Source organism: Novosphingobium sp. KN65.2 (genome assembly GCF_001368935.1).
Lineage (GTDB): Bacteria > Pseudomonadota > Alphaproteobacteria > Sphingomonadales > Sphingomonadaceae > Novosphingobium > Novosphingobium mathurense.
Genome location: NZ_CCBH010000145.1, coordinates 1 through 57171, shown reverse-complemented (window position 1 = coordinate 57171; position 57171 = coordinate 1). Strand labels below are relative to the sequence as shown.

Annotated in this window: 55 protein-coding genes, 1 tRNA gene and 1 pseudogene (1 of these 57 only partly in view); 31 read left to right on the top strand and 26 right to left on the bottom strand. The window is 62.3% G+C overall.

What is annotated here, in order from left to right:
• On the top strand, positions 1 to 2153 hold the 3' portion of the coding sequence (locus SPHV1_RS09975; protein ID WP_082430953.1) for a TonB-dependent receptor. 1051 nt of this gene lie to the left of the window's left edge; the window shows 2153 of its 3204 coding nt (coding positions 1052–3204); the start codon falls outside the window, past its left edge; it ends in the stop codon at positions 2151 to 2153.
• Positions 2154 to 2170: 17 nt separating this feature from the next.
• Complete coding sequence (locus SPHV1_RS09970; protein ID WP_054945884.1) at positions 2171 to 3439, top strand: metallophosphoesterase family protein; 1269 nt, start codon at positions 2171 to 2173, stop codon at positions 3437 to 3439.
• A 57-nt stretch (positions 3440 to 3496) separates the two neighbouring features.
• Here SPHV1_RS09970 and SPHV1_RS09965 read toward each other — a convergent pair whose 3' ends face one another.
• Both SPHV1_RS09965 and SPHV1_RS09960 read right to left on the bottom strand, forming a co-directional pair.
• Complete coding sequence (locus tag SPHV1_RS09965) at positions 3497 to 4564, bottom strand: LacI family DNA-binding transcriptional regulator (RefSeq protein WP_054945883.1); 1068 nt, start codon at positions 4562 to 4564, stop codon at positions 3497 to 3499.
• Between the two features lie 44 nt (positions 4565 to 4608).
• Positions 4609 to 5955: an MFS transporter gene (locus SPHV1_RS09960; protein WP_054945906.1), complete on the bottom strand. Its 1347-nt coding sequence runs from the start codon at positions 5953 to 5955 to the stop codon at positions 4609 to 4611.
• A gap of 159 nt (positions 5956 to 6114) precedes the next feature.
• Between SPHV1_RS09960 and SPHV1_RS09955 the strand changes: the two genes are divergently transcribed.
• From SPHV1_RS09955 to SPHV1_RS09935, 5 genes are all read left to right on the top strand, one after another.
• Positions 6115 to 8559, top strand: a complete 2445-nt coding sequence (locus SPHV1_RS09955; protein WP_054945882.1) for a TonB-dependent siderophore receptor — start codon at positions 6115 to 6117, stop codon at positions 8557 to 8559.
• Positions 8560 to 8658: 99 nt separating this feature from the next.
• A complete protein-coding gene (locus SPHV1_RS09950) occupies positions 8659 to 9792 on the top strand; it encodes a glycoside hydrolase family 68 protein (RefSeq protein WP_054945905.1) in 1134 nt (377 codons plus the stop codon).
• Entirely contained in the window at positions 9789 to 10700 is a 912-nt protein-coding gene (locus SPHV1_RS09945; RefSeq protein WP_054945881.1) for an ROK family protein, read from the top strand. The genes SPHV1_RS09950 and SPHV1_RS09945 overlap by 4 nt, the downstream gene beginning before the upstream one ends.
• Positions 10701 to 11162: 462 nt before the next feature.
• Positions 11163 to 11528: a DUF6152 family protein gene (locus tag SPHV1_RS09940; RefSeq protein WP_054945880.1), complete on the top strand. Its 366-nt coding sequence runs from the start codon at positions 11163 to 11165 to the stop codon at positions 11526 to 11528.
• 63 nt (positions 11529 to 11591) lie between these two features.
• On the top strand, positions 11592 to 12491 hold the full coding sequence (locus tag SPHV1_RS09935; RefSeq protein WP_197277703.1) for a hypothetical protein: 900 nt from the start codon (positions 11592 to 11594) through the stop codon (positions 12489 to 12491).
• Positions 12492 to 12509: 18 nt separating this feature from the next.
• Here SPHV1_RS09935 and SPHV1_RS09930 read toward each other — a convergent pair whose 3' ends face one another.
• Positions 12510 to 13796, bottom strand: a complete 1287-nt coding sequence (locus SPHV1_RS09930; RefSeq protein WP_054945878.1) for a winged helix-turn-helix domain-containing protein — start codon at positions 13794 to 13796, stop codon at positions 12510 to 12512.
• A gap of 318 nt (positions 13797 to 14114) precedes the next feature.
• Between SPHV1_RS09930 and SPHV1_RS09925 the strand changes: the two genes are divergently transcribed.
• The 3 genes from SPHV1_RS09925 to SPHV1_RS09915 are packed head-to-tail and all read left to right on the top strand — an operon-like array spanning position 14115 to position 18910.
• Positions 14115 to 16520: a TonB-dependent receptor gene (locus SPHV1_RS09925; RefSeq protein WP_197277702.1), complete on the top strand. Its 2406-nt coding sequence runs from the start codon at positions 14115 to 14117 to the stop codon at positions 16518 to 16520.
• Positions 16521 to 16546: 26 nt separating this feature from the next.
• Positions 16547 to 17320: a hypothetical protein gene (locus SPHV1_RS09920; RefSeq protein ID WP_054945876.1), complete on the top strand. Its 774-nt coding sequence runs from the start codon at positions 16547 to 16549 to the stop codon at positions 17318 to 17320.
• Positions 17321 to 17359: 39 nt separating this feature from the next.
• On the top strand, positions 17360 to 18910 hold the full coding sequence (locus SPHV1_RS09915; RefSeq protein WP_231634612.1) for an alpha/beta hydrolase domain-containing protein: 1551 nt from the start codon (positions 17360 to 17362) through the stop codon (positions 18908 to 18910).
• 4 nt (positions 18911 to 18914) lie between these two features.
• On the opposite strand, the gene SPHV1_RS09910 is transcribed toward SPHV1_RS09915, so the two are convergent.
• A complete protein-coding gene (locus tag SPHV1_RS09910) occupies positions 18915 to 20231 on the bottom strand; it encodes a helix-turn-helix domain-containing protein (RefSeq protein ID WP_054945875.1) in 1317 nt (438 codons plus the stop codon).
• 594 nt (positions 20232 to 20825) lie between these two features.
• Between SPHV1_RS09910 and SPHV1_RS09905 the strand changes: the two genes are divergently transcribed.
• The 10 genes from SPHV1_RS09905 to SPHV1_RS09870 all read left to right on the top strand — a co-directional run bounded on the left by SPHV1_RS09905 (position 20826) and on the right by SPHV1_RS09870 (position 29962).
• Positions 20826 to 22157 carry a site-specific integrase gene (locus SPHV1_RS09905; protein WP_054945874.1) on the top strand — a complete coding sequence of 444 codons (1332 nt, stop codon included), beginning with the start codon at positions 20826 to 20828 and terminating at the stop codon, positions 22155 to 22157.
• Positions 22158 to 22273: 116 nt separating this feature from the next.
• The gene (locus SPHV1_RS09900) at positions 22274 to 22462 is read left to right on the top strand and encodes a helix-turn-helix domain-containing protein (protein ID WP_054945873.1); all 189 of its coding nucleotides are present in this window, start codon (positions 22274 to 22276) and stop codon (positions 22460 to 22462) included.
• Positions 22459 to 22629, top strand: a complete 171-nt coding sequence (locus tag SPHV1_RS24965) for a hypothetical protein (protein WP_231634611.1) — start codon at positions 22459 to 22461, stop codon at positions 22627 to 22629. Before SPHV1_RS09900 ends, SPHV1_RS24965 begins: the two co-directional genes overlap by 4 nt.
• A complete protein-coding gene (locus SPHV1_RS25445; protein ID WP_054945872.1) occupies positions 22626 to 23003 on the top strand; it encodes a hypothetical protein in 378 nt (125 codons plus the stop codon). The genes SPHV1_RS24965 and SPHV1_RS25445 overlap by 4 nt, the downstream gene beginning before the upstream one ends.
• Positions 23000 to 25357, top strand: coding sequence for a VapE domain-containing protein (locus SPHV1_RS09890; RefSeq protein WP_054945871.1), 2358 nt, complete (start codon positions 23000 to 23002; stop codon positions 25355 to 25357). The genes SPHV1_RS25445 and SPHV1_RS09890 overlap by 4 nt, the downstream gene beginning before the upstream one ends.
• Before the next feature lie 373 nt (positions 25358 to 25730).
• Complete coding sequence (locus tag SPHV1_RS09885) at positions 25731 to 26192, top strand: hypothetical protein (protein ID WP_054945870.1); 462 nt, start codon at positions 25731 to 25733, stop codon at positions 26190 to 26192.
• Between the two features lie 328 nt (positions 26193 to 26520).
• A complete protein-coding gene (locus SPHV1_RS25440) occupies positions 26521 to 26850 on the top strand; it encodes a hypothetical protein (protein ID WP_197277701.1) in 330 nt (109 codons plus the stop codon).
• Positions 26828 to 27241, top strand: a complete 414-nt coding sequence (locus SPHV1_RS09880) for a hypothetical protein (protein ID WP_054945869.1) — start codon at positions 26828 to 26830, stop codon at positions 27239 to 27241. The genes SPHV1_RS25440 and SPHV1_RS09880 overlap by 23 nt, the downstream gene beginning before the upstream one ends.
• 131 nt (positions 27242 to 27372) lie before the next feature.
• Positions 27373 to 27519 (top strand): hypothetical protein, encoded by a 147-nt coding sequence (locus tag SPHV1_RS09875; RefSeq protein WP_156367319.1) that lies wholly within the window; start codon positions 27373 to 27375, stop codon positions 27517 to 27519.
• Between the two features lie 79 nt (positions 27520 to 27598).
• Complete coding sequence (locus tag SPHV1_RS09870; protein ID WP_054945867.1) at positions 27599 to 29962, top strand: phage tail tape measure protein; 2364 nt, start codon at positions 27599 to 27601, stop codon at positions 29960 to 29962.
• 199 nt (positions 29963 to 30161) lie between these two features.
• Here the strand turns inward: SPHV1_RS09870 and SPHV1_RS25435 are convergent, their stop codons facing one another.
• The 13 genes and pseudogenes from SPHV1_RS25435 to SPHV1_RS09810 all read right to left on the bottom strand — a co-directional run bounded on the left by SPHV1_RS25435 (position 30162) and on the right by SPHV1_RS09810 (position 40675).
• Positions 30162 to 30464 carry a hypothetical protein gene (locus tag SPHV1_RS25435; RefSeq protein ID WP_197277700.1) on the bottom strand — a complete coding sequence of 101 codons (303 nt, stop codon included), beginning with the start codon at positions 30462 to 30464 and terminating at the stop codon, positions 30162 to 30164.
• A gap of 434 nt (positions 30465 to 30898) precedes the next feature.
• Positions 30899 to 31978: a site-specific integrase gene (locus SPHV1_RS09865; RefSeq protein WP_079732010.1), complete on the bottom strand. Its 1080-nt coding sequence runs from the start codon at positions 31976 to 31978 to the stop codon at positions 30899 to 30901.
• Between the two features lie 169 nt (positions 31979 to 32147).
• Positions 32148 to 32636, bottom strand: coding sequence for a hypothetical protein (locus SPHV1_RS09860; protein ID WP_054945866.1), 489 nt, complete (start codon positions 32634 to 32636; stop codon positions 32148 to 32150).
• A 61-nt stretch (positions 32637 to 32697) separates the two neighbouring features.
• Entirely contained in the window at positions 32698 to 33183 is a 486-nt protein-coding gene (locus SPHV1_RS09855) for a hypothetical protein (RefSeq protein WP_156367318.1), read from the bottom strand.
• A gap of 750 nt (positions 33184 to 33933) precedes the next feature.
• Complete coding sequence (locus tag SPHV1_RS09845; RefSeq protein ID WP_156367317.1) at positions 33934 to 34239, bottom strand: hypothetical protein; 306 nt, start codon at positions 34237 to 34239, stop codon at positions 33934 to 33936.
• Positions 34240 to 36573: a hypothetical protein gene (locus SPHV1_RS09840; RefSeq protein ID WP_054945862.1), complete on the bottom strand. Its 2334-nt coding sequence runs from the start codon at positions 36571 to 36573 to the stop codon at positions 34240 to 34242.
• Between the two features lie 100 nt (positions 36574 to 36673).
• Positions 36674 to 37966 carry a phage major capsid protein gene (locus SPHV1_RS09835; RefSeq protein WP_054945861.1) on the bottom strand — a complete coding sequence of 431 codons (1293 nt, stop codon included), beginning with the start codon at positions 37964 to 37966 and terminating at the stop codon, positions 36674 to 36676.
• A gap of 150 nt (positions 37967 to 38116) precedes the next feature.
• Positions 38117 to 38338 (bottom strand): hypothetical protein, encoded by a 222-nt coding sequence (locus SPHV1_RS09830; RefSeq protein ID WP_054945860.1) that lies wholly within the window; start codon positions 38336 to 38338, stop codon positions 38117 to 38119.
• Positions 38331 to 38669, bottom strand: a complete 339-nt coding sequence (locus SPHV1_RS09825; RefSeq protein ID WP_156367316.1) for a hypothetical protein — start codon at positions 38667 to 38669, stop codon at positions 38331 to 38333. The genes SPHV1_RS09830 and SPHV1_RS09825 overlap by 8 nt, the downstream gene beginning before the upstream one ends.
• Positions 38670 to 38858: 189 nt before the next feature.
• Positions 38859 to 39590 carry a phage antirepressor gene (locus tag SPHV1_RS09820; RefSeq protein WP_054945858.1) on the bottom strand — a complete coding sequence of 244 codons (732 nt, stop codon included), beginning with the start codon at positions 39588 to 39590 and terminating at the stop codon, positions 38859 to 38861.
• The gene (locus SPHV1_RS25760; RefSeq protein ID WP_231634610.1) at positions 39587 to 39937 is read right to left on the bottom strand and encodes a hypothetical protein; all 351 of its coding nucleotides are present in this window, start codon (positions 39935 to 39937) and stop codon (positions 39587 to 39589) included. Before SPHV1_RS25760 ends, SPHV1_RS09820 begins: the two co-directional genes overlap by 4 nt.
• A gap of 309 nt (positions 39938 to 40246) precedes the next feature.
• Positions 40247 to 40417, bottom strand: a pseudogene (locus tag SPHV1_RS26145) (helix-turn-helix domain-containing protein); the annotation flags it as partial.
• A gap of 181 nt (positions 40418 to 40598) precedes the next feature.
• A tRNA-Arg gene (locus tag SPHV1_RS09810) sits at positions 40599 to 40675 on the bottom strand.
• 186 nt (positions 40676 to 40861) lie between these two features.
• On the opposite strand from SPHV1_RS09810, the gene SPHV1_RS09805 reads away from it, so the two are divergent.
• On the top strand, positions 40862 to 41302 hold the full coding sequence (locus SPHV1_RS09805; protein ID WP_139383933.1) for a hypothetical protein: 441 nt from the start codon (positions 40862 to 40864) through the stop codon (positions 41300 to 41302).
• Between the two features lie 62 nt (positions 41303 to 41364).
• The gene (locus SPHV1_RS09800) at positions 41365 to 41865 is read left to right on the top strand and encodes an MmcB family DNA repair protein (RefSeq protein ID WP_054945856.1); all 501 of its coding nucleotides are present in this window, start codon (positions 41365 to 41367) and stop codon (positions 41863 to 41865) included.
• A 40-nt stretch (positions 41866 to 41905) separates the two neighbouring features.
• On the opposite strand, the gene SPHV1_RS24415 is transcribed toward SPHV1_RS09800, so the two are convergent.
• Both SPHV1_RS24415 and SPHV1_RS25975 read right to left on the bottom strand, forming a co-directional pair.
• Positions 41906 to 42085 carry a DUF1289 domain-containing protein gene (locus tag SPHV1_RS24415; RefSeq protein ID WP_082430949.1) on the bottom strand — a complete coding sequence of 60 codons (180 nt, stop codon included), beginning with the start codon at positions 42083 to 42085 and terminating at the stop codon, positions 41906 to 41908.
• 68 nt (positions 42086 to 42153) lie between these two features.
• On the bottom strand, positions 42154 to 42288 hold the full coding sequence (locus SPHV1_RS25975) for a hypothetical protein (protein ID WP_255352265.1): 135 nt from the start codon (positions 42286 to 42288) through the stop codon (positions 42154 to 42156).
• A gap of 79 nt (positions 42289 to 42367) precedes the next feature.
• On the opposite strand from SPHV1_RS25975, the gene SPHV1_RS09795 reads away from it, so the two are divergent.
• The 4 genes from SPHV1_RS09795 (at position 42368) to SPHV1_RS09780 (ending at position 46432) form a co-directional block, all read left to right on the top strand.
• Complete coding sequence (locus SPHV1_RS09795; RefSeq protein WP_054945855.1) at positions 42368 to 43867, top strand: DEAD/DEAH box helicase; 1500 nt, start codon at positions 42368 to 42370, stop codon at positions 43865 to 43867.
• A gap of 34 nt (positions 43868 to 43901) precedes the next feature.
• A complete protein-coding gene (locus SPHV1_RS09790; protein WP_054945854.1) occupies positions 43902 to 44636 on the top strand; it encodes a sterol desaturase family protein in 735 nt (244 codons plus the stop codon).
• 41 nt (positions 44637 to 44677) lie between these two features.
• Complete coding sequence (locus SPHV1_RS09785) at positions 44678 to 45064, top strand: DUF2141 domain-containing protein (protein WP_054945853.1); 387 nt, start codon at positions 44678 to 44680, stop codon at positions 45062 to 45064.
• Positions 45065 to 45142: 78 nt separating this feature from the next.
• Positions 45143 to 46432, top strand: coding sequence for an MFS transporter (locus tag SPHV1_RS09780; RefSeq protein ID WP_054945852.1), 1290 nt, complete (start codon positions 45143 to 45145; stop codon positions 46430 to 46432).
• A 170-nt stretch (positions 46433 to 46602) separates the two neighbouring features.
• Here the strand turns inward: SPHV1_RS09780 and rpsI are convergent, their stop codons facing one another.
• The 4 genes from rpsI to SPHV1_RS09760 all read right to left on the bottom strand — a co-directional run bounded on the left by rpsI (position 46603) and on the right by SPHV1_RS09760 (position 49170).
• A complete protein-coding gene (gene rpsI / locus SPHV1_RS09775) occupies positions 46603 to 47118 on the bottom strand; it encodes a 30S ribosomal protein S9 (protein ID WP_054945851.1) in 516 nt (171 codons plus the stop codon).
• The gene (gene rplM, locus SPHV1_RS09770) at positions 47118 to 47597 is read right to left on the bottom strand and encodes a 50S ribosomal protein L13 (protein WP_054945850.1); all 480 of its coding nucleotides are present in this window, start codon (positions 47595 to 47597) and stop codon (positions 47118 to 47120) included. Before rplM ends, rpsI begins: the two co-directional genes overlap by 1 nt.
• A 146-nt stretch (positions 47598 to 47743) precedes the next feature.
• Positions 47744 to 48076 carry a divalent-cation tolerance protein CutA gene (gene cutA / locus SPHV1_RS09765; protein WP_054945849.1) on the bottom strand — a complete coding sequence of 111 codons (333 nt, stop codon included), beginning with the start codon at positions 48074 to 48076 and terminating at the stop codon, positions 47744 to 47746.
• Positions 48077 to 48081: 5 nt separating this feature from the next.
• Positions 48082 to 49170 (bottom strand): COX15/CtaA family protein, encoded by a 1089-nt coding sequence (locus SPHV1_RS09760; protein ID WP_082430948.1) that lies wholly within the window; start codon positions 49168 to 49170, stop codon positions 48082 to 48084.
• 102 nt (positions 49171 to 49272) lie between these two features.
• Here SPHV1_RS09760 and SPHV1_RS09755 point away from each other — a divergent pair, with 102 nt between their 5' ends.
• The 4 genes from SPHV1_RS09755 (at position 49273) to SPHV1_RS09740 (ending at position 51499) form a co-directional block, all read left to right on the top strand.
• Entirely contained in the window at positions 49273 to 49650 is a 378-nt protein-coding gene (locus SPHV1_RS09755) for a MerC domain-containing protein (protein ID WP_054945901.1), read from the top strand.
• A gap of 47 nt (positions 49651 to 49697) precedes the next feature.
• Complete coding sequence (gene thiS, locus SPHV1_RS09750; protein ID WP_054945847.1) at positions 49698 to 49910, top strand: sulfur carrier protein ThiS; 213 nt, start codon at positions 49698 to 49700, stop codon at positions 49908 to 49910.
• A 131-nt stretch (positions 49911 to 50041) separates the two neighbouring features.
• The gene (locus SPHV1_RS09745) at positions 50042 to 50824 is read left to right on the top strand and encodes a bifunctional sulfur carrier protein/thiazole synthase protein (protein ID WP_054945846.1); all 783 of its coding nucleotides are present in this window, start codon (positions 50042 to 50044) and stop codon (positions 50822 to 50824) included.
• 147 nt (positions 50825 to 50971) lie between these two features.
• Positions 50972 to 51499: a hypothetical protein gene (locus SPHV1_RS09740; protein WP_054945900.1), complete on the top strand. Its 528-nt coding sequence runs from the start codon at positions 50972 to 50974 to the stop codon at positions 51497 to 51499.
• Between the two features lie 41 nt (positions 51500 to 51540).
• Here the strand turns inward: SPHV1_RS09740 and SPHV1_RS09735 are convergent, their stop codons facing one another.
• A complete protein-coding gene (locus SPHV1_RS09735; protein ID WP_231634609.1) occupies positions 51541 to 52587 on the bottom strand; it encodes a transporter substrate-binding domain-containing protein in 1047 nt (348 codons plus the stop codon).
• Between the two features lie 198 nt (positions 52588 to 52785).
• Here SPHV1_RS09735 and SPHV1_RS09730 point away from each other — a divergent pair, with 198 nt between their 5' ends.
• The gene (locus SPHV1_RS09730; protein WP_079729920.1) at positions 52786 to 53901 is read left to right on the top strand and encodes a calcium:proton antiporter; all 1116 of its coding nucleotides are present in this window, start codon (positions 52786 to 52788) and stop codon (positions 53899 to 53901) included.
• A gap of 25 nt (positions 53902 to 53926) precedes the next feature.
• Here the strand turns inward: SPHV1_RS09730 and SPHV1_RS09725 are convergent, their stop codons facing one another.
• The gene (locus SPHV1_RS09725) at positions 53927 to 55732 is read right to left on the bottom strand and encodes a long-chain fatty acid--CoA ligase (protein WP_054945845.1); all 1806 of its coding nucleotides are present in this window, start codon (positions 55730 to 55732) and stop codon (positions 53927 to 53929) included.
• A gap of 173 nt (positions 55733 to 55905) precedes the next feature.
• Positions 55906 to 56961 carry a quinone-dependent dihydroorotate dehydrogenase gene (locus tag SPHV1_RS09720; protein WP_054945844.1) on the bottom strand — a complete coding sequence of 352 codons (1056 nt, stop codon included), beginning with the start codon at positions 56959 to 56961 and terminating at the stop codon, positions 55906 to 55908.
• Positions 56962 to 57171: the final 210 nt, after the last annotated feature.

Sequence of the window (57171 nt, the reverse complement as noted above, 5' to 3'; positions counted from 1 at the left end):
GCGAAACCCTGGGATGGGACCCCAATCGCTTCGTGCTGCGCGGCATGAACCTGGGCTTCGGTGAAACCGACGTCGAACGCTACGGCATCAATTCCAGCATCGACTTCCGCTCGGACAACCACGACCTCCATCTTCGCGGGCAGTACAACAAGTACCGCAAGAAGGAATTTCTCAACCGCCTGAACTTTCGCAATGACACCAGCCGCAACTCGGCCCGCCTCTCGCAGGTCGACAAGAACGACACCGGCCTGCTGCAACCCGACGACAATGTCGTCGGCTATGACGGGAAGCTCGGCCGGATCTACGGCTACAGCCTCGATCAGATCGTCGACCGCGATAAGGACGGCATCATCACCGACGCCGATCGCTCTGCGCGCTCCACCTACAGCCTCGTAGGCGGCTCAGGCACTTGGGATCCCCAGGGGTTCCGCCTGCGACGCTTCTGGGAAGGTTCGAACGAGACGGGCAGCCTCGCATCGGCCAACATCGGCGGTATCTCGCGACTGGGCGCCGTGACGGCTGACTACGACCTTTCTTACTCGCAGTCCGAGGACAATCTCGACGACGGCTACGAACTGGAATTCCGCAGCGACAAGTACGGTTGGCTCGGCAACAAGGGCGTGCTGTTCTCGGCTGCGGAGGATTCGCGCTTTCCCAAGTGGATCCTGAACAGCGCGGGTCTGGCCGGGGTGCAGGACCCTTCGCAATACGGCTTCAGCGGTCTGGAAGGCGATGTCGGCGGCTCCAACGAGAAACTCTGGCAGGGTCAGTTCAACCTCGAATGGAAGCCGGGCGGCACCTTGCTGGATACCGTGAAAGCTGGCGCCAAGTACTACAACTCGCGCCGCCGCACTTACAAGGGATCCTTCCTGGACCTCAATGCCGATGGCACGCTCGCCGATTTCTCGCGTCTCTACGGCAAGGAGATCACCAACCTGTTCGATGGGGCCTATTCCGGGGACTACCGCCTTGGCACCACGCTCGACAACAAGGCGATGATGGAGGAGCTGCAGCGCGCAAAGGCTGGCAAAAGCACTCTGTTCGACGGCTTCGCAGTCGATCCTTCGCAAGCCAAGATTTCGGATGAGGACAGCTTCCGCTTCAATGAACGCGTGATCTCCGCCTACCTGATGGGCACGGCCCGTTTCGGCCATGCCCAAGTCATTACCGGCCTGCGCATGGAGAACACGCGCAACACCATCAATGCGTGGAACATCGATCCGGTAGCCGGCGCACGTTACACCCGCGATCGCACGAGCTTCACCAACTGGCTGCCATCGGTTCACGTCAATTACGACTTGGACGATCGCACCAAGCTGCGCGGCGCGGTCTGGACCAGCTTTGCCCGGCCCGACATCGCCCGAATGAGCTCGGCACGTGAATATGCCTATGACCGCGATCCGGACGGCGATGGTGTCCAGAACCCGACCAGCGAATGGATCCTGACGGGCATCGAGATGGGCAATCCCAATCTCAAGCCGCTGCGCTCCACCAACGTCGACATGTCGCTGGAACACTACGCCGGCAAAACGGGGGCCTATTCGATCGCCCTGTTCTACAAGCAGATAGAGAACTTCCTGTTCCGCTCTTCCTCCAGCAATATCCGCCACGGCACTGCCGGGCTGAACGTCAATCCCGAAGGCGTCGCGATCACGATGCCCAACAACGGCAAGTGGGCAGAGGTCTATGGCGTCGAGATCAGCGGACAACAGCTCCTGCACTGGCTTCCGGGCGCATTCGGATCGCTTGGCATTGGCGGCAACCTGACGCTCCAGCGTTCGAAGGCCGCGACCGGCCTGTCCTGGCATCCGGACGGGTACACCCTGCCGCTGATGGAGACGCCCCAGACCATCGCCAACCTGCAGATCTTCTGGGAACGCGACGGCTGGGAAGTCTACGGCGCCTGGAACTATCAGTCGAAGTTCCTCGCGGGGATAAACGACTTCGGCAACGATCCCTACGAGCAGGCGTACAGCTTCGTCGACCTGACCTTCCGCAAGAGCTTTCTCGAGAAATCCTCGATCCAGCTCCAGGTGCAGAACCTCTTCGATTCGCATACGTACTGGCAGACCGTGTCGACGAGCGACGGGGCCAGCCGCGCCTACATCAAGAACGGCCGCTCGATCTCGCTCGGCTTCAACCTCATCTTCTGAACGAGCCCCGAAAGACCATGAAAAGCAAGACACGCGCTCTGCTCGCCACTGTCCTGCTCGGTACCTGCGCTGCCCCGGTGGCGGCGCAGGATACCGGGCGACCCGTACTCGCTGAGGCCACAGTCGCGCCTGAACGCATCATCCTCAACCTCACCGCCGATACCGCGCACGAGATGGCCGTTACCTGGCGCAGCGCTCCGGGACATGCGGGCAAGGTCCAGTACGCCAGGGCAACGGTCGGTCCCGACTTCACGAAGTCCGCCCTGACGATCGAAGCCGTCACCGACGATGCCACGATCGCGGTGGAAGAAGATCCTGCCTTCCGCGCAGCCTATCACTCCGCAGTACTCCGGGAACTAGAGCCGGACACCGTCTACGCCTACCGCGTCGGCGATGGCGCGCGATGGTCGGAATGGTTCCAGTTCCGCACCGCGTCCGAAGAAGCCCGCCCGTTCCGGTTCATCTATCTGGGGGACATGCAGAACGACGTACTCTCGCAGGCATCCCGGACCTTGCGCATGGCCTTCCGTACGGCCGGCGATGCGGCCTTCACCATCCACGCCGGCGACCTCATCAATCATCACAATGCAGACCGCGAATGGGGCGAATGGTTCGCTGCCGGGGGCTTCCTCTACGCGCAGTCCCCGCAGATGCCGACGCCCGGAAACCACGAATACGGCAAGGACGAGGCCGCCCGCGCCGGCTCATCGGTGACAAGCCAATGGCGCCGCCAGTTCACGCTTCCCGAAAACGGCCCGAACGGTGTGCCCGAGGCCAGGGAAACGCACTGGTACACCGACTATCAGGGACTGCGCCTGATCTCGGTCGATTCCCCGCAGCTTGTCCGCAATACCGAGGCCCGCGCATCGACCATTGCCTGGCTCGACCGCCTCCTGGCCAAGAATCCGAACCGCTGGACAGTCATCTTCCTGCACTTCCCGCTTTTCTCTAGCGATCCCGACCGGGATAACCCGGAAGTGCGTTCCGCACTCAAGCCCCTGATCGACAAATATAAGGTCGACCTTGTGCTGCAGGGCCACGATCACAGCTATGCGCGCGGGGCGATCGGTCAAGACGGCCCGGCACCCGACGACGCCGGAGCGACTTACGTCGTGTCCGTGGCCGGTCCCAAGATGTACGAAGTGGCCGATCTCCCCTGGGCCCGCAAGACGGCCGCGCGGACCCAGGCCTTCCAGGTCATTTCCGTCGACGGCGGGACACTGACCTATCGCGCCTATGCTGCGAACGGCGATCCTCTCGATGCAGTGACCCTGAGCAAGCCTTGACCATAACCGCCATGCCGGATGAACCGTCCGGCATGGCGAATGCCTGACCCGCCGACGCTAGGCCGACCGTCGCGTCGTCTCGCGTTCGATCAGGCTGGGAGCCATGACCAGCGAGGCGATGTCCCCTCCGGCGATGGCTGACTGCAGACGCTGGACGATCTCCTTTGCGCCGCCGGAGATGTCCTGACGGATCGTGGTCAACGGGGGCATGGTCTGCGTGGCCAGTGGCAGGTCGTCATAGCCTATGACCTGAACGTCCGAGGGGACCTGCTTGCCCTGTCCGTGAAGGATCTTGAGGGCGGTCATGGCAATGAGGTCCGACGCTGCAACGATGCCATCGAAGCGCTCGCCCTGCTGCGTCAGCAGACCTTCCAGTTCGCCGGTCATGAGTTCGAACGACATGTGGCAGGGCAGGTGAAGCAGCGAAGCCCCGACCTGCTCCGCAACGTCCCTGACACCTGCAAAACGCTCGGCGATTTCAACGCCGGTCGTCTCGCCCAGAAAGGCCAGGCGTTTCGACCCGCCCGCCAACAGGCGCCGCGCTGCGAGCGCTCCGCCTGCGCGGTTGTCCGTGCCCACCGCGCAGTGGCGCTGGCCTACGTGGTAACTCCCCCATGCGACGAGTGGGCGATAGGTCGCCGCGACCCGCTCGATCGTCTCGAACTGGTCGGACTGGCCGATCAGGATGACGCCATCGACCATGCCAGAACCACAGATGCGATCCAGCCAGTCGGGCTTCTCCTCCGGTATCGCGCGCTCGAGCACGATGCTGTAGCCACGCTCGGTGATCTCGTCGGCAAGATGTCCGAGCAGGGTCATGAAGAAGGGATCGGAGATGTGCTGGCTGCGTTCATGCCCCAGCGGGATCACCACCCCGATCATGCCCGTGCGTTTCGATCGCAGCTTGCTGGCGATCTGGTTGAGCTGGAAGCCGTGCTCGCTGGCAAGGGCCAGGATGCGCTCGCGCGTGCGCTTGCTGACAAGCTCCGAGCCTGCCAGCGCGCGCGAGACGGTGCCCGCGGTCACCCCCGCGATCCTGCCGAGATCCGCAAGGGTCTTTACCTTCGCGGTTTCGGCGCCGTCGTTCTCGACCTGCTTGTCCTCGGGCGTGTTACCTGGGTCCATTGCCGGGGGCATAGGCTGTCCAGGCCCCCGATGGGAACGAAAAATCATCCTGCACCCTGTGCCGGGGGGATGACCTTCGCGGCATCACCCGGACGCGGCAGGCGGATGCGCAATGTCGCGATCGCCCCCAGCAGCATCAGCCCGCCGGAAAGATAGAGCGTGTTGCGCGGGTCGCTGCCCAGGAGGGGGCCATAGAGCAGCGGCATCGTCAGGCTTTCGATCAGCATGGGAATTACGATGAACATGTTGAAGATGCCCATGTAGATGCCGGTGCGTTCAGGCGGGATAGAGCCTGCCAGCATGATGTAGGTGTTGCCCATCATGCCCGCCCAGCCAAAACCGATGCCGATCATCGCAGCGAAGAGGAATTGGGTGCTCTCGATGCCGGGAATGGCAAGCATCGCGGCCCCCGAGGCGGTCAGGCAAACCGCGTGAACCGCGCGCGCGCCGAAGCGACGAACCAGCGGGATGAGGACAATCGCGGCGAGGAAGGCGACGCAATTGTAGAAGGCTCCGGCCTGCTGCGCAGTCAATGTGGCATCGCGAAAACCCACCGAAGAGGCATCGTGGGTTCCGTAGATCCCACGGGCGACGGCAAAGACGATGAACTGCCAGTAGGTGAACATCGCGTACCACTGGCACAGCATCGCCAACGCGAGCTGGCGCATCGGGGCCGGCATCTCGCGGATGGCATCGCCGATCTCGCGCAAGGTGGCGCCCACCGTCAGGGGACTGGCGTCGAGCTTGGCGCGTTCCGCCGGGCCAAGCGGCAGTTCGCGCACTCTCAGGATCGACCACAGGATGGTCGAGATCGAGAGGACCGCGCCGATCACGAAGGCGATCCGCACGATGACGGGAATGCCATTGGGATCGAGGAGGTTGCGGTCGATCACCGCTGCCAGGAGCGACGGGGCAAGGTAGGACAGTGTCTGGGCAAGACCGGTAAAGGCGCTCTGTGTCATAAATCCCACCGAGTGCTGCTCGCTCGCAAGTCGGTCGGCCACGTAGGCGCGGTAAGGCTCCATGGTGATGTTGTTGCCCGCATCGAGGAGCCATAGTAGCGAAGCGGCCATCCACAGCGCCGAGGAAAAGGGCATCAGGAACAGGCATGCCGAACAGATCAGCGCCCCGACCAGAAAATAGGGCGTTCGTCGCCCCAGGCGCGAATGCGTACGGTCGCTCATAGCGCCGACGATCGGCTGGATGACAAGCCCGGTGACCGGGCCCGCAAGCCACAGCAGCGGCATCGTCGCCTCGTTTGCGCCAAGATAGCCGTAGATCGGCCCCATGTTCGCCTGCTGCAGCCCGAAGCTGAACTGCAGGCCGAAGAAGCCCAGATTCATCTCGACGATTCGAATCAGGGAAAGCCTTGGTTTTTGGGACTCGATCATGCCCGCCATCCTCTCTTCAGCCGCGCTTTTCGCGCTGGCCCTGGCGCCCTGATACCCCCTGCCCCGGAAAAATTCAATCGATTGCATAAATATCTTGCAATCGATTGAATCGAGCGTATGACAAGCTGACACAAACACAATGAAATGGGATGAGGATCGATGAAGTTTCGCACACTGCTTGCGGTGAGTGTAGCCGCAGTCGCGGTTTTACCCGCCACCCTCCATGCGCAGGACACCACCCCCGCCGAGGACCCTCAGGACGCCCTCGGGCTTGACGAGATCATCGTCACGGCTTCGGCACGACCCACCAATCGGCTGGAAAGCTCGATCTCGGTCAGCGCGCTCGACGAGAGCGCGATCGCCGACGCGGCGCCGCGCACCACTGCGGAAATCTTCCGCCAGATCCCCGGCATCCGCTCCGAATCCACCGGCGGTGACGGCAATGCCAACATCGCCGTGCGCGGCCTGCCCGTCGCCTCGGGCGGTGCCAAGTTCCTGCAGTTGCAGGAAGACGGCATGCCCGTCATGCAGTTCGGCGACATCGCCTTCGGCAATGCCGACATCTTCCTGCGCGCCGACCAGACGATCGCCTCCATCCAGGCGGTGCGCGGCGGCTCGGCCTCGACACTCGCCTCCAACTCACCGGGCGGCGTGATCAACTTCATCTCGAAGGACGGCAAGGAAGATGGCGGCGTGGTCATGGCCACGATCGGCCTCGACTACGAGGACTACCGGCTCGACTTCGACTACGGTGGCCACCTGGGCGAGAAGACGCGCTTCAACATCGGCGGCTTCTGGCGCCAGGGCGAAGGTCCGCGCGATGCGGGCTACACCGGCAACAAGGGCTACCAGATCAAGGCCAACCTGACGCAGGAGTTCGACAGCGGCTACGTGCGCGTCTACCTCAAGCGCCTCGACGATCGCGCGATCGGCTACCTGCCGATGCCGACCCTGGTGACCGGCACCAATGCCGACCCGCACTTCGGCTCGCTTCCCGGCTTCGACATCAAGTCGCAGACGCCGCACTCGAAGTACTTCACCAGCGACATCGGCCTCGACGGCAACAACGCGCTCCACACCACGGACATCAAGGACGGCATGCACCCGGTGGTGACCTCGGTCGGCCTCGAGGCAGTGTTCGACGTGGCCGACGGCCTCAAGCTCGAAGAACGTTTCCGGTACTCGGATGTGCACGGCCGCTTCGTCTCTCCCTTCCCCGCCGAAGTCGGTGCGGGTCAGGGGATCGCGAACTCGGTCGGCGAACTCCTGACGGGCGCTGCCGGCACTTACGGCATGGTCTATGCCAACGGCCCCAGCGCCGGACAGGCGGTGGCGGGCAATGCGCTGCTCATGCGCACCCACCTCTTCAACGTCGACATCAACGACTTCTCGAGCTTCACCAACGACCTCAAGCTGACCAAGGACTTCGGTCCGGCCTCGATCACCGCCGGCTACTACAAGGCCCGCCAGAACATCGACATGGACTGGGTCTGGAATTCCTACCTGATGGCAGTCGATGGGCACAATGCCGCGCTCATCGACGTCACCGACGGCTCGGGCAGCGTCCTGACCCGCGGCGGACTTTATGCCTACGGCGTGCCCTTCTGGGGCAATTGCTGCCAGCGCAGCTACGACGTGCGTTACGACATCGACGCACCCTACCTGGCCGGCACTCTGGAGACCGGCGGCCTCACCATCGACGCAAGCCTGCGCTACGACCACGTCAAGGCGCGCGGCAACTATGCCGGAACGCTCCAGGCCACGAACTACGACGTCAACGGCGACGGAACGATCCAGCCGGTCGAGCGCAGCGTCTCGCTGATCGACAACGGCAACACGAGCCCTGTCCGCTATTCGGTCGGCTACTGGTCCTGGTCGATCGGTGCGAACTACATGTTCACCCCGGATCTTGCGGCCTTCGCCCGCGTCAGCCGCGGCGGACGCGCCAATGCCGACCGCCTGCTGTTCGGCGTGGTCCAGCCCGACGGATCGGTGCGCAAGCAGGACGCCGTCGACTTCGTCGATCAGTACGAACTGGGTGTGAAGTATCGCTCGGGACCGTTCGGCCTCTTCGTCACCGGCTTCCACGCCAAGACGCAGGAGCAGAACTTCGAGGCGACCACGCAGCGCTTCCTCGACCGCACCTACAAGGCCACAGGCGTCGAGATCGAGGCAGCCTACCGCTCGGGCATCCTGGACCTGCGGGCAGGCGCCACCTACACCGACGCCAAGATCGCCAAGGATGCCATCACGCCCGCAAACGAAGGCAACACCCCGCGCCGCCAGGCCAAGCTGATCTACCAGATCACGCCCGCCGTGGACTTCGACGTGGTTCGTGCCGGTCTGAACATCGTGGGCACTACCAAGGCCTATGCCCAGGACAGCAACGAACTGGTCTTCCCTGCCTACGCGCAGGTCAATGCCTTCGTTAATTTCCGCCCGATCGACAAGGTCGAGGTCTCTCTCAACGCGAACAACCTTTTCAACGTGACGGGCATCACCGAAGCGGAGGAAGGGTCCATCACTCCGGGCGTGGACAACTACGTCAGGGCAAGGTCGATCAACGGGCGCACTATCTCCGCCTCGCTGCGCTACGAGTTCTGACCTTGAAACCAGCGGAGATGGCCGGACACTCCTCCTATGTCCGGCCATCTCCGCGCCCCTATCCCTTCTGCCACGATGCCGCGTAAGGAAACCGAACGCATGAACACCAGTCCGACCAAGACGGATGACGCGAAGCTGTCCTGGACGGCCGGTAACCTTACAACTCTTGACCTTGCCGCCTGCACCTGCGCACCCGTTCTCGGCCCCGCCGACGTGCGCCGCGTTGCAGATGACATCGACGTCTGGGATGCCTGGCCGCTTGCCGACGCGAGTGGCGCGCCGGTGCCATGGCACGACGGCGAGCTGTGGTTCGCCCTCACCGCGCCCATGGCCGACGACCCCGAAAGCCGCCACGCCCTGGCCCGCATCCATCACTTCTTCCGCGAGGGTGACAGCTTCCGGCACCTCGGCCAGACCCTTCCCGAAGGCTTCTCCCCCGGCAGCCGCGAATGGTCGGGTGCGGCGCGGCTCGAAGGCGCACAAGTAGCCCTCTACTTCACAGCCGCCGGCGAGCGCGGCGAGAGCCACCTCACCTTTCGCCAGCGCCTGTTCATGACCCGCTGCACCCTGACCGAGAACCAGAACGCCCCTTTCGGTCCGTGGTCTGCTCCGCGCGAAATCGTCGAACCGGCAGGCCCCTACATGGCCGCCCAGGAAAGCGAGGGCCGGATCGGCGAAATCAAGGCCTTCCGCGATCCGTTCCCCTGGCGCGCGCCGGACGGCACCGAGTACGTCCTTTTTACCGGCTCGGCCGCAGCCGCGCCCCGTGCCTTCAACGGACTTGTCGGACTGGCGCGCATGGACGAGGCCAGCGGCAGCTACCTTCCGCTGGCTCCACTGGTCGATGCGACCGACACCAACAACGAACTTGAACGTCCGCACATCGTCGAACATGCGGGCCGTCTCTATCTGTTCTGGTCAACGCAGGCCAAGGTCTTCGCCCCCGGCATTACCGCACCGACCGGCCTTTACGGCGCGACCGCAGAACGCATCGAAGGCCCCTGGCACCTTCTCAACGGCCACGGCCTCGTCTTCGCCAATCCTCCCAGCGAACCCTTTCAGGCCTACAGCTGGTGGGTGCTGCCCGATCTTTCCGTCACCAGCTTCGTGGACTACTGGGGCGTGGACGATGCCTCGGCTACGGAAAAGCCGGAAGGGCGCACCCGTTTCGGCGGCACTTTCGCTCCCTTCCTGAGGCTTTCGCTCTCCGGCGAGCGCGCTTCGCTGACATGACGCAGGCTTCCCCTCCACGCCTTGCCGGCATCGAACTGGGCGGCACAAAGACTATCGTCACGCTGGGCGATGGCACCCGCATCCTCGAGAGCCATGCCCTGCCCACCGCCACCCCGGATGAAACCCTGGAGGCAGCCCTTGCCCATCTCGCGGCATGGCAGGCGGCGTCCCCGCTCGCTGCCATCGGGATCGCCAGTTTCGGCCCCATCCGGGTAACGCCCAATGCGGCAGATTACGGCACCATCCTCAGGACCCCTAAGCCCGGTTGGAGCAACACCGGCGTGCTCGAATGGGTGCACGCCCGCTTCGCCTGCCCCATCGGCGTCGATACCGACGTCAATGCCGCAGCGCTTGCCGAGCATGCCTTCGGAGCGGGACAAGGCTGTTCCAGCCTCGTCTACATCACGATCGGGACCGGTCTCGGGGCAGGAATTGTGGTCGATGGCCGACCGGTGCACGGCTTGCTCCATCCCGAGCTCGGCCACATCCGCACCCGCCGCGCACCAGGCGCAACCTTTGCCGGCACCTGCCCCTTTCATGGCGACTGCATCGAAGGTCTCATCAGCGGCCCCGCGCTCGAGGCCCGCCTGCCGGCGCATCCGGGCAAGCTCGATCCCGCCTCGCCCGCTTGGGACGAAGTCGTGCATGACCTGGCCGAACTCCTGTCTACGCTGGTCCTATCCCTGTCCCCGCAGCGCATCATCATCGGCGGCGGCGTCGCCACGCGCCAGCCGCACCTCGTCGAGCGGGCCCGAACCCGCTTACCCGCGATCCTCGCCGGCTACCTGCCAGACCTGGACCATGCCGCCATCGAGCGCATGATCTGCCTCCCGGCGCTCGGCGCCAATGCCGGTCCGGTTGGCTCACTGCTGCTGGCGCATAAGGCCCTGATCTCCGACAAGATTTGACCAGGCCTTAAGACGGCCTGGAAACATGCCCTCGCCAGCGGCGCATTTTCGCCGGTGTGCACGCCGATGCGACGGGCCAGCCTTCGACAGGGCAGGAGAGCACACGCGCGCCGCTTCTCCCGACACGCAAGCGTGAGGCAATCGTCGCCGGAGGGCCAGGACCAAGCCGATCCTCTCGGACCCCGCGGCACGTTGGCCGCAAGATTGCGTACCATCGCACCGGCCGGGCGCGTGACACTCACCGCATCGGCGGCAACGCGGCGCTCCAGAACCTCGGGACGGTCCTGAATAACGCGCAGTCGATACCCCGAGCGCCTGTAACAGTTCTGAACCCGTAAAAACGTGCCTGACAAAGGGGACAGAGCTAGCCCGAAGCAACCCTGCGGACATCGCAAGCCACGTTCAACCATGAAGGTTCGCCCTGCGCTCCAGCCAGGTAATAGAGGTAATTCGGAGACTCACATGAAGATTTCGAGAAGCAGCCTGCTTGGTCTCGGCGCAGCTTTGTCGCTCATCGGCGTGCCCGCAACCGCACACCATTCGTTCGCGATGTTCGACCAGACCAAGCTGATCGAGATGAACGGAACGGTGGCGAAGTTCCAGTGGGCCAATCCCCATACATTCGTCATCGTCAAGGACGCCAAGGGTACGGTTTTCACACTGGAATGCAGCAGCCCGAACCTCATGACCCACCAGGGCTGGAAGGCCAACACGCTCGCGGCCGGCGACAAGGTACACCTGACGTTCTACCCACTTCGGAATGGCAGGACGGGAGGCATGCTCAAGGAAATCACTCTTCCTACCGGAGCAACCCTGAGGGGCTGGTAATTGCCAAGGCGGCCGCCCCTGAAGAACAGGGCGGCGATGGATGGAATGGTTTAACCTGGGCGATTGCGCATCGAAGGCAGAAGCGAATGCGCCATTCCCCTTCTCACCGGACCGCAAGATGTCGAGCGTTGCCTTGCCGTACCGATCGTCAAACCGGTCGATGGCTGCAAGGCGTGGCAAAATGCGTGGAGTCAATCTATGTACAGGAAATCAGGGTTCAAAGTTCTGGCAGCAGTGCTGTTGGCACCTCTCGTGCCGTTGCACGCACAGGCAGCTCCGCACCGGGGCGTGGCGACAACCGACCTGAACGGGATCTGGGAGAGGTATCCCGACCCCTTCGCCGACGACGCGAGCGTCTTCCAGGACCTGCAGCCGCCCGAAGGCGGGCCCGACCTGAAGGAGCCTTATGCAAGCGAGTGGAGGGCCCAGCGCGAAAAGCGGGCGGCAATGCTGGCTGCCGGCACGCCCCTGGTCGATAGCAGCACGCTATGCCTTCCGGAGGGGATGCCTACGATCATGGGCGCGATTTTTGCCATCCAGATACTCCAGCTCCCCGAACAGGTGACGGTCCTGGGAGAATTCCTGAGTCAGACGCGCCGCATCTACATCGATGATGAAATGCCGCCTGCGGATGAACTGCCGCCAAGCTACTACGGCTATTCCGTCGGCCATTGGCAAGATGGTGCCTTGTTGGTGGAAACGCGCGGTGTGTCCCCGGATGTGCGCTTTTTCGAGATCCCTCACAGCGCCGACATGGTTATCAGGGAAAAGATATATCGGGTCTCGAACAACCAGATCGCGGACGAAATCGTGATCGAAGATCCGCAATACCTGAACACGCCCTACCGCTTCACGTTCGGCTACAAGCGCAATGACGAGCACCGGATCATGGAGTACTATTGCGATCAGACGAATGATGTCATCGGCAGTGACGGCACTGTGTCGATGCGGGTCGATCAATAGGCAGTCGCCCCGCAAACGTCACCGGTCCGGTCCCCGTCTAGTCGCCTTTGCGTTCGCTGGCGTAAAGATGAGGGGCCGCCTGACCAGCGCTGTTGCGCCAATCCGCGCACTCCCCACCGATGTCACGCGATAGAGGGCTTCAAACGCGTCAGCATTGTCAGTTTCTTGCGCAAGTTGGGTAAGCGCCCGGGCATCGCCGGCCAGGTCAGCCATCGCCACGACCGCATTGTCGCTTGTGCCTCCCACAACAAGCGTGCGCCCCCCGGCCCGTGCGGGCAAGACCGCAAGATAACCCAGGTCCTTCCGCTCGGAACCGTCCGTAAATGCCAAGTCCGCGGCATAGTGCTTGCCGCTCGCCCGGTCGATGAAACGCCCGGATGCCGTGTCGATCCGAAAGCCCGATGAATTGGCAAGCCTGTAACTTAACATGCCCATCGCCTGCAGCCGGCCAATATAGAGCAGCGTCCCGCTTTCCAGCGCCTCTTCGCTCAATCTCGATGCGGGCAAGACGGTGGGAGGCTTCTCATTCGTCAGGCCCATGATTGTACGATTCACCTTCCACAGCGCCGATGCAGTGCCTGTTGGCATGTAGTGCAAGTCAAAATCGTAATAGCGATAGTAATCTTCCGGATGATCGATCGTATAGCTGCTCAGGTCCTTACGCGACCTGATCGTGTCGTCGATGATCAGTTTGCTGGCATCTTTTTCGTCTTCGGATTCGATGAAGGCGTAATTGTCTCCCAGCACTACCGTGGTCTCCGCTCCAGCTTTTGCAACGGGCCTCCAGAATGTCGTCCTGGCAAGAGGAGCAGCGGGTTGCATGGTCTTCGCGACAAGCAGAACCGCGCACAGGATCAGTTCCGCCGCGGCCAGGCTTCCCAGGACGATCGCCCACCTTCCTCCTCGGAACCGCCATTTGCGCTGCCAGGGCAAGCGAATGGAATCGACGGGCCGCTCTTCCTGCTTGCTGAGGAGGATGCGATAGGCGCCCTTGCCCAGCTCAAGCCTGTAACCTGAAGTTCCCGCGTAATGTTTGTCCATCTTCTGGCGCAAGCGATGGATGTGGACGCGCACGACGGAATCGAACGAGGGGTCGAAATCCGGCCCTTTGCCGAACACAGCGACCGCGATCTCGATTTCCTTCGGCGAACGCTGTTCATCCGAGGCCGCTACCAGATAATCGAACACGCGCAGATAGATGGTTGAACGATTCCGCGCCAACACCTCACGGAACTCTTGGACCTCGGCCTCGAACAACGCGCTTTCGGCAAGGCTGGATGGATCCGAAAGGTGCTGCGACGCCACGCCTGGCCAAACTCCGTAAAGTGCGATCGGCCTATGTTAATGCTGGCTCGCGAATGGAACGGCCATCACGCGCAACATTCTTCCAGGGACTTCCTTGCTTCCGATCACGTGTGCAATTGGGGTCAACCCAACTGTCATAATGGCGCTTTGTAACGGTTGCAAATTGTTTACATAACAAGTTTGAAGCCGGTTATCGCTACACATAGTTGCATATATTTGACAGTTTTCCCGCCATCCAGACGCCGCAGATTGCAAGGGGAAAGCCCCCTTCCAATGCAGTGTTCGAGAAAACAAGAGTCGGGAAAGTTCGGGGAAATCATGTCAAATCTGAAGATGCACAAACGCGCCGCGAGCCGGCAGATCGCAAAACAGGCAATCGTGGCGGCCCTGCTGAGCACGTCCACGATTGCCCATGCCCAGAATGCCACCTCAGGCGATGCCGAGGCGACAGGGGAGGCCGAGGTAGGCGGTGAAATCCTCGTCACTGCGACGCGGCAGACCCAGGCGTTAAGCCGCGTTCCCATCAGCATCGTTGCCAAGGATCAGGAAGCTCTCGACAAGCAGGGCATTCGCTCGATGTCGGACATCGCCCGGCTTACGCCGGGATTAACGTTCGGCCAGACCGCGCTCTATTTCGGAACAGGCCAGTCGGTCATTTCGATCCGCGGCGTCCAGTCGGACTCCGGCATCCCGACCACCGGCATCTACATAGACGATACGCCTATCCAGACCCGCACCGGGATCAGTCCCTCGCTGACCAACCCTTATCCCGAAGTGTTCGATCTCGATCGGGTAGAGGTGCTGCGCGGGCCGCAGGGGACGCTTTTTGGAAGCGGTTCGGTCGGCGGTGCCGTCCGGTTCATTACTCCCAAACCCTCGCTCGACAGCCTGAGCCTTTATGGTCGCAGCGAGATCGCGGGCACCCAGCACGGTGCAATGAGCTATGAAGGCGGTGTCGGACTGGGAGCGCCGATCGTGGAAGGCAAACTCGGCTTTCGCGCCAGCGCCTGGTATCGGCACGACGGTGGCTATGTCGACCGGCTCGACCGATATTCGAAGCAACTGATCGACAAGGATATCGATAGCAAGGACAGCTTCTCCACCCGTGTGGCGCTCGGCTGGCAGGCGACCGAAAATCTCACCCTCACCCCGTCGGTGTTCTATCAGAATGTGAAATTCGACGACAGTTCGCGCTTCGAACTGGCGCAGTCCGACATCGCTCACGCCAATTACCGGACCAGCCTTTCGCGCATTCCGGAAAACCGCAAGGATCGCTTCGTCCTTCCCGCCCTGAAAGCGGAGCTGGAACTGGATGGGATGAGCCTGGTCTCCAACACCTCTTATTTCAAGCGCAAGACCAGCACCCGGAGTGATGACGTAACACTGAGCCTGGGAATCTTCGGCAGCTATCCCGGAGGCGATTTCCCGGCCGGCTTCGAAAATTACCAGTCTGGCACGAACTCCTCGGCGAAGCAGCGCATCTTCAGCCAGGAAGTGCGGCTGCAGAACGACAATCCAGGCGATCGCTTCAACTGGGTCGCCGGCCTGTTCTACATGAACGGCACGACGCGCGAGACCTTCGGCAGTGTCGATCCCGATCTGCTTGACGTCGTCAATTTCGGGCAGACCGAAGTCTTCGGAGACGATCCGTTCCCGACCATGACCGACGCCTTTGGCACCGAACTCTATCGTGACATCTACAGTGTCTATCAGAAGGTAGGCCACAAGGACCGGCAGATCGCGGCCTTCGCACAGGCTGACTTCGAAATCGTGCCACGGTTGCGGCTGACGGCAGGCCTGCGCTACACCGATGCCAAGTACGACTTCAGCAGCTTCATTGCCGGCCCGCTCTATTCGACCGACGGGATCAACGACAGGATCAGCGCCCACAGCAAGTCGCTGACACCCAAGTTCGGGGTTACTTTCCAGGCAGACCGGAACAACATGATCTATGCCAATGCGGCCAAGGGCGTGCGCGGAAGCGGTGTCGCATCTGCGGTGGGTGCAGCCTGCGCCGCCGATGCCGCCGCGATCGGCTTCGATCCGAACACGCCCAACATCGTCGATCCGGACAGCATCTGGAGCTATGAGATCGGCAGCAAGAACCGGCTCGCCGGTGGGCGTTTGCAGCTCGATATTTCCGCCTATCGGGTCGACTGGAAAAACGTGCAGACGCTGTTCACACTGCCGGCCTGCCAGCTCTACACCACGCTCAATCTGGGGAATGCCAAGATTGACGGCGTAGACTTCGCCCTGTCGGCCAAGCCCACCGACAACCTTACCCTGGGTGTTTCGGCGTCCTATATCAATGCGCGTTACACCACCTCGGTGATCGGTCCGGAAGATAGTGTCATCCGCAAGGCCGGCGAGCCCTTCCCGGTCGCCCCATGGTCGCTGCAGCTCAATGGTGAATACGTGCTGCCGATCGACAGGGTGGACGGCTATGTCCGCGCCGACTTCACCTACACGAGCCACGACGACACGCCGCTGGATGTCAATTCGCCGCTGGTCGATCCGGATCTTCCGCGTGCGCCTGCAACAACCATGCTCAACATGCGGGTCGGAGCAAGGTTCGACGACGTCGATGTGAGCCTGTTCATGAACAATGTCACGAACAGCCACCCCGTGCAGAGCCTGACGCACGATACAGTCGGCAATCTCTGGTATCGCGGCAGCTCCTTCCGTCCTCGGACCGTGGGCCTCACTGTGACAATGCATCGTTGAGGCAGAGGGAAATGGCCCAAAGAGCAATGACGCGCTCGAGGAAATCGGCGACTCTGGCACTTGCAGCGGCACTGTTCGGTGCCGTTTCCCCTGCCGTCATGGCAGCGGATGCCAATTTCGAAGGCGTTTGGAACCGATATCCGGCCTATGCGGATACATTTTCGGGTGAACCTGACCCGCCCGAACTGCAACTGGTCGAACCGCCGCTGAAGGAGCCATATCTCACCCGATGGCGCGCATTGCAGGAACGGCGCGCCGCTGCCGACGAAGCTGGCACGCCATTGGTCACCGACAGCGCCCGTTGTCTGCCGGAAGGCGCGCCGGGCATCATGGGGGCACATTACGCGCTGCAGATCTTGCAGAACCCGAATCTGGATCAGATCACCGTGCTGGGTGAGTTCATGATGCAGACCCGGCGCATCTATCTGAATGAAGACATGCCCCCTCTGGACGAGATCAATCCGGGGTACTTCGGCTATTCCACAGGGACATGGGATGGCGATGTCCTTGAAGTGACCACGCGCGGCATAGTCGACGAACTTCGCTATGCGGACATCCCCCATTCTGCGCAGATGACAGTCAAGGAACGTTTGTACCTGGACGAAAAAGGCATCCTGCACGACGACGTGACGGTCATCGACCCGGAGTACATGACCAAGCCGTACGAGTTCAGCTTCATGTACAGCAAAGAACCGAAATCCTACAAAATTGCCGAATATGTCTGCAAGAATGATCACATGATCATCAATGATGACGGCACGCTCGATGTGGCAGTCATCAAGAACGATCCCGGCGAATGATACTGCCGCAAACCTGCCGAACACTGGGAGCACTCTGAAATGAAACGCAAGGCGCCTGGCTCGGACTGGTTGAAGCGCGGTGCCTCTGCCCCGCACGGTTGCCGGAAGATCCTGTCGGCGATTTTGGCCTGCGCCGCGAGTGCCGGGGCGCTTCCCGCAACCGCGCTGGGTCAGGATTTGACCATGCCAACCCTGACACCGGTGCCGCCGAGCGATCAGCCGCCCCTGTCATCGGCCACGCGCAAGACCAATCCCGGCACCGAGTATGTCGATCTGGCGGCGGCAGGCTATGTCGAGGAGGAGTTTTATCTTTCGGGCCAGGCCCCCGCAATTACGGCCGATGGCAAGGCTCTGTTCGACGTCCCCTACATCACCCGTATCCTGGTGAGGAAGCCCGCAGATCCGGCCAAATTCAACGGCACCGTCGTGATTGCGCCGTTCACCTGGATCGGTGAACGCGCAGCTGGCTGGATCTTAACGAGAGACTACCTCGTTCGACATGGCTACGCCTTCGTCGGATACACCTTGAACATCAACAAGCCGGCACAAGACCCCAAGACCCACACGGATCCGAACTGGCAACCGGACCCGGAGCCGGCGAACCTCAATTTCGATTTCATGCGGCGCTTCGATTATGCGCGATACGCGCCGCTTGGCACATACTATGATCCTCAGCGCTTCCGGCGCGGCTCAATTCCCGATCCCTTTGTTCCGCAATCGCAGGCCATTGGCGGCGAACTCGCCATGCTGCTCAAGTCGAACCTTCCGAATGGACCAATGGCCGGGCTCAATGTCGAACGTGTCTATGTGAACAGTTGGGCTGTCACCGCGCAAGTATGGATGGACTATCTCGACCAGGGGCGTCACCAACAGTGGCGCATGCCCGATGGCAGACCCCTTATCGACGCGTACATGACCGGCAGGATGACCTTCGGCGAAGTGGGCGGAGATGTCATTCGCGTCCCACGCCGCATGCCGGAAGATGCTCCCTTCGTTACCGTCTACAGCCAGTCCGAAGCCATGTACGATGCGGTGGCAGGGGTGGAATTGCCAGCCGACAGCGATCGCCCGAAGCTGCGCTTCTACGAAATCACCGGAATGCCCCATCTGCGCATGGCCGATCTTGGCACGGAAGAAGTGGAAGATTTGCCCGCGGATGTGGGCAAGTCTGACGATCCCAAATGCAATACGCTTTACGATGAGCCGGCCGAACTGGTGGTCTCCGCCATGCTGGACCGGATGGACCAGTGGGTTCGCCACGAAGTGCCCATGCCGAAAGCAGAACGCCTGCAGCGCAAAGGCAATTCCATCGCTCGCGACCCGAAGTACGGCAATATGATCGGGGGTGTGCGCCCCCCCTGGGTCATGGCCCCGGCGGCAGTATACTGGACTGAGCAGGAAGCCCAGTGCGGCATGGTCTACGAAACCAAACAGCCATATTCGCGCACGGAATTGCGGCGCCTCTACGGCTCATATTCCAATTATCTGCGCAAATTCGAGGCGGCCAAGAAGCGCGCTGTCCAGGAAGGCTTTCTGCTGGCGGAAGACGCAGACGACCTTCGTCCCGTCGCACGGCCCGAGGATTTCTGAACGGCTAGTAGCTCAGATCGGCCTCGGGCACGTCATTGGGAAAGCGCTGGCTGGCCGTAGCCCTGTACCAGACATCACCGGCGGTGACGGGGCGCAGGATCAGGCGCCGTTCGTTCACATTGACGTTGCCCATCGTCTGCACTTCGTACAGCGCCTCGAAATCCCCGTCTGCACTGGGGAGATCCCGGCCCAACATGGCCATCTTCGATGGATCGCTGATCAATTGCGCCATTTGCAGGATCGCCGGATCCCGGGTGCCCATGATCACAATGATCGCATTGCCGGAAGGGCCGTGCAGACGGGCTATGTAGCCATAATCGCGCGTGGCGACGCGGTCCTCGGAAATGACGGAGCCATCGGAGCGGAAGTGCCTGCCGCTTTCGCGATCGATCAACTCGTCATAGTTCGCCCCGACTTTCATCCCCGATGCATTGAAGAGCGGGTTACGCAAAAGCGGCGGCAGGCAGGCGATCGATCCGACATAGACAATGTTGGCCGCCTTGAGCATTTGCGACGTCAATTGCGAACCATATGTCAGGGCAGTGGGCCTGCTCCCGCCGGCCATGGAATCCAGGCGAGCAGCCTGCAACTTTGCGAGTGCCAGGGTCGTGCCCGCGGACAGGAAATGTGCATCGACATCGCGTAGCTTGCCCCTGTGCTCTGGATTGCGCATCAACACGACGTCGAGAGCTTCGCCATTCCTGATGAGCGGGTCCCGAACCAGCTGCGATGTGCCGCGAAGGGCGTTGTTCTGGGCAAAAAGAAAATCGTCCCCGGCGACAATCAGGTTCGGATTTCCGTTCGTGTGCAGCGAGTTCCAGACTGGCGATCCCACTATCTCGGGATCATCCGAAAGAAGCCGGGAGGATGTCAGCAACCAAACGGTCAACCCGGAGAGGCACACAAACGCAGCCAGAGCCGCCAGCACCTGAAGCCCCGTACGGGCGTGCCCTGAAGCCTCACTGGCATCTTCACGGCCTTCGCCCGGCTCGTGTGACCCATCGCAGACCTTGACCGAATATTCGCCTTGGGGAATGCTGATCCTGACGGGGCGCCCGTCGGCGTAAAACTCCTCGAGTTTTTTGCGCAGGCGGTGGACGTAGACGCGTACGCTGGCATTGCCCGCCAAAATAAACTCCGGCTTGTCGCCGAACAGGTCTGTGGCGATTTCCGTCTCTTTGGGAAACTGGCCCGCGCGCGTCCGCTCCAGCAGATAATCGAAGAGGCGCACAAGCTTGTCCGATCGGCCGGACGCAAGCGTTTCCCGGAATTGAGCGATTTCCGTTTCGATGTCTGGTGAGATCGCGATGGACACGGTCAATCGCAAATTGCGGAAGTTTTACTGACGACGCCCATAGATTGAACCTACCACCCCATCCGGATTGCCCAAGCCGTTCCTTGGCACAATAGTTGCCCGCCACGGTCAGTCAAATGCGCAGGCGGGCCCACGGTCGGGGCCGTATCGGGGTGAGTGAGACGCAGCATCGTTCCGTGAATGCCCGGCGATTCAAAAGCTAGCGATCAGAATTGAACTCGCTCACTGTCGAAGCAAAGACCGAGGACAATTCCCATTGGACCGCGATCTTCCTTGAGTGCCTGGTGCAGGCTCTGGCCTACGAAATAGAGGCAAGGCCGAACGATCTCAGCGAGAGTACCGCTTCAAGGCGCCATTCTTCGCCAGCTATATAGATTGCGGGACCGCCCGAGGCGTTCTCAACAGTCGATACTGGCGCACCCGACAGGATTCGAACCTGTGGCCTCTGCCTTCGGAGGGCATAAAAAATATGCCTTGGCCTTCACATCGCATCACTCAAAGTCACGGAAAATCAAGAATTTTATAATAACATGCTCTAGCCTGATCGCCGTTGTGCGTATATGCATATTTGACGGATATTTCACAAATTAGAGATCGCGCATGGCCAAGACACTGAAGGAAGCGCCCCTTACGACCAGGAACGCTAGGGACAAGCTACCCGAGGGCCTCCACTGGCGCGGCATCGACCCTGAAGTGCATCTTGGCTACAGGAAGGGAAAGCGCGGCGGCGTGTGGCTGGTGCGATGGCGAAATGGAGTTGGCTACCGCCAAGAACGCCTGGGGACTGCGGACGATCAGATTGCGGAAGATACGCTATCTTATGCCGACGCGGTGAAGGGCGGCCGCGAGAAAGTCGAGGCCGCAAGACGGGAGGCGCGGGCCAATGCTGAAGGGCCGGCGGAAACCGTTCGCTCTGCGGTTGCCGCCTACATCTCCATGCGGGACGCCCGCGACAGCGAACGCGCAGGCCGAACCGTGCGCTCGACAGCATCGTACCGCCTCGAATTACACTTGTTGGGCCGCGAAGCGAATGGCAGGCGGAAGGCAATCCTGCCCGCTTCTTTAGCGGATACTCCGCTTCACGACTTAGCTGAGAGCAAGTTGATGGCCTGGCGGCAAGGACTGCCGGTCGCCATGAAAGCGACGACGCAAAAGCGGTTGATTAATGACCTGAAAGCGGCGCTCAATGCGGCATGCACCATCCATCGGCAGAAACTTCCGCATACACTGCCGAACACCATCAAGCATGGCCTTACTGCGCCCGTCACCGCCCCCGAAAATTCGGTGGAGGTCGCGCGCGAAAATCAGATTTTGCCTGATGGCGCGATAGGTCGAATAATCAGCGCAGCGAAGGAAGTTGACGGCGCGAAGGGGTGGGGGGGCGACCTTTACCGAATGATCGTTGTTTTAGCTGCAACGGGCGCACGATTTTCTCAGGTGGCGAGACTGCGCGTGTCAGATGTGCAGGCCGAAAAGTCTCGCATCCTCGTGCCAACCAGCCGCAAGGGGCGCGGCAATAAAAATGGCTCCACACCAGTGCCAATTGGCCAAGACGTTCTCGCAGCGCTGGTGCCGGCTATCGAAAGGCGTGACCCTGGCGACGCGCTGTTGTTGCGCTGGAACTACGAACAATCAGATACTTCCATTCGCTGGACCAAGACCAGCCGCAGCCCTTGGCGCGCCGCATATGAAATTCTTCCATTTTGGGCAGCGATCCGAAAGGCGGCAAGCTTGGACGCATCTGTCGTCCCTTACGCACTAAGACATTCAAGCATCGTTCGCGGCATTCGGGCGGGCCTGCCGCTGCGCCTGGTGGCCGCACTGCACGACACGTCCGTGGAGATGATCGAACGCCATTATGGCAGGTGGATTGCTGACGGGCTTGACGACCTGGCGGCGCGGGCTGTTGTTCCGCTGGTGCCCAGCGCGTGACCGCACGCCAGATCGCTTAAACGGTGGAAATCCCGCAAGAGGAAAGCACCAAGGTTTCCTGCTGAAGATCGCACCTGCCCGAGACGGGCAGATTTGCACAGAAGGCAACCGACGCAATGAGCAAGATTGACGAACGCGTATTGGCAATGACAGTGAACGAGGCGTGCATTGCGCTCTCTCTCGGTCGTTCTAGCATCCAAAAGCTGATCAATACAGGGCAACTTCGGGCTGTTAAGATTGGGGGTTCTACCCGCATTCCTACGTCCAGTATTCGCAAATTGATTGGCGAAGGGGAGGCCGCGTGATGAAGCATGTTATCACCAGCCGCCGCGAATACTTCGCCGGCCAAGCCCTGGCAGGCTTGCTATCGGACTCTGACCTCACGATGGCCCCGGACCAAATGGCCGAACACGCGTTGGACGTGGCCGAGGCAATGGTCGCTGAACTCGAAAAGCGGGAGGCAGCAAAGTGAAAGGCGGCGACCCCGACCAGAACCGCCGCCTCGCTACACTTGCTGTAAATTCTGATAGTGAAAAACCCTATCGCGATCAAATCGACGAACTTCAGACCACGGACGATTTCCGGGCGTGGTGCGCCGCGAATGCGGAGCGCCTTACGGCTGCTGAGGATCGGAAAAGGCGCCAAATCCAGGACGCAGTGATCCGCGCGGTTCAAGTGGCCCTCGAAAGAGGTGCGACATTGGATGATGCCGGTGACGATTTGCTACTCCGCTTCGCCTACGGCATTCCAGGTGGCGTTCCTTGGTCGCCCTCCGCTTTGCGTCATGCCCTGCGGGCAATCGGCTGGAACTCACCCCGCATCTGCGCGAAAGGCGGTGCCATTTGACCGCCGCACAGCGCCACGATGACTTGACGGTGGACACTATCGAGTCCGCCTTGCATGCGATTGATGCCGACACTTCGCGCGAGAAGTGGGCGCGCATCGGCATGGCCCTGAAGTCGGAGCTTGGCGACAAGGACGGCTTCGAACTGTTCGACGCGTGGAGCAAGACGGCGAGCCGCAGCTATGACGAAAAGGAATGCGAGGCCACCTGGAAGTCCATCAAGGCGGGCGGCGGCGTCAACATCGGCACCCTGATTTACGAGGCGCAGCAAAATGGCTGGCGCTTCGACAGCGACCGCACGAAGCTGGACGCGGCAGCGATCGAACGCCGCCGGGCCGAACGCGAGGCCGAGCGCAAAGCGGCGGAAGCCGAAACCCGCAAGAAACAGGGCGTGGCCGCCAAGCTGGCGAACCTGACATGGGATGCTGCCCAGCCGGCTGGCGACGCCCACCCGTACCTGCAGGGCAAGGGCGTCCGCGCGCACGGCCTGGGGATTGGCGAATGGCCGCTGATTAACGACAACGGCGAAGTGTTCCGGCGCCTGCCGGACGCGCTGTTGATCCCCATTGCCGACGCGAAAAACGGCAAGGTCATAAGTCTGCAAGGCATCCTGCTGGATTTAGATGGCGGCATTGCAAAGCGCTACCTGAAGAACGGCCGCAAGCGCGGCGGCTATCACATGATCGGTGTGCCGCCGGAAGCGGGCCAGCCTTTGGTTTTCTGCGAGGGCTACGCCACCGGCGCCACCATTCACGAGCTAACCGGCTGGTGCGTTATCGTGACGTTTGACGCGCCCAACCTGCCATTGGTCGCGGAAATCATGCGCGAGAAGTTTCCCCAGGCGGGGTTCATCATCGCGGCGGATAACGACGCATTCACGACCAAGCCGGACGGGACGCCGATTAACCCCGGCCTGGACTATGGCAAGCGCGCCGCCGATGCCACCAGGGGCTTTATGGTCGCGCCGAAGTTCCAGGACTTGGAGGGCGAGCCGACCGACTGGAACGACTTGGCCCAGCGCGAGGGCGACACCGTGGCCCGCGCGCAGCTGCTGGCGAACCCGCTGACCAGCAAGCCGGACACTACCGGCGCGGACGTGGCGGCCACCCCGCCGGCGAACGACAACGTGCAGTACGATATGTTGCCGGACTTGGGATTGAACGGAAAGCCGCTGGCGACTATCGAGAACGTGGCTGAAGTGTGTAGGCGCTTGGGGGTGGTTGCCCGCTACAACGTCATCGCCAAGAATCAGGAAATACTGATTCCAGGTGAAAGCTACCTGATCGATAATCGCGACAATGACTCCTTTGCTCGCCTGGAAAGCGAATGTGCGAAGTTTGGTGTGTCTACCGGAAATCTGAGCGGCTTTATCGGACACATCGCCGGTCAGAACCCGTTCAATCCGGTGGCCAACTGGATCAAGTCGCGGGAATGGGATGGCAAGCCGCGCCTGCAGGCGCTTTGCGACACAATCACGCCGGTGGACGACAAGCGCCTGCCGGACGGCCGCAACCTGAAGGACGTTCTAATCCGCCGGTGGATGGTTTCCGCGATCACGGCCGCATTCTCGCCTGATGGTGTGAGCGCCCACGGCATCCTTGTGTTTCAGGGGCCGCAGTACCTGGGCAAGACTATGTGGTTTAAACAGCTTGTCCCCGAACACTTGGGCGTCCTGCAGGACGGCATGATGTTGAACCCGTCCGACCGTGACAGCGTAAAACAGGCGGTTAGCTTTTGGCTGGTGGAACTGGGGGAACTGGACGCGACGTTCCGCAAGGCTGACCTTGCCGCGCTTAAATCATTCGTCACGCGCAAACAGGACGTGCTGCGCCTGCCTTACGCTCGAAAGGAAAGCACGCTGGCCCGCCGAACCGTGTTCTTCGGTTCGGTCAATCCGCGCGAGTTCCTGCACGATGTGACCGGCAACCGCCGTTACTGGACGATTGAATGCGAGAACCTGGACCTGGAGGCGCAGCGCCAGCTGGACATGCAACAGGTGTGGGCCGAAGTGCTGCAGCTGCACCTGGACGGCGAAAACCACTATCTGGCGCCGGAAGAAATGGCCGCGTTGAACGACCATAACGCCGAGTTTCAGGCGGTGGACCCGATAGAGGAACGCATTCAGACGCGGCTGGCTTGGGATTTGCCCGCCAGCGCGTGGGGCTGGCGCACGTCCACGGAAATCCTGCTGGCGGTAGGCATTGACCGCCCCAGTATTGCGGACGCCACCAGGGCATCGAACGTCATCCGCAAGCTCAATGGTGGCCAATCGAAGCGGACGGCAGCACGGCGGCTTTTGCGGTGTCCGCCGACGCATGGCGCGCGCAATTCGACGGGTGAAGGCCAACCGTTCTAGACGCTAACACCGCCCCCATACCAACGCACCCAGCCGCCCCGTGGCGCACCGGGCTTTTTTGCGCGGCCTCGTGCGCGATCCATGACACCTAGCAGAGATGCGAAAGGTGTCATGGAGAGGCGTCACATCGCTAGATCGCGGAATTCTGCGATTTCTGGACCATCAATGACACCATGACACCTATGACACCGACCTATTGAAGTGGGAAAGATTTTAGAAGCGAGGGCAATTAAGGGGCTTATATAGGAACCCCCGGTCATTTCCGTCACGGCTGTCATGCTAGACGCGCAAATGGCGGAAATCTGCGCTTGCGGACTATGACACGAGCGCGCGTCGTGGCAGTAGGTTTTCAATTGAGGCTGAGGGGACTTGTATGGCTGTTGATGGTCAGGATGAACGAACCACCGCGACAGGCCTTTTCCACTTTGCTCATTCCTATGCTGCGAGCGCGATCACTTTAACCGAGCACCAGGTACGCGCCACTCACAGAGACGCCCCGATCAGATACCTATTTGCACACGCGGCTGAATTGTATCTCAAAGCATTCTGTCGGCTGCACGGCGTGCCAGTGAGAGAACTGAGCGGACGGAGCTTAGGCCATAATCTGGAAGCACTGGTTGATAAGGCCAACACGCTGGGGCTGGGCGCCGATCCTAAACTTTGCGCCTGTCTGGCGGCCATGAACAACGCGATATTGCATCGCTACATTGTCACTGGTGCCCGCCGGGAGCCTAACCTGGTTGACGTTCGAGAAACCTGCATCAAGCTGAACGACCAGGTTGGCCCCTTGGTGTACACAGCCGAGGGCCTAACGCGAGCCGCACCCAGCCTCTGACGCAGCAACCTTCCATGGAGTTGGCGTGCGAGGCAGCGTCATGCCCCATCCGTCGCTCGCGCTGCCCCTGATCCCGGCCATGCTGGAGCATACGGCGATGACACTGTGACTAGGCGCATGGCTGTCAGCCGCGCGGGAAGTGGCAGCCAAAGGCAATCGCTTTGACGAAAGAATATTGCGTGGCTGAGCAATGGACACCCCCCCGTTGCGGGTCCCATTCGACGGGCGCCAGTGCGGGGGCATGTTGCCCGCACCAAGTGAAATCTGCGTGGGGTTTGAAATCGAAAATTATGACTATTCATGCCACTGTGATCGAGGAAATCGAATAGTGGACACTCGCGACGAAAAGTTGCTGGAATTCGCGACAAAGCGCCGAGCCGAAACCCTGCCACCGTCTGGAAAATGGGCAGCCAAGCCGTTGCCCGCGAAAGCACTAGGAGTAAAGCCGCACACCGTTTCCGGCACGATTTCCGCACTTCAAAAGAAGTCCGCGCGCTTGGGCCGTGCGCCGGGCCATTTCGACAACGGCGCGGCGCCCGTTTATGCCATGGGCAAGCTGACAGTGCGGCGTGGGCGCACTGGCGAGATTGATCGCACTCGGAAATCTCTGCTTAGGCTTGCGTGTCAAAAAAGGCATGAAATACATTATGTTACCTGAATCAATCCAAGAGATCGCTGACGTTATCGGGCGTGAAGCGGCGTTATACTTAGTGGGCCAGTTGCCGACCTGTAGGGCGGGCGCTCAGGGCAAACGAGCAACGCGCGTCATCCTGTACGTGCCCAAGCGCCTGAAGCCTAACCACCGACTGGTCCAAATCCTTGGATGGGAACGTGCGAATAAGCTGGTCGAAGGGTTCGGCGGGGAAATCCTGCAGCCTGCGAACTGCCAGGAGGTCTATCGCCGGTTTCGTGATCGCGAGGCCCAGCGCCTGTTTGATGGCGGTGCGAGCATTCCCGACCTGGCCGCGATCTTCAGCGTTACCGAACGGCATATCAGGAACCTGACGCGGGCGGCATTAGGCGGGCTTCCGGCGGCCGCGAATGACTAGGCCGGGAAATACCACAAGAGGAACCGGCCAAGCCATTCGGACAAACCAGATTTACTGAACCTCTGAAAGGCCAATTGCCAATGCCCTCCTGCCATCGTGACGGCCATCACTCGAAGAAACCCCTTCGAAAATTGACGATTCTGCTGGAAGCGGAACTTGCCAGCCAACTCTTAGGTGAACGTGCCCGCATCGCCGCCAATGAAGGCGTAAACGTCTCACTCACATCGCTGGCGACGAAAGCCATGCGCGCCGGGTTCGAATCAATGGGCAAATCCTAACAGCGCCCCTCGCCCAAGGGTCAGCTGAGTCCGGCTGGCATCGCTGAGGGCGATTGCCATTTTCCAGGAGCTAAGCGGCATGACGAGCAAGCGGCTAAATGCCGTTATCACCATTGGCGGCGCCCTCTCCAGTACGCTGGGCACGGCCATCGGCGGCGCGCGCGGCAAGCTGCGCAAGATCGGCGCCACAATCAAGGACCTGGAGCGCGAGCAAAAGGACCTTAACAAGTCCATGAAGGTGATGACCGAGCTAGGCAGGTCCGGCGAAATGCTGGGGCTGCAGTATCGCTATGACGCGCTGACAACGAAAATCGGCCACGCCAAACGCGAACAAGAGAAGATGAACCGCGCCATGCGGGGCATGGAAGCGGGCAAGGCGCGCATGGGCAGCGCCCTGGCGGGCATCGCCACCGTGGGCGCCGTGGTCGCGACTGCCGGCCTGCCGGTGATCCAGGCGGCGAGCTTCGAAACCGCGATGGCCGGCGTTGCCAAACAGGTGAACGGCGCGCGCGATGCGAGCGGCAAGCTAACGCCTATCTATTACGAAATGGCCCGCGCAATTCAGCAGCTGGGCCGCGAAATCCCGATTTCCACGAATGAGCTTGCCGGCATGGTCGAGGCAGGCGCGCGCATGGGCATCCAGGGCAAGGCCAACCTAATCGAGTTCACGCGGACCACCGCGATGATGGCCACCGCGCTGGACCTGCCGCGCGAGGAACTTTCGGACCAGATGGGCAAGATTGCAAATCTGTTCCATGTCCCGATCCCCGCCGTTAAGGACCTGGGCGACGCCATCAATTACCTGGACGACAACACCGTGTCCAAGGGTGGCGACATTATCGACTATCTGCAGCGCACCGGCGGCGTGGCCGGCGCGGTCAAGGTTTCGGCCACGGAAATGGCGGCGCTGGGGTCCACGCTCTTGAGCCTGGGCGAGCGCACCGAAACGGCCGGAACCGCGTCTAACGCGTTCATTCAAAAGCTGGCCGCCGCCGACAAGGGCACGAAGAAATTTCGCAGCGCCATGGATGAACTGGGCCTGTCCACCGCCGCCGTGCAAAAGGGCATGCAAGAGGACGCCCAGGGCACAATCCTTAAGGTCCTGGACGCGGTTAACAAGATGCCCAAGGCCCAGCGCCTGGGCATCATGGTGGACCTGGTGGGCTTGGAGCATTCCGACACGCTCGCCAAGTTGTCCGGCAACGTGGCCGAGTATCGCAAGCAAATCGAGCTTGTCGGCAGCGACAAGGCTAAGGGCAGCATGTCCAGGGAATTCGCGGCGCAGCTGGCGACCACGAACGCGCAATGGGAGATCATGAAGAACCGGCTGACCGAAGTTTCGGTTAATATCGGCGCCGTTCTCCTGCCCAAGATCAATCAAGCCATGGGCGTGTTCGGCAAGGCCACCAGCGTTGTGGCAGATTTCGCGCGCGAGCATCCTGGTGTGGTTAAAGGCATCCTTGGCGTCGTGGGCGCTGTAGTCGGCAGCATTGGCGCCATGAAAGGGGCGTCTTTCGCCTGGAATGCAGCTGTGGTCTCGTTCAAGGCCCTCCGGCTCGCGATGGCGACGAATCCCATTGGCCTGGCGCTGACGGGCCTGTCGGCAGCTGCCGTCTTGGTCTATCAGAACTGGGAGCCGATTAGCGCATTTTTCAAGGGAGTATGGGCGGACATTACGGACGCCGGAAAGGCTGCGTGGGGCTGGATTAAGGACAAGTTCCTGAATTTTACCCCGCTGGGCATCGTAATCAGCAACTGGGGGCCTATCAGCCGGTTTTTTGGCGACCTGTGGGCCATCGTCAAAGACGCGGCCGTTATCGCCTGGGATTGGATCAAGCGCGAGGTTCTATCCTGGCCGCCGGTCCAAATGATCCGCGCCGCCTGGACGCCGGTTTCCGAATTCTTCGGCAGCCTGTGGACCGGCGTTAAGGACGTGGCCGGCGTCGCCTGGGATTGGATCAAGGAAGCGCTGGGCTGGACCCCGCTGGGCACGGTCGCGAAGAACTGGGAACCCCTAACCAAGTTCTTTTCGGACTTGTGGACCGGGCTTGTTTCCAGCGCCAAGGGCTTCCTGGACTGGATCGTGGACCGCATCACGAGGGTGGGCAATGCGGTCCATGCCGTCCGCAATCTCATGGACAGCAAGGCGGACGAAATCCGCGCAGGCAAGCCAGGCGCGCCCGGCCGACCTGGACAGCCAGGCGCGACAGGCAAGCCGGGGTCTGCGAGCAAGGGACGGCCTGCGCCCAAAATGCCGCAGATTGCAACTGCGCGCGGGAGTGTTCGGCCAGCCATCAACGACAATAGCAAAACCGAAATCCATATCACGCAGCAGCCTGGCCAGAACGCCAAGGCGGTGGGCGATGAAGTCGAGCGGCGCCTTAGTAAACAGCGCCGCGCGCGCAACGGCGGCCAGTTGTATGACGCGCCGAGGGGCTACTAATTGAGGGCCGGCTAGTTTTACGGGTGCGTGTTCTCGGCCTCCCAAGCTTCGATCTTGGTAAGTGGATAGACCACACGCCCCCGCAGCTTCATGTATGTCGGCCCAACGCCTTTGCTCCGCCAGTTTGCAAGAGTGCCTAGACAGAAGGTGCCGCACCAGCGCTCGACTAGTTCATGCGGCGATAGAAGCTTCTCGTACTTCATTTTGAAAAACTCCCCATCGCGCGGACTCGCTTGAGGCAACGTCTCGCCAAAAAAGCGGAAGGCTGACCAGGGAGTCGGCGTTTCGTCGAGGTTATGCGCTCGCCGCCCTTGTCGAAATCTAGCGCTATGGCGCGTAGCGCGTTTGCAAGATCATGGCGCCCCCATTCCTCGACGCTCCCCGCTGCATCGAAAAGCAATGATGTGGTGAGGCCTAGATGCCTGCGCGCATTCTTCCGATTTGTAATAGTATGTGACTGCAATGCGATCACGCGGACCTGCATATGTTCTGCAATTTCCATAGTCTATACCCTATCATTATCAAATCATCATAGGGATTTTTCGCTGTGATTCGGCGTTAAATCAATGAAAAATTACGCCATAGCATCACATTTCTTATAACTGATATGAGTTATTGTTAATTTCTCATATCAGTTATACTTAAATTTCTACATGCGTCATTCGTGGATCAACCCAAGTGATTGCTCGCAGACGCGCGAGGTTGCCCGCCCCTGACCGCAGGCGGCTTATTTGACGAATATTTGATGAAACAAAGCACAACGACGCTAAGTCATTGATTTTTTGGCGCACCCGACAGGATTCGAACCTGTGGCCTCTGCCTTCGGAGGGCGGCTCTCGACTGAAATTACAGCACTTTTCGAGGAATGTTCACGGTTTAGACCCGTGAACGTATCGTGAAAATGCGCTCGTTGCTCGCACATAACTCGCACAACCTCTATCGGCGGTCCGCGGCGGCAAGCGCCTCGGCCATGTGGTCAGGGTGGTGATGGGCATAGAGGGCGGTCGTCCGGGCATCCTTGTGCCCGAGCCAGCCGCCAATTAGGTGAAGGGGAACGCCGCGCTGTGCCATCCAGGTTCCACAGGTGTGGCGTAGGACGTGCGGGGTGACGTCGATCAGACCAGCGCGTTTGCAGGCACCGCCGAAGCTTCCCTCGCCGCGCTTGTCCTCGTTGCCGTCCCAGCCGCCGCCAATGTCCTTGATGCGCTCACCGTGATTGTGAACGACATATCCAAGTTCGGTGCCGCGATCGCGGGCCAGCCGCAGGAAGGTCATGAGCCGCCGCGGTATCGGCTGGCCGACTACCTTGCGCTTTGAAGTCTGGCGATCGCCGCTTCGGGCAAAGTAGATCCGACCGGCTTCCAGATCGACGTTCGGCCAACGCAGAGACAGGATCGCGTCTCTTCTGGCGCCCGTATAGAGCCCAATCAGGATGAACAGCGGCAGGTACAGTCTGACGTCGCTGCGGCCTGAACGCGCCGCCCACAGGAGCGCTGCGGCCTCCTTTTGGGTCAGCCAGCGATCACGGCCCTCGGGCTTGGCAGGCAGCTCGACATGGGGGACTGTGGTCAGACGGCCCTCGCTATGCGCGAAGTTGAGCGCAGCCTTCAGGACGACGAGCTCGCGCCGCACGGTGCCGTCGCTCTTCTTTCGCCAGGTACGATAGGCTTTGCAGGTCTGCTTGGTGATCGCGTCGACGGTTTGCTCGCCCCAGAAGGTCAGCAGAGGGACCATGGCATAGGCGATCCGCTTCGGATCCGCCGCTGTGGGGGCGTGGAGCGTGCCGTAAAGATCCAACGCGCTTGCGATCAGGTAGTCGTTCGGCCGCGCCGGCCCGGCAGGACGGATACTGAGTTCTCGTTCGCGGAGGAAGGCCCCGAGGACCGCTTCAGCCTCTCGGCCGTCTGCAGTGCCAGTGCTGCGGCGCCGCTCGCGCCCTCCTTCGAACCAGACGATGTAGAAGTTCGGCCTGCCGTCGATCCGCTTGAGGCGGGGGCCGGTGTTGGGCCTTGGCATGCGGCTTGCTCCTGCTGTGCGATCCAGGCCAAGGCCGTCTCGCGGGGGTACAGGTACGCCTTACCGGGCTTCCAGCATGGAAGACCCTTTGCGCGTAGCGTTCGGACCGTCGCAGCCGTTATTCCGCCAACTTCTGCAGCGAGTTGCTTGGCGGTTAGATAGCGCGCGGTCATTCGTAATCTCGAGAATCGAGCCCGAGGGCTTGAAAGACCCGATCCCGCATCGCAGTAAGGTCCACGATGACTGCGGCCTCAGCGCGTTCACGAGCATTGACACGCAGGAGCGATCCGACAGACGTAATGCGCTTCTCTGCCAAGCATTCGCCGAGCCGTGCGCCGTGCGAGTACACGTAGAAGGTTAGGCCGAGGCTCTCGGAATCGTAAATCTCACCCGGTCCGCGTTCGTCGTCACCTGTGTGGGCGAAATCGAACATCGCGCGCTGGAATGCGGTCTTCGTATCGATCCCGTAAGTCGTTAGGATGCGAGCGAGCGCATATCCCAGCACATCGTGCACGCTGAAGCTGTGGGCCTTGCCGTTTTCCGGCTGCTCTTTGCCAATGATACGCCAGTCCTTGCGTGAGAGGTGCGCGCGGAAGTTGTCGTGCGACATCCCGATCGCCTCGGCTACCTGGGCACTGGTGAACTTGAGGTCGTGCATCATCAATTCCTGTGACTTTCGTTAACAGCTATGTAAGTGAACGATGGTCACAGGTCAAGCATCACAGGAGCCGATATTCCACAGGGCCCCAACTGGCTCCGGTCGGATCCAGCCGCCTGCACCGGGTTCTTCGAATGTAGTCGCGGTGCCGCCTCAAGAGAGTGCGGTCCGCAGAAGGCGGGAAAGCCTCGGCCTCACTCTGATCCAATCCGTAGAGAGGGAAGTTGAAGTCGTCCTCGTCCGGCTCGCTATCGGAGTCCGCATCGCAAGGGTCGTCGTCGATTGCCTTGTCGATGTCGGCAACTGCGCAGCCAGGGCCGCTGGTGGCATCGAGCGCCCACGGCGAGAGCACGAAAGAATCCTCCAGGTCGGTTTCCTCCAGGTCGGGATCGCCGTCCAGCCGATCGAGCATGCCGATAAGGCGATCAATCAACGCCTCCACCTCGGCGCGGCGAGGCGTGGCGGCTGGGAAGCTGTGACGAAAGCCGGGAATATGATGAATGGGATTGGCGCGCGCGGAATCCGCCCGTAGTGGGAAATTAGCCATGATCGTTCTCCTGGAACGGTTGCGGTCAGAGCCGGGCGGTTGTTGGTAGCTTCCGCTCGGCTCGCTTTCGTGTTAGCTCTAAATCATGAGCCAGTCAATTCGCGTTTACACGAAAAGGGCACGACCTGCGCAGGCAGGTCAGATGGTTGGTGTTCGCCTTCAACCCGATCTGCTCGCAAAGCTCGACGCATGGATCGCCGACCAGGACGACGCCCCAAGCCGGCCGGAAGCGTTGCGAAGGTTGCTGTCGACAGTCCTCGGCTGATGTGTCGGTAGGGGGCGTGCCTGTGTATATGTCGGCCTTTGGACTCGACGTAGGCGCCGAATCAGGGAATCCCTAAGACCTTGATTGCCTCGAAAAAGGCGAAGCCCCCGGTGGTAGGACACCGAGGGCTTGGTCGAGGCAACTCCTGGGATATCCTTGGCCGGAACCAGGAGCGGGTTATTCCCCGTCGCTGTGGGAGCTTTCCCATAAGTGCGGGGCACCCGTCAAGCCGGTCGTAACATGGAAAGGTTAATCCATGACTCCAAGACGACCGCGGCGCCCGGTGCGCGCCAAACTGACCGACGAAACGATCCGTGAAATCTGGCGACTACTCCGTGAGGGGTGGTTTCAGCACGATATCGCGGCGAAACTGGGCATCAACCAGGGACGCATATCAGAGGTCAACACAGGTAAGCGTGGATCCCATATAACGGGGCTTCGTCCTGTCTAACCGGGAAGAGGGTGATCTTCGGATCACTCTCTTCTTAACCACCATCGTCATTGTCCACAGATTGCTCGCGGTCCTGTTCCTTGCCGCCATCAATAATCGCGAACTGGGGCCGAACATCCTCGCTTCGAATTCCTAGACAGAACTCGTCGATGGTTTCCTTCAGATGAGGGGCGCATTTCTGCCCGAATTCCTTGACGGCAGTCGCGAATGCATCACTGTTAATCGCACCGGCATGATCCAGTGCATGGATAAGTGTGTAGAGCGCAAGCTGTTGCGCACCAATTTGGTTCGCGAAATACTGGAGCGCTTCATCCATATTTTCGAATGTGACACTCTTCACCTACTGCCCCCCTCTCAGTGGCCCGTTGAGACTCTGGCGGACCCGGCGTGCGAGCTGACCGCCTGATTCCCGCGCCTCTCTAGCGTTCGTAACTGACGGGAAACTATTATGGAAGTGGTAGGTATCGCCAGCCTTCAGAGCCCCCAATTCATGGTTGGGAATGACCTGGGCGCCGCGCGGAAGGTTAACCAGTTCTCTCCCCCTCTCGCCGACCCATGCGAGGCCGCCAGGTGCAAAGTTCGTCCCGTTTGCAAAGCCTGGCACGGAAACTGGAGTAGAATTGACCCAGCCGCCTACCTCGCTGCCAAGCCCTGACAGGAAGCTTGAGCCCGACACGCCGTTAATCGATGCACCTGCGCTGCCAAGCAGCATCCTGCCGATGCTGAGAGTGGCCTGCTGGATCTGCAGGCGGACGAGATCCGCGAGAATTTGGCGGATCACGCTACGGGCCACATCGCCCAAGCTCTCAAAATTGACGATCGCCTGTGTCAAACCTTCGTTGAACGCCTGCAAACCATCAACGCCAATTTGCTCAAGCGAATCCGACATGTTCGTGGCGGTCGCCTGAACGTCATAAGCATAGCGCTCACCTGGGCTCATGTTCTGCAAACGCATGCGTTCACGAGCCGCGGCCTGCTGCTGGGCAAGCATGACCTGTGCCTGCTCGGCATCGGCAACCCGGCCGCTGGCGATCTCCTGATCGAGCAAATTGCGCTGAATCTGCTGATGCAACTCCAATGCCGCCGCTTCCAGCCGGGCGCGCTCCTTGGTGTTCGGCTCGATATCCGCCCATGCCTCGAGGGTCGCCGCCTGGCGATCGAGCATGTCGTTTGCGAGGCGCGTCTGACGCTCGGCCAGATCTCGCTGGAGTTGCGTGCCATAAAGCGATGGCGTGACATTGATGGAGCCATCCGCGCCGATCTTCGTCGAGCCGTAGAGCCGTTCGATATACGCGATCTGCGCTTTCTTCTGTTCGGCGCTGAAATCCTTGTTCGCATTGATCTCGGCAATGCGCTGCTCTTTCTCGGCAGCGAGCAGGTCATAGGACAGCGAGGCGCGATCCTCGGCGCTGGTGGCGAGGTCGAGCTTGGCGCGCAGTTCTTCCTGATTGAGCCGGTCGATTTCTTTCGCCTGATCCGCAGCGATCTCCGCGGCCGTCTTGCCAGATGCCGCGCGGTCCGTCTTTGACTTGCTGCCAGAGGTTCCGGTCGACCGTAGCGACGGGTCGAGCACACCCTCTTTCAGCGACTTCTCGATGGCGTTGGCGTTCTTTTCTTTGATTCCCGACGAAAATCCGTCACGAATAGCCTGCAGAAATTCCGGCTTCGTGACACCGAGACCGCTAAAGTCCAATCTGTCTGCACGCTTCTCAGCTTCACTGGCGCTCAGGTTGCCGGATCGATAGGCCGACAACAGCCCGCGCACGTTCGCGACGTTGCGATAGGTGTTGTCCGAGGCAAGGCCGACCGACGAAAGGATCGTCTGCCCGGTGGAGGCGGGGCTCGTCCCGGCGCCGAACGTTCCCACGACCCTCTGATAATTCGCTTTCTCCGCCGATGCCTGCGCGCGCAGATTTATCGCCATAAGCTGCGCATTGAGCCGCAGCATCTCGTTCTGGCTCTTGAGCTTGCCCGTCGTGAGGTCGAACATGTCGCCAAGGACGCCTTGGGCGTCGGCAAGGCCACTGGATGCGAGTTCGACGTCCTTCATCGCCTCCTCGGTTTCGAAGAGCTTGGGGAGCAGTGAGGATAGAACGACGACACCGGCGGTGATGGCAATGCCCCACGGGCCCGCCAGGAACGCGCCGAACTTGCCGGCGCCGTTCGTCATCATTGCGATTGCTTGCACCGTCTGCCCGGCCTGCTGCGCGAAGATCTGCATCGGTTTGGTGCCCGATGCGAACTGCGTGGCAACGTCGTTGATCTGGTACGATAGCTGCTGCATGCCCGCCTGCATGGCGCCGGACTGGCCTTTGATCGCAGTTCCAGCGGTCCGATAGGTCTGGATCGTGTTGCGCAGGCTCGCGCGGAACTGCTCTTGCGAGATGATACCGAGTCGATAGGCTTCCTTGAGCTGGGTCGCTTCCTTGCGGTAGTTCGCCAGGGCCGCGATACTCGGGTTCACCCGGGCCTGCAGCGCCTGCATCTCGCGCGAGAACTGACCCACCGAAACGCCCATGCGCTGTGATGCGGCGTACACCTCCTTACCGGTGGTGTTGAACTGCTTGGCGATCGCTGCTGTCTTGGATTGCGCCTTAGTCGCTTCCCGCCCGAATTGAGCGGAGTCCATGCCCAGTTGGACAAGCAGCGATCCGACTGTGGTTGCTTGCGCCATGTCTGAACCTTCTGATTATGGGGAAGTGGGCGAGGCCTATTCCGCGTGCCTCGCCCACCCAGGAGCTCCGGCGGTTCTCTCTGGACCGCCGGCCTTGGGGTTATGCTGCCGGGATAATCCCCTTCAGACGCGCGAAGGATGCGGCATGGGCAAGCTGTACATCGGCGCGCATCCAGACCAGGAAGCCCACCTGCCCATAGTCGGCGTACCGCTCCTTCAGGACGGTGATGTTCATCTGGTCGCGCATGCCGATGAACATGTCCCGGTAGTTGCCGAACACGATCGAACTCGCATCGGTGGCCGTGCCCTGAGTCTCAGTGATGCTCGCCGCCGTGGTTGCCAGCTTCGGAATTCGGGCGATCATCTCAGGGACCGTGAGCGGGTTGTCCTGCGTGTCCTTCAGCTTCGCAAGCGCGGCGCCGGTACGCGGATGCCAGATTGCCGCGGTCGGATCAGCTGCATTGGCAAGCTGCATCGCGTAAACCGTATCGATCATCTCGTCGTAACTGGTCAGCGCGGCGCCATTGGTGCCCATCGAGACACTGCCAATGCCGGAAGTGTTGACGACGCCGACCGGGCCATCGTCAGTGCCGTCGCCCCAGATCGCGACGCGATCCAGTTCAAGAGCCATGACCTGCGCGAACGCATTGGTCAGCATTTCCGACACGTTCACGCTGTCAGTCAAAAGCTCGCGAGATACCTTTACGATTCCGGCCAACGCCTTCGCTTCGAGCAAGATGCGCGAGAAAACGGGGTCGCTGTCATCGATCTGGGCATTCTCAAGGCGCCATGAGACAGTCGGGTCGGTATCAAGCCGGGCAATTGCCAGCGACGAAGAATCCATCTGCACGGTGCGCGCGCCGGCGCGGATGGCGACAGACTGCGAGCGCAGGCGATCGATGAATTCAGCCGCCAGCGGAGCTGGAACGGTATAGCCGCCTTCACTGGCAGTGCCTTCGGAAAGGGCGCGCTTCTCGGCTTCGTTGCGGGGGCCCGCGACGATCGCACGGACATGATCGCCGAACGACATGCCTCGGTTACGCTCGGTGGCGAACTTCTCGTTTCGCTCCAGGACGCGGACGGGCGCGCCACGCTGGTCAGTCCAGCCACTCGGAAAGTCGTAGTGATTCAACCCATCGGCTGCTCCGAAGGCAGTCCGGCCGCCCATGTCGGGACGCCGGCTTGCCCGCTCTGCCTCGTCCTCCTCTTCCATGCGTGCTTCGTCCAGGTCGAGAGAGTTGAGGTCGAGCGCTCGCATGGCAGCATCGTGCTTCCGCTCGAGCTCCGCGACCTTACCTTCGGGAGCCGCATTCAGCTCGGCGAGGATCGAGCGAGCGTCGTCGACGAGCTCGATGCGCTTGCGTTCCAGTTCGATGATCTTTGCGGATTTCATTTTGTCAGTCTCCTGGGCGCGGTCACGCGACCGCCACCCTCTAAAGAGTTGTGCAGTCGCGCAGGCCGGGAGCCTGACGAACCTCCGCTGCTTTTTTGGTCCAGCGGGCAAACCTATGACAAGCGCGCTACCACATCGTAGGCGCTTCGGTCAACTCATCCCGGCCTCTAGGAGCTGCTGCTCCGCGAGGTCCGAAGCGTCCCGCATCTTTTCGATCGCAGGGACTGGGCCAACTAACTGCGCGAGCGCCTCCATGGCCGCGGCGACCGTTAGCAACGCGGCGTCGTGCCGGGGGATCCCGGCCATCTCACAAGCGGTGACGATACCGACAGCCATGGTCCGGCTGGTCGCAACGAACTGCTTCTCAGTCATCGAAGAATTCATCATGACCTCCATCGCTTGGAAAACTCGGTGCCCTTGATCGATCCACCGGCGTCGCGGCCAACTTGGAGAGGATGGCCGAGTAGATCTGTGCGTTGTTGATGCTCAGGCCATGCATCTCCGTCAGTTGCGCCCGAAACGTAGCAGCGAGGTCAAGCATCGCCCGATCCGCTTCCATCAGCCAAGGCAACTCGTCCTTGAACAGCCGCCACGCCTTCTTCTGCTTGGCTGTCAGATGCCTTGATGGTTCTCCCAGCAGCGGAGACGTCGGATCGTTCCGCCCGGCGTGCCTGCCCGGGTTCTTCCGGTCGGCTCCGGTCATCTTCGCCACCTGGGGTGGCAACCTGTGGCTCATTTTTTGCCCCTTTCCATAGATTTGCACTGTGGATGCGAAAATTTAGGCTCCCGTGCGCCAGAGACCCCCTCGACCGTCGAGTTCGACCCACCCCCCTCTCGGCTTGCTCTTGATGGAGGCGTCTGGCGAGGATGCGCTGCCATGCCGGATGATCGCTCACGCGCCTGCCTTGATCGTTGCCAGCCGCGTCAGGCCCTTGGGCGTCACCATGACCTGCTCAATGAGGCGGTCTGGCATCCCATGCCGGCGCAGCGTCAGGCCCTTGTGCTCGAGCATACCGCTGTCGAGCTTGGCTTGGTAGGCAACCCAATGCCCGCCATCACTGCGGCGGTAGGTCCAATGGTTCGCCTCAAGCCACGAGAACAGGCGGCGAGGGGGGACACCTAGCGCCTTAGCTGCGTCGGTAACGCAGAGTGCGCCGTCGGCCTGTGTGAGTCTCGCCAGTGCTTCAACCTGCGGCTCGAGCTCTGCCACACGCGCCTCGGTCGCCATGGCGTTGCTTGTATGGTCGAGCAAGAGCCTATGGAGGACTGCAGGATCCTTGAGGTCGAGCGTGGCGGCTGGGGCTCCATACGAGCCCGTGCGACGGATCGAGGGCAAAACCTCCGACGTCAGCCACTTGGTGAAGCGTTTGGCGCCCTGTTTGCGGCTGCGAAACATCAGCTTGTAGATGCCGCTCTCGTTGATCGCTCCGACCGACTGCATGCCCCCAAGGGTGTCGACAATCACGACGCCCTTTTCGTCGTCATCCAGCCGAGCCAACGCGGCGCGGTGATTGGCAATGTCGAGTGCGGCGCAAACGTCCGCAGCTACAAACCATGGCTGACCATCTCGATCGATGATCCGAACCGGCCTGCTTTCAAAACTGTAAGGGGTGATTGCGTTCATCGCACGATCCCTTCGATGACATCCAGATTGGTCAGACCCTCATCAATTGCCCTATCTAGGGCGGTGCGACGATCACGGGCTAAGCCCATCCCGATTTCGCGGTCTGATTTACGGCGGGCTGATGTTCCAGCCGCACCTTGAGCGCTGTCGTACTTGCCCTCGAGGATCTTCACGAAGTTGCTCTCGGACAGGATGAAGTTGAAATCGGCGCGCCAGCCGCGCTCGTTGCCGCCGCGCAGGAACGATGATTGCTCGATGTTGCGCCACACGTTGGCCCAATCGTCGATCGAGAACCGCTTGGCCTGCGTCCGAGCCTTGCGCTTGCGGTCCTCGGTCAACTTCACCACCGTGACGAGACCGCATCGGGCTGCGAGGTCGTTCCAAGCATCAACGATCTCAGCAACCGAGAGGGAAGGTTCGCTGCCAGGCGAACTCTCTTCTGACGGTTCTTGATGGTTCTCTGATGGTTCTATTACGGTTTGGGTGTCACCGTGACGGGGGTGGGGTGCCTCTGTGACGGGGGTGGGGTGTCGCTCTGACGGGGGTTCCCGCCTCTGTGGCACCGGTGCCGTATTGACGGGGGTGCCAACGTGACGGGGGTTAAGGAAGTAGAGGCAGCCTCTCCCGTGGACGTCATCGCGACGCAGTAACCCCTTTTCCTTAAGCGCTTGAATCGCCCTTTGGACCGTGCGTTCGCTTGCGCCAGTCTTGCGCATGAGCGTTGATATTGAAGGCCAGCATTTGCCTTCGTCGTTGGCGCAGTCCGCCAGTGCGAGCATTACCAGTTTTTCGGTCGCAGGGAGGTCAGTATCCCAGACCAGCGTCATCATTCTGATGCTCATCGGCCACCCCCAAACGCCAGTGCAGCGAGTTGGACGGCCAGTTCCGGGCGAACCGACAGGTTCTGAATCAGGTGGAGAGCCTGGTATTTGGCGAGCCCGTAGCTCGCACATAACTCGCCATCACCCGTTGCACGGGCTGGCTGAGTTTCACTAAGTTGTTGATTCTTGGCGCACCCGACAGGATTCGAACCTGTGGCCTCTGCCTTCGGAGGGCAGCGCTCTATCCAGCTGAGCTACGGGTGCAGTGGACGGGCGAGTAGCAGAGGCCGCAGGCGGTTTCCAGCGCCAAATCACGAATTTGGTGACGCTCTTGCCCGCTTTCCCCAGTCTGCATCGCAGTGGTGCTGCATCGAGGAGGAAAAGCGGCCTTATCCTCCGGGCTTCACGGGTTAGGAAATTGGCAAGCGGCGCAGCGGTAATAGGCCGGAGATGGACAGGACTTCCAAAGCGCACGGTAGCAACGGTACGAATGGCCGCGCGCCCGATGGCCAGAGGCCTCGGCCCGGTCGGCCAAATTTCGGCAAGGGCACCGGCAATACGCTCAGCCTGAAATGGTCGGCCCTGCATGATGCCGCCCAGGCGGTGGCCACAATTGCCGGCGCAGCACCCGAAGTCGCCGTCGATGAAGTCAGGCGTTTCCCGGTCTCCATGCGCGAGGCAGGCGGCTGGCGGCTCCAGCATGCCGAACAGGGAATCGCGGATCTGACCTCGATCATGGAGCCGGGACTGTCCGCCCTGTTGGCGGCTCTGGCGCGTGGGGCAAACCCTCAGGCGGCGGCACTGGCGTTGTGGAACGAGTTCCTCGAGGCGCGCAATGCCCTGCTCGAACTCCTGCCGCCCGAGCGGCAGTCGGCACGCCGTCCGAGCTGAGTCCCGTCCGGGTCCGGTTGGATCGGGCTTGCCAGTTCTCTTTATGTTCCTATTATTGCCGGATGGCCGATACCGATTCCCCCGGGTTGATTCCGCAGACCGATCCCGGTTCCTTCGCCGCCCCCGATGTCGTTCGCGGCATCGGGCGGCTCTTTGCCCGCAACGATATCTGGTGCCTGACCGAAATGCCGCTGCGCTGCGGGCGGCGGGCCGACCTTATGGGCATAGATGCCAAGGGGCATGTGGTGATCGTCGAGATCAAGGTCAGCCGGGCAGACCTGCTGGGCGACGGCAAATGGACCGACTACCTCGATTACTGCGACCGATTCTACTGGGGCCTGCCCCCGTCGCTCGATCGCTCGCCGCTGGAAGGAGAAGCCTTTCTGCCAGACAAGTGCGGGGTCATCGTCGCGGATGGCTACGACGCCGAGATCCTGCGCCCTGCCCCCTTGCGACAGCTTGCCGCCGCGCGCCGCAAGGTGGAAGTCGAGCGCCTCGCGCGCGCATCGCTGCGCCGGCTGGTCAACATCGCCGACATGCACACGTCGCAGTGGGGCGGGTGATCGCGGCCAGCCCCGTTTGAGGCCCCGAAACACCCGGATTTCAGGGCTTTATCGGGGTTACTGCCCTGCCTGCGAGCCGCGCGAGAATCGCCCGCTTTCCCTTGGCCGGCAACATCGGCCAGTCGGCGATTTCGTCCATCGTACGCTTGCACCCAAGGCAGAAGCCGGAGCCCGGATCGATCCGGCACACGCCGGTACAGGGGGATGGCACGGAGTTCATGGGCGCGCTTGAGCAGGTGACGCGAAAAGCGGCAAGCGCAATTTTCTTGCGATTTGTTGCAATGCACCCTAAAGGAGCCGCCGTAACCGGCGCGTGGGTTCCAGCCCGCCGCAGTCCGAGAGCAGCGTGAGGTCGTTGCGCGTCAACCGCGCGAAGACCGGCCCGGACGAGCGGTTGCCTTTGAACCAAGCTTCCTTCTTCACGCAGGGTCGCCCGAAACGAACCCTTGCTGTGTTCGCGGGCAACGGTGCTCGCGCGCTCCGCACTTATTGAAAGTGACGTATGTCCTATTTTTCCGAACTTGGCCTTGCCGAGCCCATTCTTCGCGCGCTCCAGACCAAAGGTTACACCGATCCCTCGCCGATTCAGCGCAAGGCGATTCCTTCGCTGCTGGAAGGCCGCGACCTGCTGGGCATCGCCCAGACCGGCACCGGCAAGACCGCCGCGTTCTCGCTGCCTTCGCTGCATCGCCTGGCCGCCGATCCCAAGCCGCGCAACAACGCCGGCTGCCGCATGCTGGTGCTTTCGCCCACGCGTGAGCTGGCGGCGCAGATTGCCGACAACATGCGCGGCTATGCGAAGTTCCTGAACCTTTCGGTGCAGTGCATCTTCGGCGGCGTACCGGTGGGCAAGCAGGCCCGCGCGCTGGAGCGCGGCTGCGACATTCTAGTCGCCACGCCCGGTCGCCTGCTCGACCTGATCGACAACCGCGCGCTTACGCTTCGCCATGTCGAGATCTTCGTGCTCGACGAAGCCGACCAGATGATGGATCTGGGCTTCATCGTGCCCCTCAAGCGCGTCGCCGCACTGCTGCCCAAGCAGCGCCAGAGCCTGTTCTTCTCGGCCACCATGCCGCAGGCGATCGCGGAACTTGGCAAGCAGTTCATCAACAACCCGGTGAAGGTCGAAGTCGCGCCGCAGTCGACCACGGCAGAGCGCGTCGAACAGTACGCGACTTTCATCAACCAGGCGGAGAAGCAGGCGCTCCTGACCCTGCGCCTGCGCGAAGGCCTCGCCCCCGATGCGGCTGAGAAGGCCGAGCACGGCGCCATCGACCGCGCGCTCGTCTTCACCCGCACCAAGCACGGTGCCGACCGCGTCGTGCGCCATCTGACCGCTGCGGGCATCCCGGCCGCCGCGATTCACGGCAACAAGAGCCAGGCCCAGCGCACCGCCGCACTCGGCGGCTTCCGCCAGGGTACGGTGCGCGTCCTCGTCGCCACCGACATCGCTGCGCGCGGCATCGACGTTTCGGGCGTGAGTCACGTCTACAACTTCGAGATCCCGAACGTACCGGAACAGTATGTCCACCGTATCGGCCGCACTGCGCGCGCCGGTGCCGATGGCGTCGCGATCAGCTTCGTCGCGCCTGACGAAAAGCCCTACATCCGCGACATCGAGCGCCTGACCCGCATCAAGCTGGCGCCGCTGCCGCTGCCCGAGGACTTCCAGAAGCAGGCTGCCCGCCTTCCCGCTCCGGCCCGCAAGGCACCGGCCCAGCCGCAAGGTTCGGGCAAGCCGCGCGGGCAGCAGGGACGTGGTGGCGGCAGCCGCGGCGGTGACGATCGTCGCCGCGACCGGCCCCAGGGCGATCGCCCGCGCGGCGAACGTCCGCATGGCGAGCGCACAGCCGGCGGTGAACGCCCCCGTCACGATGGCCAGCGTTCAGACCGCCGCGCCGAGCACGCCAGCGAGGAAGGTGGCGAGCGCAAGCGCCGTTTCCGTCCGCGCGGGCCAAGCAGCGTCGGCGCGCACAAGGGTAAGGTTCGCCGCGCAGGCTAGTCACGCCATCGCCCAACAGGCATAAGGCACGGTAATGCCAGCGAGCTTGGGTCCGGGTCCTTGGGCGGTGATCGCCTCCGCTGCCGTCATGACGGCAATCGTCGGCGCACGCTACCTGATAACCTCGGGCCTGTTCGCCCTGATCACCCATCGGGTCCGCCCGGGTCTCTACCGGGGCCTGCGCGGACAGATCGGCCGGGAGATCGGCTGGTCGATGCTCTCTGCGGCGATCTACGGCATTCCCGCCGGGATCGTCGCTTGGGGCTGGCAGGAGCGGGGCTGGACACGGATCTACGCCGATCCGCAAGCCTTCCCGCTGTGGTGGATGCCGCTCTCGCTGTTCCTCTATCTCTTCCTTCACGATACCTGGTTCTACTGGACCCACCGCTGGATGCATCGGCCCGTTCCGTTCCGGATCGCCCATGCCGTGCACCACGCCAGCCGGCCGCCGACGGCCTGGGCGGCGATGAGCTTTCATCCCATCGAAGCCGTGACCGGCGCAATCGTCATCCCCGCCCTCGTCTTCTTCGTGCCGATTCATGTCGGCGTGCTGGGACTTGTCCTGCTGATCATGACCGTCATGGGCATCACCAACCACATGGGTTGGGAGATCTTCCCGCGGTGGCTCGTTCATTCGCGCGCAGGGCACTGGCTGATAACGGCCAGTCATCACAACCGCCATCACGAGTTCTATCGATGCAACTACGGGCTCTACTTCCGATTCTGGGATCATCTTTGCGGGACCGACAAGGGCCTATCGGTGCCCTGACGCTGGCCCTTTGCCTGCCGCTGGCAACGGCGGCAGCGCCCGTGTCGCGCATCGACAAGGCCGACGTTTCGGCCACGGTCACCGATCTGCGATCCGTCAAGGGGCAGATCCTCGCCTGCCTGACAACGCGGCCCGATGCTTTCCCGGACTGCGCGAAGGACCCGCATGCCCTGACCCGCATCGTTCCGGCCGGGGCCAATGTCCGCATCGATTTCGGAACCGTGCCTGACGGGCGCTATGCCATTGCGCTCGTCCATGACGAGAACGGCAACGGCAAGCTCGACAAGAGCCTGATGATCCCGCGCGAAGGCTTCGGCTTCTCCCGTGATGCGCCGGTGCGCATGGGACCGCCCAGCTTTGCCAAGGCCGCCTTTCCGGTCGAGGGCGAGGACGCCCACGTCTCGATCCGCATGCGCTACATCCTGTAAATCGGTAATTTCTTCGCAGGAAGATAACAGGCGCGCTTAGCGCTTGCCCGCCGCGCGGCAGCGGAATACCCCCGGGCAGTGGTACAGGGAAGCAGCGAAAATCAGGGCGCAGGCAGCGTCGTAGCCGATCGGCCCGGCGGCAAGCGCGAAGGTGGCACCTTCTCGCCGTTTCGCTACCCGATCTTCCGGGCGATCTGGATTGCCAACCTGTTTTCCAACATCGGCTCGACCCTGCAGTCGGTCGGTGCTGCCTGGCTGATGACCGAGCTGACGCCGTCGCACCAGCTGGTCGCGCTGGTGCAGGCATCCGCAACCGTTCCGATCCTGCTGATCGGCGTCTTTGCCGGGGCCATTGCCGACAACTACGACCGGCGCCTGGTGATGCTGGTCGCGCAAGTCGGGATGCTGCTGGTCTCCAGCATTCTTGCCGGTCTTGCTTATGCCGGCTTGATCAATCCGATGCTGTTGCTGGCCTTCACGCTGACCGTCGGGATCGGTACCGCGCTCAATTCGCCGGCATGGCAGGCCTCGGTGCGCCAGCAGGTCCATCCCAGCGAACTGCCGCAGGCGATCGCGCTCAATTCGATCTCGTTCAACATCGCCCGCTCGGTCGGACCGGCCCTTGGCGGTATCCTCATATCGCTGTGGGACGTGTCCTTCGCGTTCCTGATCAACGCGGTAAGCTACATCGGCCTGATCGCCGTACTGCTCTGGTGGCGCCCCCCGCCCCGCCAGATCGACCGGCGGCCGATCCTGCCCGCAGTCGGAGTCGGCCTGCGCTATTGCGCTACCTCGCATCAGTTGCGACGCATCCTCATCCGCGGCTTCGCACTGGGCTTTTGCCTTGCCGCCTATCAGGCGCTGCTGCCGACGGTGGTCAGCGACCACATCAAGGGCGACGAATTCGATTTCGGCCTGATGCTGGGCCTGTTCGGCATCGGCTCCATCTGCGCCGCCCCGTTCGTGCGCACGATCATCCGCCGGATCGGGCTGGAAGGCATCATCCTGTCAGGCTCGGCGATCTTCGTCGTCTCGCTTTCGATGCTCGCCGCGACCCACGATATTCGCTACGCCCTGCCCGCCGCATTCGTTTCCGGCATGGCCTGGGTGCTGATCCTCACCACGCTCAACACGGCCGTCCAGATGCGCTCGCCGGACGAGATCCTGGGTCGCTGCCTGTCTATCTACCAGGCCGTGACTTTCGGCGGCATGGCCATCGGCTCATGGGTGTGGGGCGCCGCGGCCGACTGGCGCGGCCTTCCCTTCGCGCTTCATGGAGCTGCCTCGGTCCTGGCGATTTCCTTCGTGATTCTGCGCTACCTGGCACCGATGCCCAAGCCCGGCGAAGGCGTGCTGCGCAGCCAGTGACGCAATAGGAACAGCCGGTCGCAATCGCGGCGGGTGCCGCCGTGCCCGGCCCCTGTGTCGTGACCTGCAATGCCGGTGCAACTGAGCCCGACAGACGCCGGACACGAAAAAGGGGAGCGTTTCCGCTCCCCTTTTCCTGAATTCGAATGGCTGTGAAGCCAGTCTGACGCTTAGCGCTTCGAGAACTGGAAGCTGCGGCGTGCCTTGGCGCGGCCGTACTTCTTACGTTCAACGACGCGGCTGTCGCGGGTCAGGAAGCCGGCAGCCTTGACGGTGGCGCGCAGGGTCGGCTCGTACTTCGAGAGCGCCTGCGAGATGCCGTGCTTCACAGCGCCGGCCTGGCCCGAGAGACCGCCGCCCTTGACGGTGGCGACGACGTCGTACTGCTCTTCACGACCGGTGATCGCGAAGGGCTGGTTGATGACCAGACGCAGGGTCGGACGCGCGAAGTAGACTTCCTGGTCACGGCCGTTGACGATGACCTTGCCGGTGCCGGGCTTCAGCCAGACGCGAGCAACGGCGTCCTTGCGGCGGCCGGTGGCGTAGGCGCGGCCCTGTGCGTCGAGCTCCTGCTCGCGCAGCGGCGCGTTCGAGACGGGGGCAGCCACGACGGTTTCGTCAGCAGCGGCGACTTCGCCGAGGTCCTTGAGGTCGGACAGGCTCTGGACGGTATCGGTATCGGACATTACGCGCCCACCTTGTTCTTGCGGTTCATGGAAGCGACGTCGAGCGCTTCGGGCTGGGTACCACCGTGCGGGTGCTCGCTGCCGGCATAGACATGCAGGGCGCGCATCTGGTCACGGCCAAGCGGACCACGGGGGATCATGCGCTCAACGGCCTTCTCGAGCACGCGCTCGGGGAAGCGACCGGCGAGGACCTTGTCCGCGGTGACTTCCTTGATGCCGCCGGCATAACCGGTGTGCTTGTAGTAGGTCTGCTGCTTCAGCTTGTTGCCGGTAAAGCGGACCTTCTCGGCGTTGATGACGACGACATGGTCGCCGCAATCGACGTGCGGGGTGAAGCTCGGCTTGTGCTTGCCGCGCAGGAGGTCAGCGATGACGACCGCGAGACGGCCAACCACCAGACCTTCGGCATCGATCAGATGCCACTTCTTTTCCACCTCGGCCGGCTTGATCGACCGGGTGACCTTCGTGAGCGCCTTCATGGCTGGTCTATCCCTATAGTTTCGTGCGAGCACCGCAAGAATCGCATGAGCGCGAATCTCCCGGTGCGCGGGAAGGCGGCCAATTCGTCGAAAAAAGGCTCTAAGTCAAGCTGACTGCGGGATTGCAGAGAGGTAACATGATACCGTTAGGCATTCCCGGCGATCGCCGCGAGCCATGCAGCGGTGCCTGCAGCGGCCGCATCGCAGCGCCAGCCGACAACTGCCGGTTCCTCGTAGGGATGGATCTCGGCAAGGCGCTTGACCGCCGCATCGAGCAGGTCCGAATTGGTCTTGAGCAGGGCCCCGGTCTCGCGACCGGTGCCCTTTTCGCCGTTCCATACGAAGACGGAAGTTATCGGCCCCAGCACATTGCCGCAGGCGATCAGGCGCTCGTCCAGCAGCAGGTGAATGGCGGCGAGCGCGGCTTCATCGTCGGGGAACGGGCACCAGACCAGCGCCGGGACCGGTTCGCCCGCCATTCCCGTCAGACCCCGAGGCCGACCATGTCGCGGCGGCCCAGAATGTGGACGCCCCAGACCGTCACGGCCACGAGCAAGGCTGCGCAGAGCTGGTGCGCAACGGCGATCCACAGGGTCACGCCCGACCACACGGTGAAGATGCCCAGCAGGATCTGGATTCCGAAAGCGCAGTGGATGGCCACCGAAGTCCCGCGTGCACGCAGGGCGCGCATGTGGCGGGCCAGTACGACAAACACGGCAACGACGGCCCATGCCCACCAGCGATGGATGAAATGGGTCATGTAAGGGTCGCTGAACAGGACATGGAGCGGTCCCAGCCCCCATTCCACGCCATCGGGAAAGAGGCTGCCCTGCATCAGCGGCCAGGCCTCGGCATTGAACCAGCCGGAGCCCGCGACGTAGCCGGCGCGAAGCCCTGCGACCATGGCGCCCATGAACAGCTGAAAGGCCAGCATGGACAGGACGATCCCGCCGAAGCGGGTCACGCGGGCCGGCGGCTGGCCGAGCCGCAGTTGCGCAAGGTCGAGTGCGGTCCAGATCAGGCCGCCCAGCGTGACCAGCGCGGTGATGAGATGCGCGGCAAGGCGGAAGTGGCTCACCCGGTCCAGCGCTTCGGGAGACAGGCCGGACGACACCATCCACCAGCCGACCGCACCCTGCAGTCCGCCCAGCGCGAGCAACGCGAGCAGGCGCGGCTTGTAGCCGAGGGGAATCGTGCGCTTGAGCCAGAACCACGCAAGCGGCAGCGCGAAAGCAAGCCCGATGAGGCGTGCAAGCAGGCGGTGCACCCACTCCCAGAAATAGATGAACTTGTACTGCGCCAGCGTCATTCCGGCCGGGCCGTTCACCTCGAGATACTGCGGGATCTGCTTGTAGCCGGCGAATTCCGCCTGCCATTGCGCCTCCGTCAGTGGAGGCAGTGCCCCGGTGATCGGTTTCCACTGGGTGATCGACAGACCGGATTCGGTCAATCGGGTGATCCCGCCCACCGCGACGATGAGGATAACGAGGGCTGCCACGCAAAGCAGCCACCGAACCATCGGCGTGATATCGTCTGATGTGCCTATTATGGGGCGACCGTCTGCGACTCTCATGGCGCAACTCCCTGCGGTTTTGCGACGACTTGCGCAAGGCCCTGCGTGATTCGGCAGCATTGGCCCTTGATTGATGTTACAACATTACATATCTGCATGGCCATGCGCAGCGCCCTGTTCTCGATTCGCGACCGGCTTGACCGTGCAGGTATCGTCCTGAGCGGCCTGTGTGCCGTGCATTGCATCCTCGGGGTGATCCTTGTCGGCATTCTCGGCCTGGGCGGCGAAGTCCTGCTTTCCCCCGCCATCCACCGCTTCGGTCTTGCCCTGGCACTCGTTGTCGGCCTTGTCTCGCTCGGTTTCGGCGTGATGCGCCACGGCCGCGTCGGCCCCCTGATCGTCGGCGGTCTCGGACTGGCGCTGATGGCCATGGCGATCGCGGTGGGCCACGGCCTGCCCGAAGCGGTGCTGACCGTGCTCGGCGTCGCCCTCGTAGCCATTGCCCACATCGCCAACTTGCGCAGTCACGCCCACTCCTGAGCCGCGTCGGTCTTGCGCTGAGAAACAGGCACGCTATCTGCGGGGACATGGCCGCAGAACTCACGCTCACCGTCAATGGCGAACCGCGCCGGACCGCTCCCGGCTCGAGCATCGCCGATCTCGTCACCAATCTTGGGCTGGATCCGAAGAAAGTCGCGGTGGAGCATAACGGCGAAATCGCCCCGCGCTCGACCCTCGCCGATGTGCAACTGGGCGATGGCGACGTGCTGGAGATCGTCCACTTCGTCGGCGGCGGCTGACACGCTGCTGCGCCGCAGGCGCCCTGCCCGCCACCGCGTGCCGGGACAAAGCGGCAAATACGCCTGACACCTGCAAGCCTTGTAACCCCCGCCCTTCCCGCTTACCGCGCGTCTCCGAAAGGAAGCGAACCTTGACCGATACCTCCGCAGACACCTGGACCGTTGCCGGCCGCACATTCCGCTCACGCCTGATCGTGGGCACCGGCAAGTACAAGGACTTCGAGCAGAACGCCGCCGCGGTGGAAGCTTCGGGCGCGGAAATCGTCACTGTCGCGGTGCGCCGGGTCAACATCTCGGATCCCAAGGCGCCGATGCTGACCGACTTCATCGACCCGAAGAAGATCACCTACCTGCCCAACACCGCAGGCTGCTTCAACGCCGAGGAAGCAATCCGCACCCTGCGCCTGGCGCGCGAAGCGGGCGGCTGGGACCTGGTGAAGCTGGAAGTGCTGGGCGAAGCGCGCACGCTTTATCCCGACATGCGCGAAACGCTCAAGGCGACCGAAGTGCTCGCCGCTGAAGGCTTCAAGCCGATGGTCTACTGCGCCGACGACCCGATTGCTGCCAAGCAGCTGGAGGAAGCGGGCGCGGTAGCGATCATGCCGCTGGGCGCGCCGATCGGTTCGGGCCTGGGAATCCAGAACAGGGTCATGATCCGCCTGATCGTCGAAGGCGCCAGCGTCCCGGTCCTCGTCGATGCCGGCGTGGGCACCGCATCGGACGCTTCGGTGGCGATGGAACTGGGCTGCGAGGGCGTGCTGATGAACACCGCGATCGCCGAAGCGCGCGACCCGATTCGCATGGCACGCGCGATGCGACTCGCCGTCGAGGCCGGTCGCGACGCCTATCTCGCCGGACGCATGCCGACCCGTCGCTACGCCGATCCGTCGAGCCCGCTCGCGGGACTCATCTGAATCCCGCGAGTCCCGGCTGGAATCTTGCTCAATCGTTCTGCGGCGACCTCCGTTAGCCAACGATTGCATAGTTAACGCATTGGTAAACACTTGATGGTTAACTCGTTGACGCGAGGGGGAATACTTCGCGTCATCGGGACGACGATCATGTCTTACGCAGGCACGGCCACTCTGACGATCAGCGAACTGCGGGAGTTCGCCAGCTTTTCTGCAAGTGAACAGCGCTACATCCGGCGCAGCCTCGATGTCGGGCTTGGCCGCCAGGACGCCTTCAAGCTCTGGGCGCGCGACGCCGACGAGTTCAGCTCGATCCGCCGCCAGTACGTCGCTTACCAGGACCTCAAGGCCCTGCGCGCGATGCGCCCGGACGACAGCCGGTTCGAGGATCTGGAAACTTTCATGGGCAAGCTCGTGCGCATGTCGGCCTTCGACCTGGCCCAGGAACGCATCACCACGTTCTCGGCCTATCGCTTTCTTTACGAGCGCCTGCTCGGCGCCTGGGCCCGGCCCTGGCTGCCCGGCGCATTCTGCGGTGCGGCCGCCCTGCCGCAGATCCGCCCGGACCGCCGCAAGGTGCTGCTCCACTCGATCAGCGAAGCCGCGGCCACCGCGCCGGGCTGGTCGGACCGCGAACCCAGCTTCTATCCCGAGTTCATCGAGAAGGAAGCCGCCTGAAGGCCGATAGGGGTGACGCCGTCACCCCCGCCTCGACCTGATCAGTTGCGCTTGCCGAGCGTCTTGCGGATTTCGTCGCGCCACTCCGGCCCTTCGACTTGCGCCAACAGCGATATGTCGACCGGTTCGCGCAAGACGCTGCCCTGTCGAAGCGCGATGCCATAATCCTGCCGCCCGAAGGTTCCGGGCAACATTCCCAGTCCCTCATCGTCACCATTGCGCACCATGTAGCGCAGCAGCGGCTCGTCATAGACGAACGCGTCGATCTTGCCCGCACTCAGCGCGGCGAGCCCCGATTGCACGTCTGGATAACCGGTGAAGCCGATCCCCTCGCCGGTCAGCCAATCGTCGGTTGCCGAGCGACGGATCGACCCCACGTTGACCCCGGGCAGGTCGTCCGGACCGGCAACCGCGCCTGAGAGGCGCCCCGCCGTCAGCGAAGAAGCGATCATGCCGGTAAAGGTCGAAATGATAAGGATTGCAGCGAACATCCAGACCAGGGCGATGGCCTTTCCGGCCGGTGTGCGCGGCGCCTTGTCGCCATAGCCGACCGTCGTCATCGTCACGGCGGAAAACCAGAAGCCCGATCCGATCCCCTCGGGTCCTTCCGCAAACTCATCGGGATTGTGGCGTCGTTCGACCAGCCAGAACAGCAACCCCACGATCAGCAGCAAGGCCGACAGCGCCAGCACCGCCTTGAGGAAATCGAGCGTGAAGAAATTGCTCATCAGCGAAAGCCACGTGCGCGGCGACTTGTGCACGGCGATCCCGAATCCGGTGGGATAGAAGGGGTGTGTGAAATCGACCTTGGCTTCGCGAGCGGACGTAATGGTCAGCGCGCCGACACTCGCATCGTACCGACCGTCGGCGACACCATCGATCATCCCGGCAAGGTCGGATTCGACGAAGCGGTAGTCATAGCCGCTTTCGGCGGCGATGCGCCGCCACAGGTCGATCGCCAGGCCGCTCCAGTCGCCGTTGGGGTCCTTCATGGCGAAGGGCGGCGCTTCACGGGTGGCGACGATAAGCTGGTCCTGTTCCTGTGCCGCAGCGACACTTGGCATCAGGGCCACGGCCAGAACAGCCAAGATAAGTCTGAGAAAGGTGGATGAGCTTTGCGGTCTGCAGGCCAGCGTTCGATCTCCCCTGTTGCACTCTGGTTAAGCTGCCGAGCGTACAGCCTAACATGAAATGGCCTGCTTCCGCACAACGCCCCGAATTGGCCAAATGACCGCTGAGCCCCAACCCGCGATGGCTATCCGGCAGGCTTCACCTATATCTGCACCATGACTGACGCCGAAACCGACGCTCCGCCAAAGACTTCGCCCGGATTTCCCACCTTCGGCCTTGCGCCCTGGTCGATCGCCGTTCCGCTGCTGGCCATTGCCGCCCTCGCGTTGGGCAAGCCGGCCGGCATCGGCGTGACCGTCGCCCTTGCCCTCGTGCTGGGCGGGGCGATCATGTCGGCGGTCTATCATGCCGAAGCCATCGCCCATCGCGTGGGTGAGCCGTTCGGCACCCTGATCCTGGCCTTTGCGGTTACCGTGATCGAGACTTCTCTGATCGTCTCGATCATGTTGAGCGAGGGCGCGGGGGCGCAGTCGCTGGCACGCGACACGGTGATCGCCGCCATGATGATCACGATCAACGGCATCGTCGGCGTGTGCCTGCTGATGGGCGGCCGACGCCACCACGAGCAGGGCTTTACCCAATCGGGTGTCAATCACGGCCTTGCCATGGTCGCGACGCTGTCGATCCTGACCCTGGTCCTGCCCAATTTCACGACGAGCGAGCCCGGCCCCTTCTACAATGCCAAACAGCTTGCCTTCGTCGCGGCGATATCGCTGATTCTCTACGCCACATTCGTCGTCGCGCAGACCATCCGGCACCGCGACCACTTTCTTTTCGACGATCCCGAAGGCGTCGACCACCATGCGGAAGTACCGCGCAACAAGGCCCTGGCCGCCGGTGTCCTTCTGCCGCTGGCGCTGATCGGCGTGGTCATGCTCGCCAAGGCGCTATCGCCCTCGATCGAGGCCGGGGTCTCGGCCATCGGCGCGCCGCACGCGATGGTCGGCATCATCATCGCCGCGCTTGTCCTTGCCCCTGAAAGCTTCGCGGCCATCAGCGCGGCCAAGGCGAACCGCGTCCAGACGAGTCTCAACCTCGCGATCGGGTCGGCCCTGGCGACCATCGGCCTGACGATCCCGGCCGTCGCCCTGACCTCGCTCGGCATGGGACTCGATCTCGAACTGGGTCTGTCGATGAAGTCGATCGTGCTGCTCGGGCTCACACTGCTCGTGGCGACGCTGACGTTGAGCACGGGCCGCACCACCATGGTGCAGGGCGTGGTCCACCTCGTGATCTTCGCGACCTACCTGTTCATCACGCTGGTGCCGTGATCAGCGGCCCCCGTCCGGCCCGGTCTCAGTTGCGATAGAGAACGTCGATCCGGTCGCCGTAGGCTTCGCGCACCTTGTGGCGGCGGATCTTGAGGCTGGGTGTCATCATCTCGTTCTCGATCGAGAAGGGCTCGTCGGCGAAGACGAACTGGCGAACCTTCTCGATGACCGAGAGTTCGGCATTGACCCGGTCGATGGCCCCGCGGATCGCGTTGCGAAACACCGGCAGGTCCTGCAGGGCCCTGATGTCGAAGGGAATATCGTTCAGGCGGCTCCACTCCAGCGCCCAGTCCGCGTCAGGCACGATCAGCGCGACGACGTAGGGCCGCCGGTCGCCGCTGACCATGGCCTGCGCGATCTCCGGCTGCAGGGTCAGCATCGATTCGACCTTCTGGGGCGAGATGTTGTCGCCCTTGTCGTTGACGATCATGTCCTTCTTGCGGTCGGTGATCTTGATCCGACCGGCATCGTCGAAATGGCCGATGTCACCGGTATGCAGCCAGCCGTCGATCAGGACGTTCGCCGAGGCCGCCTCGTTCTGCCAGTAACCGCGCATGACCAGTTCGCCGCGGGTCAGGATCTCGCCGTCCTCGGCAATCCGGACCTCGACCCCGCGCAGGGGCGGGCCCACGGTATCCATCGCCAGCCCCGCGGCGGGGCGGTTGCAGCTGATCACCGGGCCGGCCTCGGTCTGGCCATAACCCTGCAGCAGCGTCAGGCCCATCGCATCGAAGAAAACTCCGATTTCGGGATTGAGCGGAGCGCCGCCGGAAACCAGCGCCTTGATCCGCCCGCCGAAGCGCGCCCGGATCTTGGGCCGCAGGGTATGTTCGAGCAGCAGGTCCAGCGGATAGTCGGTCAGGCGCCGTTGCCCGGCCGCCTTGCGAGCCCCGACGCCGAGCGCCAGATGCATCAGCCGCGCGGGCAGGGCGCCCTGCTTTTCCACCTGCTTCATGATCCGCGTGCGCAGGACTTCGAAAAGCCGCGGCACGACGACCATGATCGTCGGGCGCACTTCCTCGATATTGGACGCCAGCTTGTCGAGCCCCTCGGCGTAGTAGATCTGTCCGCCCAGACCGATCGGAAAGAACTGGCCGCCGGTATGTTCGTAGGCGTGGCTGAGCGGGAGGAAGGACAGGAAGGTCTCTCCGGCATCCCAGCCGAAATCGTCGCGGATGATCTCCGCCGCGCCAGCGATGTTGGTCAGCAGCATGCCGTGATGCTGGCGCACCCCGCGCGGCGCGCCGCCGGTTCCGCTGGTGTAGATGATGCAAGCCAGGTCCTGCCGGGTGACATCCACCAGCCGCGCCTCCACCTCGGCGCGGGCGGCCACCGGATCGCCGGTCAGGAGCGCGGCCCATTCGTGCGTATCGTAGACGCCGCCCTGCATCCCCGGAACCCGCTCCATGCCCACGACATGGCGGCACAGGTCGGTCTGGACGATGGCCGGCAAGAGCTGGCGGGACAGCTTCTCGGTCGAGACGATCGCCGCCCGTGCACCCGAATTTTCCAGGATGTGGATGTGGTCGCGCACGGTGTTGGTCGTGTAGGTCGGCACGGTGACGCACCCGGCAGCCATGATGCCGAGATCGGCGATGCACCATTCGGGCCGGTTCTCCGAGACGATGACCACGCGGTCGCCCGCCTTGAGCCCCATCTGCCGCAGCGACTGCGCGATCAGGCAGACCTTGCGCGCAACTTGCGCCCAACTGAGCGAAACCCATTCCCCGTCGCGCTTGGTCCAGAGCATAGGGGCGTCGCCCAGGCCATCCGCACGCGCCAGGAACAGCGAAACGATGTTCGTACTCTTGTCGAAATCGGCAAGATCCATGTGTGGCATCCGCTCCGGTATAACTCGTCAGGTGCCGGTCTAGGCGGGCAGGCGAGGACCGGCAAGGCTCGCCTTCACGCTGTCAAAACCCCCGAGATCGCTGCAGGTTCGCCAGCCGGCGACCCGGCAGGGAGTGCCCGCCGCGAAAGGAGCGGAAAGCCCGGTCGTCCGGGTTACGTGGTTCCTACGGCCTCGGCGACGGTCGCGAACCCGTCGCGCTTCATCAGCCGCTCCAGCCCCTTGCAGATCGCCTTGGCGATACCCGGACCTTCGTAGACCATCGCGCTGTAGAGCTGCACGAGGCTGGCCCCGGCGCGAATGCGCGCCCAGGCATCCTCGGCCGTGGCAATCCCACCGACGCCGACCAGCGGCATCGCCCCGCCTGTCGCCTTGCGGAAGTCGCGCAGGCGCTGCTGGGCCAGGTCACGCAGCGGCGCGCCAGACAGGCCGCCGCTTTCCCCGGCATGAGGAGAGGAGAGGGGAGGCCGGGAGATCGTGGTGTTCGAAACGATCAGTGCGCCGAGCTTGCGGTCGATGGCAATGCGCGCGATCGCATCGATGTCGGCCGGTTCCAGATCCGGCGCGACCTTGAGGAAGATCGGCGGCCCGTCGGCACCGCAAACCGCGCCACGCGCCTCGATCACGGCATCGAGCAGACCGGTGAGGGCCGATTCGTCCTGCAGCGCACGCAGGCCCGGGGTGTTCGGGCTGGAAATGTTGACGGCAAGGTAGCTGGCGAGCGGCGCCATCAGCCGGGCCATCGTTGCATAGTCGGCCACGCGGTCGACCGAATCCTTGTTCGCGCCGATATTGATGCCGACGACTCCGGGCCTGCCGAGCCGCGCTTCGAGCCGTTCGACCGCCGCCTGGGCGCCGCCATTGTTGAATCCCATGCGATTGATCACCGCGCGGTCCTCGACCAGGCGGAAAAGACGCGGTTTGGGATTGCCGCTTTGCGGCAAAGGCGTGATCGAGCCGACTTCGGCAAATCCGAAGCCGAGGCCGAGCAGGGCGTCGGGAACTTCGCCGTCCTTGTCGAAGCCGGCAGCCATGCCGACCGGATTGGCAAATTCGATCCCTGCGACTCGCGTGGCGAGGCCGGCTGCAAAGCCGGGCGCCTTCCTGGCCGGTGCATGCTTCAGGGCCTTGAGCGCAAGGCCATGGGCCTTTTCGGCATCGATTCGGAACAGGGCGGGACGAACAAGAGTGTAAATCACGGGGCTCCGCATAAGCTTGGAAGGGAACGATCTCAAACGCTTCTTTTCCGCAAGACAGCATGAAAAATCGATTGTTGTCTGCAACCTGTTAGGCGCTCGTGTCGCAATTCTACAATAAATTGGCGCGGTCGCAGCATACATGAGACCTGCGACCCGAAGGGCTCGTAGCGGGATGCGCACGAGTTCTTTATTACCTAAAGGCGGTTTCCTGTCTCGACGGGA

Bases quoted from the DNA above. Each gene is read 5' to 3' on its own strand.
- SPHV1_RS09970 (WP_054945884.1), top strand. From the start codon at position 2,171: ATGAAAAGCAAGACACGCGCTCTGCTCGCCACTGTCCTGCTCGGTACC.
- SPHV1_RS09965 (WP_054945883.1), bottom strand. From the start codon at position 4,564: ATGGACCCAGGTAACACGCCCGAGGACAAGCAGGTCGAGAACGACGGC.
- SPHV1_RS09960 (WP_054945906.1), bottom strand. From the start codon at position 5,955: ATGATCGAGTCCCAAAAACCAAGGCTTTCCCTGATTCGAATCGTCGAG.
- SPHV1_RS09955 (WP_054945882.1), top strand. From the start codon at position 6,115: ATGAAGTTTCGCACACTGCTTGCGGTGAGTGTAGCCGCAGTCGCGGTT.
- SPHV1_RS09950 (WP_054945905.1), top strand. From the start codon at position 8,659: ATGAACACCAGTCCGACCAAGACGGATGACGCGAAGCTGTCCTGGACG.
- SPHV1_RS09945 (WP_054945881.1), top strand. From the start codon at position 9,789: ATGACGCAGGCTTCCCCTCCACGCCTTGCCGGCATCGAACTGGGCGGC.
- SPHV1_RS09940 (WP_054945880.1), top strand. From the start codon at position 11,163: ATGAAGATTTCGAGAAGCAGCCTGCTTGGTCTCGGCGCAGCTTTGTCG.
- SPHV1_RS09925 (WP_197277702.1), top strand. From the start codon at position 14,115: ATGTCAAATCTGAAGATGCACAAACGCGCCGCGAGCCGGCAGATCGCA.
- SPHV1_RS09920 (WP_054945876.1), top strand. From the start codon at position 16,547: ATGACGCGCTCGAGGAAATCGGCGACTCTGGCACTTGCAGCGGCACTG.
- SPHV1_RS09915 (WP_231634612.1), top strand. From the start codon at position 17,360: ATGAAACGCAAGGCGCCTGGCTCGGACTGGTTGAAGCGCGGTGCCTCT.
- SPHV1_RS09905 (WP_054945874.1), top strand. From the start codon at position 20,826: ATGGCCAAGACACTGAAGGAAGCGCCCCTTACGACCAGGAACGCTAGG.
- SPHV1_RS09900 (WP_054945873.1), top strand. From the start codon at position 22,274: ATGAGCAAGATTGACGAACGCGTATTGGCAATGACAGTGAACGAGGCG.
- SPHV1_RS09885 (WP_054945870.1), top strand. From the start codon at position 25,731: ATGGCTGTTGATGGTCAGGATGAACGAACCACCGCGACAGGCCTTTTC.
- SPHV1_RS09880 (WP_054945869.1), top strand. From the start codon at position 26,828: ATGAAATACATTATGTTACCTGAATCAATCCAAGAGATCGCTGACGTT.
- SPHV1_RS09870 (WP_054945867.1), top strand. From the start codon at position 27,599: ATGACGAGCAAGCGGCTAAATGCCGTTATCACCATTGGCGGCGCCCTC.
- SPHV1_RS25435 (WP_197277700.1), bottom strand. From the start codon at position 30,464: ATGGAAATTGCAGAACATATGCAGGTCCGCGTGATCGCATTGCAGTCA.
- SPHV1_RS09865 (WP_079732010.1), bottom strand. From the start codon at position 31,978: ATGCCAAGGCCCAACACCGGCCCCCGCCTCAAGCGGATCGACGGCAGG.
- SPHV1_RS09860 (WP_054945866.1), bottom strand. From the start codon at position 32,636: ATGCACGACCTCAAGTTCACCAGTGCCCAGGTAGCCGAGGCGATCGGG.
- SPHV1_RS09855 (WP_156367318.1), bottom strand. From the start codon at position 33,183: ATGGCTAATTTCCCACTACGGGCGGATTCCGCGCGCGCCAATCCCATT.
- SPHV1_RS09840 (WP_054945862.1), bottom strand. From the start codon at position 36,573: ATGGCGCAAGCAACCACAGTCGGATCGCTGCTTGTCCAACTGGGCATG.
- SPHV1_RS09835 (WP_054945861.1), bottom strand. From the start codon at position 37,966: ATGAAATCCGCAAAGATCATCGAACTGGAACGCAAGCGCATCGAGCTC.
- SPHV1_RS09830 (WP_054945860.1), bottom strand. From the start codon at position 38,338: ATGACTGAGAAGCAGTTCGTTGCGACCAGCCGGACCATGGCTGTCGGT.
- SPHV1_RS09825 (WP_156367316.1), bottom strand. From the start codon at position 38,669: ATGACCGGAGCCGACCGGAAGAACCCGGGCAGGCACGCCGGGCGGAAC.
- SPHV1_RS09820 (WP_054945858.1), bottom strand. From the start codon at position 39,590: ATGAACGCAATCACCCCTTACAGTTTTGAAAGCAGGCCGGTTCGGATC.
- SPHV1_RS09805 (WP_139383933.1), top strand. From the start codon at position 40,862: ATGGACAGGACTTCCAAAGCGCACGGTAGCAACGGTACGAATGGCCGC.
- SPHV1_RS09800 (WP_054945856.1), top strand. From the start codon at position 41,365: ATGGCCGATACCGATTCCCCCGGGTTGATTCCGCAGACCGATCCCGGT.
- SPHV1_RS24415 (WP_082430949.1), bottom strand. From the start codon at position 42,085: ATGAACTCCGTGCCATCCCCCTGTACCGGCGTGTGCCGGATCGATCCG.
- SPHV1_RS09795 (WP_054945855.1), top strand. From the start codon at position 42,368: ATGTCCTATTTTTCCGAACTTGGCCTTGCCGAGCCCATTCTTCGCGCG.
- SPHV1_RS09790 (WP_054945854.1), top strand. From the start codon at position 43,902: ATGCCAGCGAGCTTGGGTCCGGGTCCTTGGGCGGTGATCGCCTCCGCT.
- rpsI (WP_054945851.1), bottom strand. From the start codon at position 47,118: ATGTCCGATACCGATACCGTCCAGAGCCTGTCCGACCTCAAGGACCTC.
- rplM (WP_054945850.1), bottom strand. From the start codon at position 47,597: ATGAAGGCGCTCACGAAGGTCACCCGGTCGATCAAGCCGGCCGAGGTG.
- cutA (WP_054945849.1), bottom strand. From the start codon at position 48,076: ATGGCGGGCGAACCGGTCCCGGCGCTGGTCTGGTGCCCGTTCCCCGAC.
- SPHV1_RS09760 (WP_082430948.1), bottom strand. From the start codon at position 49,170: ATGAGAGTCGCAGACGGTCGCCCCATAATAGGCACATCAGACGATATC.
- SPHV1_RS09755 (WP_054945901.1), top strand. From the start codon at position 49,273: ATGCGCAGCGCCCTGTTCTCGATTCGCGACCGGCTTGACCGTGCAGGT.
- thiS (WP_054945847.1), top strand. From the start codon at position 49,698: ATGGCCGCAGAACTCACGCTCACCGTCAATGGCGAACCGCGCCGGACC.
- SPHV1_RS09740 (WP_054945900.1), top strand. From the start codon at position 50,972: ATGTCTTACGCAGGCACGGCCACTCTGACGATCAGCGAACTGCGGGAG.
- SPHV1_RS09730 (WP_079729920.1), top strand. From the start codon at position 52,786: ATGACTGACGCCGAAACCGACGCTCCGCCAAAGACTTCGCCCGGATTT.
- SPHV1_RS09725 (WP_054945845.1), bottom strand. From the start codon at position 55,732: ATGGATCTTGCCGATTTCGACAAGAGTACGAACATCGTTTCGCTGTTC.
- SPHV1_RS09720 (WP_054945844.1), bottom strand. From the start codon at position 56,961: ATGCGGAGCCCCGTGATTTACACTCTTGTTCGTCCCGCCCTGTTCCGA.